General features: G+C 53.9%; 47 protein-coding genes, 1 other RNA gene and 3 pseudogenes. 19 read left to right on the top strand and 32 right to left on the bottom strand.

Annotated features, from left to right (window positions below):
* Window positions 1-146: 146 nt before the first annotated feature.
* Both J8X26_RS27685 and J8X26_RS16365 read left to right on the top strand, forming a co-directional pair.
* Window positions 147-300: pseudogene (locus J8X26_RS27685) on the top strand (integrase arm-type DNA-binding domain-containing protein); the annotation flags it as partial.
* Between the two features lie 339 nt (window positions 301-639).
* A pseudogene (locus J8X26_RS16365) lies at window positions 640-1,420 on the top strand (ABC transporter substrate-binding protein).
* A gap of 191 nt (window positions 1,421-1,611) precedes the next feature.
* On the opposite strand, the gene J8X26_RS16360 reads toward J8X26_RS16365, so the two are convergent.
* The gene (locus J8X26_RS16360) at window positions 1,612-2,394 is read right to left on the bottom strand and encodes a DeoR/GlpR family DNA-binding transcription regulator (RefSeq protein ID WP_165059229.1); all 783 of its coding nucleotides are present in this window, start codon (window positions 2,392-2,394) and stop codon (window positions 1,612-1,614) included.
* A gap of 265 nt (window positions 2,395-2,659) precedes the next feature.
* Here J8X26_RS16360 and gatZ point away from each other — a divergent pair, with 265 nt between their 5' ends.
* The 7 genes from gatZ to J8X26_RS16325 all read left to right on the top strand — a co-directional run bounded on the left by gatZ (window position 2,660) and on the right by J8X26_RS16325 (window position 8,977).
* Window positions 2,660-3,955 (top strand): tagatose-bisphosphate aldolase subunit GatZ, encoded by a 1,296-nt coding sequence (gene gatZ / locus J8X26_RS16355; RefSeq protein WP_208951411.1) that lies wholly within the window; start codon window positions 2,660-2,662, stop codon window positions 3,953-3,955.
* Window positions 3,948-4,430 (top strand): PTS galactitol transporter subunit IIA, encoded by a 483-nt coding sequence (gene gatA / locus J8X26_RS16350; protein ID WP_165059225.1) that lies wholly within the window; start codon window positions 3,948-3,950, stop codon window positions 4,428-4,430. Before gatZ ends, gatA begins: the two co-directional genes overlap by 8 nt.
* A gap of 74 nt (window positions 4,431-4,504) precedes the next feature.
* Window positions 4,505-4,789 (top strand): PTS galactitol transporter subunit IIB, encoded by a 285-nt coding sequence (gene gatB, locus J8X26_RS16345; protein ID WP_152327799.1) that lies wholly within the window; start codon window positions 4,505-4,507, stop codon window positions 4,787-4,789.
* A 3-nt stretch (window positions 4,790-4,792) separates the two neighbouring features.
* Complete coding sequence (locus J8X26_RS16340; RefSeq protein WP_165059223.1) at window positions 4,793-6,160, top strand: galactitol-specific PTS transporter subunit IIC; 1,368 nt, start codon at window positions 4,793-4,795, stop codon at window positions 6,158-6,160.
* A 44-nt stretch (window positions 6,161-6,204) separates the two neighbouring features.
* Window positions 6,205-7,254: a galactitol-1-phosphate 5-dehydrogenase gene (gatD, locus tag J8X26_RS16335; RefSeq protein WP_208951413.1), complete on the top strand. Its 1,050-nt coding sequence runs from the start codon at window positions 6,205-6,207 to the stop codon at window positions 7,252-7,254.
* 4 nt (window positions 7,255-7,258) lie between these two features.
* Window positions 7,259-8,113: a tagatose bisphosphate family class II aldolase gene (locus J8X26_RS16330; RefSeq protein ID WP_208951410.1), complete on the top strand. Its 855-nt coding sequence runs from the start codon at window positions 7,259-7,261 to the stop codon at window positions 8,111-8,113.
* Window positions 8,114-8,272: 159 nt separating this feature from the next.
* Window positions 8,273-8,977, top strand: a complete 705-nt coding sequence (locus tag J8X26_RS16325) for a GNAT family N-acetyltransferase (protein WP_165059220.1) — start codon at window positions 8,273-8,275, stop codon at window positions 8,975-8,977.
* 52 nt (window positions 8,978-9,029) lie between these two features.
* On the opposite strand, the gene J8X26_RS16320 is transcribed toward J8X26_RS16325, so the two are convergent.
* The 3 genes from J8X26_RS16320 to J8X26_RS16310 form a co-directional block, all read right to left on the bottom strand.
* Window positions 9,030-9,578, bottom strand: a complete 549-nt coding sequence (locus J8X26_RS16320) for a GNAT family N-acetyltransferase (protein ID WP_244370625.1) — start codon at window positions 9,576-9,578, stop codon at window positions 9,030-9,032.
* A 37-nt stretch (window positions 9,579-9,615) separates the two neighbouring features.
* Window positions 9,616-10,713: a bifunctional DNA-binding transcriptional regulator/O6-methylguanine-DNA methyltransferase Ada gene (ada, locus tag J8X26_RS16315; protein ID WP_152327795.1), complete on the bottom strand. Its 1,098-nt coding sequence runs from the start codon at window positions 10,711-10,713 to the stop codon at window positions 9,616-9,618.
* A 97-nt stretch (window positions 10,714-10,810) separates the two neighbouring features.
* Window positions 10,811-11,332: a GNAT family N-acetyltransferase gene (locus tag J8X26_RS16310; RefSeq protein WP_208951409.1), complete on the bottom strand. Its 522-nt coding sequence runs from the start codon at window positions 11,330-11,332 to the stop codon at window positions 10,811-10,813.
* Between the two features lie 85 nt (window positions 11,333-11,417).
* On the opposite strand from J8X26_RS16310, the gene J8X26_RS16305 reads away from it, so the two are divergent.
* Entirely contained in the window at window positions 11,418-11,972 is a 555-nt protein-coding gene (locus J8X26_RS16305) for a helix-turn-helix domain-containing protein (RefSeq protein WP_208951408.1), read from the top strand.
* Here the strand turns inward: J8X26_RS16305 and J8X26_RS16300 are convergent.
* From J8X26_RS16300 to J8X26_RS16290, 3 genes are read right to left on the bottom strand one after another with little or no spacing between them, the layout of a single operon-like run.
* Window positions 11,956-13,641 carry a M28 family peptidase gene (locus J8X26_RS16300; RefSeq protein WP_208951407.1) on the bottom strand — a complete coding sequence of 562 codons (1,686 nt, stop codon included), beginning with the start codon at window positions 13,639-13,641 and terminating at the stop codon, window positions 11,956-11,958. The two genes, J8X26_RS16305 and J8X26_RS16300, sit on opposite strands and share 17 nt — an antisense overlap.
* The gene (locus J8X26_RS16295) at window positions 13,641-14,438 is read right to left on the bottom strand and encodes a transporter substrate-binding domain-containing protein (RefSeq protein ID WP_152327791.1); all 798 of its coding nucleotides are present in this window, start codon (window positions 14,436-14,438) and stop codon (window positions 13,641-13,643) included. Before J8X26_RS16295 ends, J8X26_RS16300 begins: the two co-directional genes overlap by 1 nt.
* Window positions 14,439-14,461: 23 nt before the next feature.
* Window positions 14,462-15,649, bottom strand: coding sequence for a M20 family metallopeptidase (locus J8X26_RS16290; protein ID WP_208951406.1), 1,188 nt, complete (start codon window positions 15,647-15,649; stop codon window positions 14,462-14,464).
* A gap of 201 nt (window positions 15,650-15,850) precedes the next feature.
* Here J8X26_RS16290 and J8X26_RS16285 point away from each other — a divergent pair, with 201 nt between their 5' ends.
* Window positions 15,851-16,720: a LysR family transcriptional regulator gene (locus J8X26_RS16285; RefSeq protein ID WP_165059210.1), complete on the top strand. Its 870-nt coding sequence runs from the start codon at window positions 15,851-15,853 to the stop codon at window positions 16,718-16,720.
* Here the strand turns inward: J8X26_RS16285 and J8X26_RS16280 are convergent, their stop codons facing one another.
* Complete coding sequence (locus tag J8X26_RS16280; RefSeq protein WP_152327788.1) at window positions 16,721-17,602, bottom strand: PhzF family phenazine biosynthesis protein; 882 nt, start codon at window positions 17,600-17,602, stop codon at window positions 16,721-16,723.
* 152 nt (window positions 17,603-17,754) lie between these two features.
* On the opposite strand from J8X26_RS16280, the gene J8X26_RS16275 reads away from it, so the two are divergent.
* A complete protein-coding gene (locus J8X26_RS16275; protein ID WP_152327787.1) occupies window positions 17,755-19,035 on the top strand; it encodes a lysine N(6)-hydroxylase/L-ornithine N(5)-oxygenase family protein in 1,281 nt (426 codons plus the stop codon).
* 61 nt (window positions 19,036-19,096) lie between these two features.
* Here the strand turns inward: J8X26_RS16275 and J8X26_RS16270 are convergent, their stop codons facing one another.
* Window positions 19,097-19,741, bottom strand: coding sequence for a hemolysin III family protein (locus J8X26_RS16270; RefSeq protein ID WP_208951405.1), 645 nt, complete (start codon window positions 19,739-19,741; stop codon window positions 19,097-19,099).
* A gap of 348 nt (window positions 19,742-20,089) precedes the next feature.
* Here J8X26_RS16270 and J8X26_RS16265 point away from each other — a divergent pair, with 348 nt between their 5' ends.
* Window positions 20,090-20,698: an HD family hydrolase gene (locus J8X26_RS16265; protein ID WP_208951404.1), complete on the top strand. Its 609-nt coding sequence runs from the start codon at window positions 20,090-20,092 to the stop codon at window positions 20,696-20,698.
* Between the two features lie 39 nt (window positions 20,699-20,737).
* Here J8X26_RS16265 and J8X26_RS16260 read toward each other — a convergent pair whose 3' ends face one another.
* From J8X26_RS16260 to J8X26_RS16235, 6 genes and pseudogenes are all read right to left on the bottom strand, one after another.
* The gene (locus J8X26_RS16260) at window positions 20,738-22,045 is read right to left on the bottom strand and encodes an ABC transporter substrate-binding protein (protein WP_208951403.1); all 1,308 of its coding nucleotides are present in this window, start codon (window positions 22,043-22,045) and stop codon (window positions 20,738-20,740) included.
* Window positions 22,038-23,143: pseudogene (locus J8X26_RS16255) on the bottom strand (ABC transporter ATP-binding protein). The gene J8X26_RS16260 and the pseudogene J8X26_RS16255 overlap by 8 nt, the downstream one beginning before the upstream one ends.
* A complete protein-coding gene (locus tag J8X26_RS16250) occupies window positions 23,143-23,970 on the bottom strand; it encodes a phosphodiesterase (RefSeq protein WP_165059199.1) in 828 nt (275 codons plus the stop codon). The pseudogene J8X26_RS16255 and the gene J8X26_RS16250 overlap by 1 nt, the downstream one beginning before the upstream one ends.
* An 11-nt stretch (window positions 23,971-23,981) precedes the next feature.
* Complete coding sequence (locus tag J8X26_RS16245) at window positions 23,982-24,881, bottom strand: carbohydrate ABC transporter permease (protein WP_208951402.1); 900 nt, start codon at window positions 24,879-24,881, stop codon at window positions 23,982-23,984.
* Complete coding sequence (locus J8X26_RS16240; RefSeq protein ID WP_152327781.1) at window positions 24,871-25,743, bottom strand: carbohydrate ABC transporter permease; 873 nt, start codon at window positions 25,741-25,743, stop codon at window positions 24,871-24,873. Before J8X26_RS16240 ends, J8X26_RS16245 begins: the two co-directional genes overlap by 11 nt.
* Before the next feature lie 166 nt (window positions 25,744-25,909).
* Window positions 25,910-26,212 carry a hypothetical protein gene (locus tag J8X26_RS16235; protein WP_208951401.1) on the bottom strand — a complete coding sequence of 101 codons (303 nt, stop codon included), beginning with the start codon at window positions 26,210-26,212 and terminating at the stop codon, window positions 25,910-25,912.
* Between the two features lie 433 nt (window positions 26,213-26,645).
* Here J8X26_RS16235 and J8X26_RS16230 point away from each other — a divergent pair, with 433 nt between their 5' ends.
* Window positions 26,646-27,092: an STM2901 family protein gene (locus J8X26_RS16230; RefSeq protein WP_208951400.1), complete on the top strand. Its 447-nt coding sequence runs from the start codon at window positions 26,646-26,648 to the stop codon at window positions 27,090-27,092.
* Window positions 27,092-27,397, top strand: coding sequence for a DUF1493 family protein (locus tag J8X26_RS16225; RefSeq protein ID WP_374101287.1), 306 nt, complete (start codon window positions 27,092-27,094; stop codon window positions 27,395-27,397). The genes J8X26_RS16230 and J8X26_RS16225 overlap by 1 nt, the downstream gene beginning before the upstream one ends.
* Before the next feature lie 24 nt (window positions 27,398-27,421).
* On the opposite strand, the gene J8X26_RS16220 is transcribed toward J8X26_RS16225, so the two are convergent.
* From J8X26_RS16220 to J8X26_RS16140, 17 genes are all read right to left on the bottom strand, one after another.
* Entirely contained in the window at window positions 27,422-27,904 is a 483-nt protein-coding gene (locus tag J8X26_RS16220; protein WP_208951399.1) for an Hcp family type VI secretion system effector, read from the bottom strand.
* A 158-nt stretch (window positions 27,905-28,062) separates the two neighbouring features.
* The gene (rbsK, locus tag J8X26_RS16215; protein ID WP_165059189.1) at window positions 28,063-28,995 is read right to left on the bottom strand and encodes a ribokinase; all 933 of its coding nucleotides are present in this window, start codon (window positions 28,993-28,995) and stop codon (window positions 28,063-28,065) included.
* Entirely contained in the window at window positions 28,992-29,924 is a 933-nt protein-coding gene (gene alsK / locus J8X26_RS16210) for an allose kinase (protein WP_208951398.1), read from the bottom strand. The genes rbsK and alsK overlap by 4 nt, the downstream gene beginning before the upstream one ends.
* A gap of 15 nt (window positions 29,925-29,939) precedes the next feature.
* The gene (gene alsE, locus J8X26_RS16205) at window positions 29,940-30,620 is read right to left on the bottom strand and encodes a D-allulose 6-phosphate 3-epimerase (RefSeq protein ID WP_208951397.1); all 681 of its coding nucleotides are present in this window, start codon (window positions 30,618-30,620) and stop codon (window positions 29,940-29,942) included.
* 37 nt (window positions 30,621-30,657) lie between these two features.
* A complete protein-coding gene (locus J8X26_RS16200; RefSeq protein WP_208951396.1) occupies window positions 30,658-31,731 on the bottom strand; it encodes an ABC transporter permease in 1,074 nt (357 codons plus the stop codon).
* Between the two features lie 11 nt (window positions 31,732-31,742).
* Entirely contained in the window at window positions 31,743-32,717 is a 975-nt protein-coding gene (locus tag J8X26_RS16195; protein WP_208951395.1) for an ABC transporter permease, read from the bottom strand.
* Entirely contained in the window at window positions 32,710-34,242 is a 1,533-nt protein-coding gene (locus J8X26_RS16190; RefSeq protein ID WP_152327773.1) for a sugar ABC transporter ATP-binding protein, read from the bottom strand. The genes J8X26_RS16195 and J8X26_RS16190 overlap by 8 nt, the downstream gene beginning before the upstream one ends.
* 2 nt (window positions 34,243-34,244) lie before the next feature.
* Window positions 34,245-35,231, bottom strand: a complete 987-nt coding sequence (locus J8X26_RS16185) for a substrate-binding domain-containing protein (RefSeq protein ID WP_206738862.1) — start codon at window positions 35,229-35,231, stop codon at window positions 34,245-34,247.
* Window positions 35,232-35,249: 18 nt separating this feature from the next.
* Window positions 35,250-36,107: a DeoR/GlpR family DNA-binding transcription regulator gene (locus J8X26_RS16180; RefSeq protein ID WP_152327772.1), complete on the bottom strand. Its 858-nt coding sequence runs from the start codon at window positions 36,105-36,107 to the stop codon at window positions 35,250-35,252.
* Between the two features lie 330 nt (window positions 36,108-36,437).
* The gene (locus tag J8X26_RS16175; RefSeq protein ID WP_208951394.1) at window positions 36,438-37,181 is read right to left on the bottom strand and encodes an SDR family oxidoreductase; all 744 of its coding nucleotides are present in this window, start codon (window positions 37,179-37,181) and stop codon (window positions 36,438-36,440) included.
* A 330-nt stretch (window positions 37,182-37,511) separates the two neighbouring features.
* A complete protein-coding gene (gcvP, locus tag J8X26_RS16170) occupies window positions 37,512-40,385 on the bottom strand; it encodes an aminomethyl-transferring glycine dehydrogenase (protein ID WP_208951393.1) in 2,874 nt (957 codons plus the stop codon).
* Window positions 40,386-40,494: 109 nt separating this feature from the next.
* A complete protein-coding gene (gcvH, locus tag J8X26_RS16165; RefSeq protein WP_152327769.1) occupies window positions 40,495-40,881 on the bottom strand; it encodes a glycine cleavage system protein GcvH in 387 nt (128 codons plus the stop codon).
* Window positions 40,882-40,941: 60 nt separating this feature from the next.
* The gene (gcvT, locus tag J8X26_RS16160) at window positions 40,942-42,039 is read right to left on the bottom strand and encodes a glycine cleavage system aminomethyltransferase GcvT (protein ID WP_208951392.1); all 1,098 of its coding nucleotides are present in this window, start codon (window positions 42,037-42,039) and stop codon (window positions 40,942-40,944) included.
* A gap of 310 nt (window positions 42,040-42,349) precedes the next feature.
* Window positions 42,350-43,576, bottom strand: coding sequence for an FAD-dependent 2-octaprenylphenol hydroxylase (gene ubiI / locus J8X26_RS16155; protein ID WP_208951391.1), 1,227 nt, complete (start codon window positions 43,574-43,576; stop codon window positions 42,350-42,352).
* 28 nt (window positions 43,577-43,604) lie between these two features.
* Entirely contained in the window at window positions 43,605-44,783 is a 1,179-nt protein-coding gene (gene ubiH / locus J8X26_RS16150; protein WP_208951390.1) for a 2-octaprenyl-6-methoxyphenyl hydroxylase, read from the bottom strand.
* Between the two features lie 18 nt (window positions 44,784-44,801).
* Complete coding sequence (gene pepP, locus J8X26_RS16145) at window positions 44,802-46,118, bottom strand: Xaa-Pro aminopeptidase (RefSeq protein WP_208951389.1); 1,317 nt, start codon at window positions 46,116-46,118, stop codon at window positions 44,802-44,804.
* 54 nt (window positions 46,119-46,172) lie between these two features.
* The gene (locus J8X26_RS16140; RefSeq protein WP_101075350.1) at window positions 46,173-46,745 is read right to left on the bottom strand and encodes a YecA family protein; all 573 of its coding nucleotides are present in this window, start codon (window positions 46,743-46,745) and stop codon (window positions 46,173-46,175) included.
* A gap of 253 nt (window positions 46,746-46,998) precedes the next feature.
* Between J8X26_RS16140 and zapA the strand changes: the two genes are divergently transcribed.
* From zapA to asr, 4 genes are all read left to right on the top strand, one after another.
* The gene (gene zapA, locus J8X26_RS16135; protein WP_013576788.1) at window positions 46,999-47,328 is read left to right on the top strand and encodes a cell division protein ZapA; all 330 of its coding nucleotides are present in this window, start codon (window positions 46,999-47,001) and stop codon (window positions 47,326-47,328) included.
* A 49-nt stretch (window positions 47,329-47,377) separates the two neighbouring features.
* Window positions 47,378-47,561, top strand: a non-coding RNA gene (ssrS, locus tag J8X26_RS16130) — 6S RNA.
* A gap of 39 nt (window positions 47,562-47,600) precedes the next feature.
* Window positions 47,601-48,197, top strand: a complete 597-nt coding sequence (locus tag J8X26_RS16125) for a 5-formyltetrahydrofolate cyclo-ligase (protein WP_208951388.1) — start codon at window positions 47,601-47,603, stop codon at window positions 48,195-48,197.
* Between the two features lie 180 nt (window positions 48,198-48,377).
* The coding region (gene asr / locus J8X26_RS16120) for an acid resistance repetitive basic protein Asr (RefSeq protein ID WP_208951387.1) at window positions 48,378-48,764 on the top strand (387 nt) is incomplete at its 3' end.

Raw genomic sequence — 48,764 nt, 5'->3', positions numbered from 1 at the left:
CCGCTACAGGATCGGGAATGTGGTGATCTGATCCTGATTACGGCCAAAAGTTCGATTTATTCAACAAAGCCAAGATCCGCCTGAAACCGGCGTCTATTGGTATACGCTAAGATATATACCAATAAACGTATACCAATTAGGGAAGATCCTTGCGTGACGGTGACGGACTCTTTCTCCTGGTCAAAACCAACGGCAAGAAAATTTGGCGTTTCCTCTATCTGGTTCCTAACACATCAAAACGCACCATTGATCTGCCTTGGCGCTTATTCTGCACGTTCACTGGCTGATGCCCGAGAAGTGCACAAAAGGTTTCGGTTATTACCAGATACGCAAAGAAAGCCGCACCCCGCAAGGGTTTGCGGCTTTTTTATTGCAACATCTCCGTTGAGTCATCGCAGTCTATCCTTTTGTTTTTCATCTATAACACGACATTTATCTCATCCATTTATGCGGATAGTCGTTTTCCATAGCGGCCGGGTATCTTATTGCGGCCATCTTCGACTAGTGCCCGTTTTGCGCAGATGTTTGGCGCTTGACCCTGACTTATTGAATCGTCATATTCGAAATATGAAAGCATCACTTTTACCCTCGCCTTTAGCTGCGGGGGTTTGTTTTTTTGGCACCATCAGGAGATTACTTGTGAAGAAAAACATACTGCTGTCCCTTCTGGCGCTGGCGGCTACCAGCGGTTTTGCACAGGCTGAAACAACATTGCGTTTCGGCGTAGATCCGTCGTTTCCCCCTTTTGAATCCAAAGCACCGGACGGTAAGCTGATCGGTTTTGATATCGATCTGGGCAACGCTATCTGTCAGCAGGCTAAGGTTAAATGTGGAGTGGGTTGAAACCGCGTATGACGGAATAATTCCTGCCCTAAATGCTAAAAAATTTGATGCCGTACTTTCCGCCATGTCTATGACGCCAAAACGCAAAACACAGGTCACTTTCTCCGACATGCTTTATCACGTTCCCAGTGTGCTGATTGCGAAAAAAGGTAGTGGCCTGCAACCGACGGCGGAATCGCTGCAAGGCAAAACCGTCGGCGTCGCTCAGGGAACTACGCAGGAAGCGTATGCGCAAGGCGAATGGCAGAAGAAAGGCGTGAACGTCGTATCCTATCAGAATCAGGATTTCGTGAATCAGGACCTGGCCTCTGGCCGTATCGACGTGACATTGACTAACGCGGCGGCAGCCGAAACCGGCTTTCTGAAAACGCCTGAAGGCAAAGATTATGCCTTTGCTGGCAAGCCGTTAAACGACACCCGTTATCTGGGCGAAGGAACGGCTATCGGGCTGCGTAAAGATGATCAGGCGCACCTGACACTTATCAATAATGCGCTGGCAGAAATCCATAAAAACGGGACTTACCAGACGTTGGAAAAGAAATACTTCACGTTTGAGGTCTACACCAAAAAGCCGTAATTCCTTTCATCAGGCCGCATGTGGCTAACCATGCGGCTCAATATTTGCGGGATGGATTCCAATACCACCTGCCAGAAACTGCAATGCAGAAGATTGTTTTCGTGAACCTCCGCAATCCTCAAACCTTTCCGTTTCACTGATCCGGCTATCAGCCTAAAGTCAGCCTCACCGATAAACGTTATCCGAAAAGGTTACACCAACATGAGATCCGCCGACGTCTGCCTAAGTGCCAGCAAAGCTTCATCACGGATATCCGTGTCCGTAATGATTGTGTCGATTTTTTCCATCGGCAACACCAGGTTATATCCGCGACGGCCAAACTTAGTCGAATCAGTGACAACGACAACCCGCTGAGCAGCGGCAGCCATAATGCCGCTGATGCTGTAGCCCTCATTAAATGTGGTGATGCCTGTTGCGGCGTCCAGACCGTCCGCGCCCACAAACATCAGATTGGCGACGATTCCCTGCAAGGCATATTCCGTAATGTTTCCATGCAAAGAGCGTGTTTTATGCCGCAACGTTCCACCACAGACCACCAGCGTGATATCGGGGTTTTCAGATAAAACAAACGCAGCTGGCAGATTGTTCGTGATAACGGTGATGTCGCCTGATTTTACCAGCTCTTCCGCCAGCAACATGGTTGTGCTGCCACTGTCGAGAATGACGGTATCTCCGGGTTTTACCAATCCTGCCGCAGCCTGAGCTATACGTTTTTTAGGATCACTGGCCTGCAAATAACGTTCTTCAAGCACCATTTCATCTTGCGGCAATCCCGTCAGATCGGCCATCGAAGCGTCGCGTTTCGCCGCGCCGCCATGAAAACGCGTCAGAGCGCCCTTTTGTTCCAGTAGACCCAAGTCAGAACGGATTGTTACTTCAGAAACGTCGAAAGAACTCGAAAGCTCGGCGACCATGACGGTGCCGTTTTGATTCACTAAATCAATGATTTTGTTACGTCTATCATAAGTATTCATGATTAAGGATCCGAAAGACTGTATTGCGGACAGTGTAAACAAAAGGCGTCATTAAGAGGAGAAAAAATACCGACATTGTGAAACGTGATATCACCTTGCCCGCCAGGCTTTGATTGCTTTCATATTACGGCACGCTCCGGAAGACGAAAGAAAACGAATGCAACAATCTTACGAAATATTTCGATCGCTGTCACGAATTCTGTAAAACGCTATTGTTTGGCTTTCGAAATGATATGAGTATCTTCGAAAACAAACGGAGGCCAAAATGAAAGATATTATCGAAAAACATAAGCAAGGCGAAAGTACCGGGATTTGTTCTGTCTGCTCTGCACATCCATTGGTGATCGAGGCCGCCTTGCGGGAAGATCTCCGCACCGATCGTAAAGTGTTGATCGAAGCCACCTCTAATCAGGTGAACCAGTTTGGTGGCTATACAGGAATGCTGCCGATCGATTTTCGCGATTTCGTTCTCGCGATTGCGGAAAAAGTCGGATTCCCGGTGCAGCGACTCATTCTGGGAGGGGACCACCTGGGGCCAAACTGCTGGCAAAATGAGGATGCTGAAAGTGCAATGTCTAAGGCAGAGGTGCTGATAGCGCAATATGTTGAAGCAGGTTTCAGCAAGATCCATCTGGACGCCTCAATGTCATGCAAAGACGATCCGGTTCCGCTTGATCCTTTCGTTGTCGCTCAGCGTGCAGCGCGTTTATGTCAGGTGGCCGAACGTGTTGCAACCCCCCTGCAAAAATGCTCGTTGACCTACGTCATTGGCACCGAAGTTCCGGTCCCTGGCGGAGAAGCTTCTGCTATTCAGCACGTTCATGTGACCGAGTCGAAAGACGCGCAAGCTACGCTCGAAATGCATCATCAGGCTTTCAGGGAAATGGGGCTTGAGGCGGCAATTGAGCGGATCATCGCCGTTGTTGTGCAGCCAGGTGTAGAGTTTGATCATAGCCGTGTGATCCACTATCAGCCGAAACTCGCTGAAGGATTATCGGCTTATATAACAACGACTCCACTGGTTTATGAAGCACATTCAACCGATTACCAAACCCGAGAATCCTATCGTCATCTGGTTAAGGATCACTTTGCCATTCTTAAAGTCGGGCCTGCGTTAACCTTTGCCCTTCGTGAAGCCGTTTTTGCTCTGGCGAATATCGAACAGGTGCTGATCGCCCCCGAATCCCGCAGCCAGATACTGACCGTGATCGACGGTGTCATGCTGGACGAACCGGTTTACTGGAAAAAATACTACAACCCGACATTCAGCCTTTCGCTGATCGACCTGCATTTCAGCCTTTCAGATCGCATTCGTTATTACTGGCCCAATGCCCGCATCAACCGGGCTATGGAAGCGCTGGTCGCCAATTTAAAATCAGTAGAAATCCCGCTGGGCCTGTTGAGCCAATATCTTCCTGCGCAATTTGAACGGGTGATGGCGAATAAACTGACCAGCGATCCTCACGAACTGATTATCGATAAAATTCAGGACGTTCTGCGCGCCTACCATTACGGCTGTTCCCTGCAGCCCGTCAGCGCGGAGGCCCGCTGCAATGCTTAACTGCGAAATCTTCGTCAAAACAAATATTGCCTTTACAGATCATCGCGAAGCGCTGGCCCACATCGGAGAAAGCATGGTCAAAGCCGGTGTGGTTGAAAGCACCTACCCGCGGGCGCTTCTGAATCGCGAGGCTGAATTCCCGACGGGCATTCAGCTTGAAGAGCATGCAGTCGCTATTCCGCACTGCGAAGCCAGCCATGCCCGGAGCCCGGCTATCTACCTGATTCGCCCGAATGCTCCCGTTGAATTCTTTCAGGCTGATGATGAAGGCACCGTTTCTGCGTCTCTGATAGTGGCGCTTATCGTCACACATCCGTCAGAACAGCTGAGCTTGTTACGTCAACTTTTCAGTCAACTACAGAAGCCGGAATTTTTAGAAAAACTGCTTACTGCGCCAGAAAATCAGCTGGCATCCCTCTTTGAGCAACAGGTTTTCTTACCGGCTGAAGAGAAAATTTCTCCCGTTTATATCTGAAGCCGTTAGCAACAGAAGCATCTCCTCTACACCTTACTTAAAAACATTAAAACAAAGCATCAAGGAGCCTTACCGTGAAGCGAAAAATCATTGTCGCCTGTGGCGGAGCCGTTGCCACTTCCACTCTGGCAGCAGAGGAAATCAAAGAGTTATGCGCGGCACACAATATTGAAGTGGATCTCGTCCAGTGCCGCGTCACTGAGATCGAAACCTACATGGACGGTGCGCATCTGATTTGCACCACGGCCAGAGTTGACCGCAAGTTCGGCACAATTCCGCTGGTACATGGGATGCCGTTCATTTCTGGCGTCGGCATGGATGCGTTGCGTGAGCAAATACTGACCCTGTTGCAGGAGTAAGCCATGTTTACCGAAATAATGCGCTACATCCTCGACCTCGGGCCGACAGTCATGTTGCCCGGTGTCATCATCATTTTCTCCCTGATATTGGGCATGAAACTGGGGGACTCATTTAAATCAGCCATTCACATTGGCATCGGCTTCGTCGGGATCGGTCTGGTCATTGGCCTTATGCTCGATTCCATCGGACCTGCGGCAAAAGCGATGGCCGAGCATTTTGAAATCAACCTGCAAGTGGTGGATATTGGCTGGCCGGGTTCATCACCGATGACCTGGGCTTCCCAGATTGCGCTGGTTGCCATTCCGATTGCTATCGGGGTGAATATCGTGATGCTGCTGACCCGCATGACACGCGTCGTCAACGTCGATATCTGGAACATCTGGCACATGACATTCACCGGCGCCATGCTGCATCTGGCAACCGGATCATACTGGCTGGGGATCATGGGCGTCGTGGTTCACGCGGCGTTCATCTACAAACTGGGCGACTGGTTTGCGAAAGATACCCGCGATTTCTTCAACCTTGAAGGCATCGCAATCCCGCACGGCTCCTCGGCTTATCTTGGCCCGATTGCCGTGCTGGTCGATACCCTTATTGAGAAAATCCCGGGTCTGAACAAAATCCACTTCAGCGCCGACGATGTTCAGAAACGCTTTGGCCCGTTCGGAGAACCCGTCACCGTGGGTTTTGTGATGGGTCTGATTATTGGTTATCTCGCCGGATATGACATCAAAGGCGTATTGCAGCTGGCCGTCAAAACGGCTGCCGTCATGCTGCTGATGCCGCGGGTGATTAAACCGATCATGGATGGGTTAACACCTATTGCCCGCCATGCCCGTACACGACTGCAAGCCCGTTTCGGTGGACAGGAATTCCTGATTGGTCTGGATCCTGCGCTTTTGCTCGGCCATACCGCCGTCGTATCCGCCAGCCTGATCTTTATTCCATTAACGATTTTGATTGCGGTGCTGGTACCGGGAAATCAGGTTCTGCCGTTTGGGGATCTGGCAACTATCGGTTTCTTTGTGGCGATTGCTGTTGCCGTGCATCAGGGGAACCTGTTCCGCACGCTGATTTCGGGCTGCATCATCATGAGTATTACCCTCTGGATTGCGACGCAGACCATCGACTTGCACACTCAGCTCGCGGCAAATGCCGGTGCTCTCACGGCCGGTGGCCGGGTGGCATCCATGGATCAGGGCGGTTCTCCGATTACCTATCTTCTGATCCAACTTTGTACGCTGAAAAACATCGCGGGGCTCAGCATCATCGGCATCATTTACGCCGTGGGTGTATTCCTCACATGGCGACGCGCCCGTAATTTTACCCGGGCTGAAAAACTGGCAGCGGCTGCACTGGCCAGCGCTTAACCCTCATCCAGGCGGAGAGTTACCTCCGCCTTAAGGAAACAATGATGCAATCTGTAGTTGTACATCAGGGCGGAACAATTACCGTCGAGGAAAAAGCAAATCCTGTATTAAGCGCGCCCGATGATGTGTTAGTTCGCGTTGCGTATTCCGGCCTGTGCGGCTCTGATATTCCGCGTATTTTCGCCAACTCTTCGCATTATTATCCGATCACGCTCGGCCATGAATTCAGTGGTTACGTGGTCAGTACAGGTGGCGAAGTTCATGATTTACAGGAAGGTGATGCTGTGGCGTGCGTTCCTCTTCTCCCCTGCTTCCAGTGTGAAGAATGCAAGAAAGAAGCCTACTCACAATGTAAGCACTACCAGTTTATCGGCTCCCGCCGCGATGGCGGCCATGCGGAATATGTGGTCGCGCCGAGAAAAAATCTCTTCCGGCTGCCGGAAAACGCTTCTCTGTTGCAGGGCGCATTTCTGGAACCGATCACCGTAGGTTTACACGCACTGAAACTGGCCGGTGGTTGTGAAGGCAAAGAAGTCGTCGTGATTGGTGCGGGGACGATCGGTCAGTTGGTCATTCAGGCCGCAAGCGCCCTGGGTGCGCGTTCCGTGACCGCCATAGACATCAACCCTCAGCGGCTGGCGCTTGCTCTGGAAACCGGTGCAAGCCATAGCTTCAACAGCGCCATGCTGAACGCTGACGAAATCCGCCAGCAAAGTCAGGAGCGTCGTTTTAATCAGCTGATTATCGAAACCGCTGGTACGCCGCAAACCGTCGCGATGGCTCTCGACATTGCGGGCCCGAAAGCGCAGGTCGCGCTGGTCGGTACGCTGCATAAAGATCTGACCCTGAATGTGGCAACCTTCAGCCATATCTTGCGTAAAGAGCTGACGTTACTCGGCAGCTGGATGAATTATTCCGCGCCCTGGCCCGGCAGTGAATGGCAGCTGGCAACGCAGCTTTTCGCGGAACAGAAAATAAATCTGACACCACTCATTGGCTGTCTTGGTGACCCGAAGGAATTTGCCAAAGAAGTTACCGCCCTGAAAGGAAAACCTATGGCGGGCAAAATCCTGCTAGATTTAACAAGGAGCTAAATTCATGTATCTGATCTCAAACAGAGAAATGCTGCTGGCGGCACAGCGCGAAGGTTATGCGGTTCCGGCATTCAATATCCACAATATGGAAACGATACAGGTTGTGGCCGAAACGGCGGCCGCGATGAGCTCTCCGGTGATACTCGCCGGAACGCCCGGCACATTCAGCTATGCGGGAACCCGGTACCTGATTTCGATATGTCAGGAAGCGGCACGGAAAAACCGTATTCCGCTGGCACTGCATCTTGATCATCATGAGGAACTGGAAGACATCGGGACGAAAGTCCGCTCGGGGATCCGATCCGTCATGATCGACGCCTCACATTTTCCGCTGGCAGAAAACATTGAAAAGGTGCGCGATGCGGTGCGTTTATGCCATGCCTTTGACGCGAGCGTAGAGGCCGAACTCGGGCGGCTTGGCGGGCAGGAGGATGATCTGGTCGTTGAGGAAGGCGACAGCTTCTTTACTGATCCGGTTGTCGCCAGGCACTTTGTGGAATCCACCCGTATCGATTCGCTGGCGGTCGCCATTGGTTCAGCACACGGCTTATATCTGGGCACGCCCAAACTGGATTTCCGCCGTCTGGAGCAAATTCGTCAACGGGTCGATATTCCCCTGGTGTTGCACGGCGCGTCCGGGATCCCGGATGACATGATCCATGAGGCGATTGCGCTGGGGATCTGCAAAGTCAATGTGGCGACAGAGTTGAAAATTGCCTTTGCCGATGCAGTGAAAGACTATTTTACAGCGCATCCTGACGCGAACGATCCGCGCAAATATATCGTTCCCGGAAAGCTGGCTATGCAAAAAGTAGTGGAGGAAAAGATAAAAGTCTGTGGCAGCGCTGGCCGTTTATAACGGGGAATAGGTTTATAACCAGCATGAGGTTTACCGCCTTAATGAATTTAAAGCGGAGGTTTTTTCTCCGCTTTTCAACTCTTTGGCATCTCACCGGTTGCAGCCCAATCACCATTCTGATTTTATGGAAAGCTCTCTGATAGTGAAATGGAAAAGATGATGACAACCCTCAACCACTTTGGCCAGCCCGTGGGCGACGCCCTTCCCGACTGGCAGCCTCGTGAACGTCCGTCACGCGTTCAGCTTAACGGCACCTGGTGTCGCCTTGAGCCACTGAGTTGCGAACTCCACAGCCAGGATCTGTTTAACGCCTGGCACAGCATTGATAACGGCAGTGACTGGACCTATCTTTCTGTTGACCGTCCGGCAACGCAGGCTGAATGCGATCTGTTTATTTCGCAGCAGGTCAAAAGTGAAGATCCGTTGTTTTTCGCCGTTGTGGATAACGCTACAGGCCGTGCCGTTGGCAGCGTATCGCTGATGCGCATCGACCCGGTGAACGGTGTTGCGGAAATTGGTTGGGTAAACTGGTCACCGCTGATGAAACGCACGCGTTTCGGCACGGAAGCGATTTATCTGCTGCAACGTTATCTGTTCGATACGCTGAAATACCGCCGCTGCGAATGGAAATGCCACAGCCTGAATGAACCGTCTAAACAGGCAGCATTACGCTTTGGTTTTCAGTACGAAGGTACATTCCGTCAGGCTATCGTCCTGCGAAGCCACAACCGTGATACCTGCTGGTATTCAGTCATCGACAGCGAATGGCCAGAATCTAAAACGGCATTTGACCGCTGGCTGAGCGCCGATAACTTCTCTGCTGAAGGTCAGCAGAAGCAGCGTCTGGAAGAACTACGTAAATAAAAACATAGCCCGCGGAATTCACTGACGCGGGCACTTTCTTTGCTTAGCGAATTTACACGGCAGACAGCAACGTAATGTCCGGCCACGCATAAATGATATTTCGCGAACGCCAGAGCGGCCCCAAGTCGGTATACCGCCCCGCTTCGCGGCCACCCAGCGCACTGTAAAAACGGATTGCCGGTTCGTTGCCTTCCACTACGCCCAGCCCGACGCTGCGATATCCCGCGGTAATAAGATGCTGAGCCGCTTTACTGATTAACCGTTTACCGAGGCCCTGACGTTTAAAATCGCCGGAAACATACAGGAATTTGATTTCGGCCATCTCGCCAAAATCAGGGTTAGATGACGCCGAGGCAAGGCAAAAACCGGCCAGTTTTCCGTTTACTTCTGCCAGAAAAATACCCTGCCCCACAGCGGGATGATCAAACTTATCCTGCCAGAAAGCTTTACGACGTTGCACATCCAGCGCAGCGAATGCCTCCGCCGGGGCCAGTTTGCAGTAGGTTTCACGCCAGATAGCGACGTGCAATCTGGCGAGTTCATCAATATCTTCTGGCGCAGCTTCGCGCAAAGAAAAAGCAGGCACGGCGTCCCTCGTCATCAAAAAATCCGGTGGCAGAAAAGTCAGCTGAGTATAGTCAGGCTTTTTCTTCCCGAGCTAACAATGAACGCTTTCTTTCCACGCCCCAGCGGTAGCCGGAAATATTCCCGTCTGTTTTCACGACGCGATGGCAGGGAATGGCAACGGCCAGCAGGTTCGCCGCACAGGCACCGGCAACGGCGCGAACGGATTTTGGCGAGCCAATTTTGCGGGCGATATCAGCGTAGCTGGCAGTCGTTCCGGCTGGAATATCGCGCAATGCCTGCCAGACGCGCTGCTGAAAAGCCGTACCGCGAATATCCAGTGGCAAATCCAACCCGATTTGCGGCTGTTCGACAAAGCCGACGATCACGGCAATACGCTGCTCAAAATCAGGATCGCCTCCCACTAGTTCAGCCTGCGGAAAACTGTTTTGCAATTCAGCGATCAACTTTTCCGGATCATCGCCCAGCAAAATGGCGCAAATTCCACGCTGGCTTTCAGCCACTAGAATCTCGCCCAGCGAAGAATGCCCGATGGCAAACCACACGCGAACATCACGGCCACCGGCACGGAATGACTGCGGCGTCATGCCCAGCACTGTGCCCGACGTTTCATAAAACCGGCCATCGGATGAATACCCGGCGGAGTGAACCGCTTCGGTCACTGTCGCCGCATCGGCCAGCTTTTCACGAACGCGGCGCGTGCGCTGCGCCTGCTGATATTCTTTTGGCGTCACACCGGTTTGGGCTTTGAAAATACGATGAAAATGGTAAGCGCTGATGCCGACTTCTGCCGACAGCTGGTTCAGCGTGAGCATTTCGGTTGACTGTTCAAGCAGCCGGCATGCCTGTGCCACGCGCTGAGCGTGAAACTGCGCCAGTGAAATAAGCCCCTGACGGCAGCGTTTGCACGGGCGGAAACCGGCCTGTTCGGCAGCTTCGGCATTGTCGTAGAATTCAATATTTTGCGGATTTGGCTGGCGTGATGGACAGGAAGGCGCGCAGTAAATACCGGTGGTTTTTACCGCATACACAAACTGGCCGTCGGCCTTCGCATCGCAACTGACAACCGCCTGCCAGCGCGGATCCTGCGCCTGATGACTTTCCGCACTTCCCGATAACGCTTCGTGACGAACTTGCGCTTTAGCTGACATGGTCTGCCTCACATTTCCCGACTGGATGATTCACAGCTTATGCCCTGAAATCACCGTGCGCCCTCCGGCGCTTGCTTTCTCATTCAACCCGCCGTTTTCAGCCTCCAAACGGCGCTGAAGGCGTATCAAGGATCAACTGATAAAAGGCCAGATCCAGCCAGCGGTCAAATTTCCAGGCGGCCTGTTTAATCGTTCCTGTGTGGGTAAATCCGTTCTTCTCATGCAACGCAATGCTGCCACCGTTTGCCGCGTCGATCGCACCAATCAGTGTATGGACATCGCGCTCGCGTGCCGCGTCAATGAGTGCATTGAGCAACACTTTTCCCAGCCCTTTTCCACGATGACTTTTGTGAATATAAATAGAGTGTTCGACCGAATATTTATACGCTGGCCACGCGCGAAACGTGCCGTAACTGGCGAATCCCAGCAACGTCCCTTCTTCATCCTCGAGGCCAATAACCGGGAAATTATTGATCAGTTTAGTGGCAAACCATGAGGTCATACTGTCGATATGGCGCGGTTTATAATCATATAAAGCCGTTGAAGTCATAATGGCATCATTAAAAATATCCAAAATCGGCACCGCGTGCTGATGTTCATTACAGGCAATCAGTTTCATCAGATGTTCCCCTTCGCTTCCGTTATGGTTTAATTTCCACTATAGTGGATTAAATTCCACAAAAGTAAACAACGGAACGCCTGATATGTCAATCGACCAGTTGATCGCTACACGTCTGCAATCATTACGAAAAACTCAGGGGCTGAGCCTCGAACAGTTGGCAAACAATTCCGGGGTCAGTAAAGCGATGATTTCGAAAATTGAACGGCAGGACAGCAGCCCGAGCGCCAGCCTTCTGGGGCGTCTGGCGGCCAGCCTCGGCGTGTCGCTGGCACAGTTGCTCTCAGAAGAAAACCCGCAGCCCGCCCCGCTGCGCCCGCAGGCGAATCAGGAAGTCTGGCAGGATCCGGATATTGGTTATCTGCGCCGCCAGGTGACCGCGCATGAAGAAAATGGTGCGCCCGAACTGGTGGAAATTACCCTTCCAGCCGGAGCGCGCGTCAGCTATCCCGGCTGGCATCAGCAGGCTTACAAGCAGCGCCTGTGGATGGTAGAAGGCACGCTGGATATCCGTTACGGGGATGAAAACTACGCGATGGCCACCGGTGATGCCCTGACGTTTGGCGTCGATTTGCCTATCACATTCACTAATCCAGGTTCGCAGCCTTGTCGCTATCTGCTCGTTATGAGCGACAAATAGCGTCTGCGTTTTCAATCAGCGCCAATGCGCGATCCCGCTGGCGCCAGAAGCGCGTGGTCATCATCAGCCACATCTCGGGCGACGTATTTTCGCGGGCTGACGCCAGCTCCTGAAAGCCGGGAAACGCGCCGCCGCGATAACTCAGATCATAGTGAAAATCATCAACCGAGCTGTAACGCAGGCGATGTAAATCCGCGATGACACGCTTTAACTGCGGCTGCCAGACGAGCGGATCCGCCATCCAGCGTGTCGTCAGTTTCTCCAGTTCAGGTTGCAATTGCCTGAGTTTTTCAGCCACCGTCGCGAGGTCGAATTCCGGTGAAATAACCGCGATCAGCTGCGTGAGGGAGTGCTGCAAACTGTCAAGATACGCCAGCGGATCCAGCGGCAGCACGGGCTGCGTCAGTAAAACTTCCAGCCAGTGCGCGTGAATTTGCGTATCGCGCCAGAGAATATTCAGGTCCACCTTATCGTAAGTGTCCGCTTCCGTGTGCCACCACCAGCCGCCACCGCTGCCCGGTGACTGCGTCGTTTTTTCCTGAGGCACTTCGCGGAAGGCAAAATGCAGCGGTAAACCGCAGCCCCAGAATGACTGGTCGCCGCCTTTTCCCAGTGCGGTAATGCGCAGCGACGGTTCGCCGGTCACGGCTTCAACGGCGGCGTTTAAGAACGCATGCGATTCAGAACCGCTGGCATTCAGCACCACATTGACGGCGTCCAGACATCCCGGCGAATCCACGTTGATATGCGCCACACAATGTTGTTTCAGCTGCTGGCGGTAACGGTCGGCGTACCACGTCGAGCCGCCATAACGGGCATTGGAATGCCCCGGCCACCAGATAATCCGCAGCCCGCGCAACAACGTCTCGCGCTGCTGATAAAAATGGATCGCCATCGCCAGACACAACGCATTGCCGGTCGCGTTATCTGTCACGCCCTCATGCCAGGAATCGTAGTGGGAAGACAGCAATACAAACTCCGGGCTGCTGCCGGGAATATCCACCACCGACATGCTGCATTCGGCGACGTGATAATTCAGCTGTGTGGCCATTTTCACGGTCATCCTCGGGTTATTCTGAAGCTCTGCCAGCAGCCGCTGGCCGCCCTGCTGATTGACTGAAATCACCGGCAGGCGCGGATAACGCAAAAAATCATCCGGCTCCGGCGTGCCCCAAACCGGCCCGACAGTTTCTTCATGCAGTGCGGATTCCGCAGAACCCCAGATATGGATCAGCCCGAGCGCACCGGCGGCACACAGCCGTTGCACGTAATCTTCAAAGCCCTGACCGGCGATCACGATTTTGCCTTTTACGTTCTGCGCCCACGCTTTCCACTGTAGATCGCTACGCGGCGCGCAGGCTTCTGCGTCATAAAAAGCCAGCCCTTCCACGCCCTGCGGGCAATGCGCAGAAAATGAACGGGTTTTCGCTTCACAGCGCCAGCCGGGTTTGCCGGACAATTCCAGGCTGCCGGCCAGCGGATCACTGAGATACAACGGGCAATGCATCAGGCGCGCATCCAGCCCCTGTTCCTGCAATAACGACACCATCCGATGCGCCGCCAGTTCAGCATCATCACAACCGGAAAGCCTGTGCAGCGAGGAAAACTCGTGCAACAGGCCGTCCATCAGCGGCAGTAAATGTTCACGAACCGGCGGACGCAGAGGCATTATTGGGCTTTCCCTTGCTGATGAACGGACATGTCCAGCGGGCCGAAATATTTCACCTTGATCTTCTCCCAGGTGCCGTCAGCCTTAATTTTTGCCAGCCCGTCGTTGAGCAACGCTTTGATTTTGGCGTCGTCTTTGCGCACGCCGTAGGAGGAGCCGACGCTAAATATTTTGTCGTCACGCACTTCCGGGCCGGTCAGTTCGAAGTTTTTACCTTCCGGCTTATTGAGGAAACCGAAGGTAACGGCGACCGCCGGGCTGAGCGCGCCGTCTAAACGCCCGGCGACCAAATCCTGATAGATCGTATCCTGATCGGCATAAGCCACCACATCGACGCCTTTCGGCTGCCAGAAGGTATTGGCGTACATTTCCTGAATCGATCCCTGCTGAACCGCAATGCGTTTACCCTGCAACGATTCCGGCGTCGGCATCAGCGGGCTGCCTTTTGCCACCACCAGCCTGGTCGGAATGTGATACACGAAATCACTGAAGTCGATCACTTTACGACGTTTTTCTGTCGCACCCTGTGGCGAAATAAAATCGACTTTTTTGGCAAGCAGGGAAGGAATTTCGGCGTCAAAACTGCTGACCACGAACTCGCATTTCACTTTCATCACGTCGCAGATGGCGTTGGTGATATCAATTTCAAAACCGGTCGGCGTCCCGCTGGCGTCACGGTACTGGAATGGCGGATAGCCCATGTCGGCGGCGACGCGCAGGGTTTCACCGTCAGCGTGAGCCATCGCGCTGCCAAAGGTCAGTGCCAGAACGGCAGCCGCCAGTGTTTTTTTCATCATTATTCTGTCCTCTCTTCCCAAAGTTATTGTTTTGACTGCCAGTTTGAAAATTCTTCTCTGACTGCGCGGAGCTTTGTGTCGTCCTGACATAAATCGAGAGCCGTCATCGCCAGCGCTTTGGCGGCCTGTAACATGCCCTGCAACCCGGCTTCTGAACCGGCAGCAACCGCGAATTCCGGCGTGTGAGGAAGGACATCGCCGATACGGATATACGGGTGGATTGCCGCCGTTATCTGGCTGACGTTGCCGATATCGGAGGAACCGATGCCGCCTTTCAGCGGAGGCGGGACGACCTCAACACCGATTGCTTCCAGATTTTGCTGGAAGAATCCGGCCAGCGTGAGGTTGTTGTTGCGTTCGGCATAGGTCAGCCCTTCTTCGATTTCCAGCCGCGCGCCGGTCATCAGCGCTGCGCCGCGTGCCGCATCGAAGACTTTTTGCTTCACGGCGGCCAGCCCTTTCACGGTGTCGGCGCGCATCAGGAATTTTGCTTCGCTGTAGGCCGGAACGATATTGGTGGCGCTGCCGCCGTCGGTGATGATGCCGTGAACGCGCACATCGTCGGTGAAAAGCTGACGTAACGCGTTGATCCCGTTGAAAGTGTGGATGACCGCATCCAGCGCGCTGATACCGTTTTGCGGCGCGGACGCCGCATGCGCCGCTTTACCATGAAATTTAAAGACGGCATCGACACACGCCAGCCCGCCGCGCACCACCATGGTTTTATCGCGTGGATGGAACATCATCACCGCATCGGCATCGTCAAAAATGCCTTTGTCGCTGAGGATAATTTTGCCGCCGCCTTCCTCTTCCGCCGGTGTGCCGATCACTTCCAGCCTGCCCGTCAGAAACTGCGAAACCTGTTTCAGCGCCAGCGCTGCCGTCACGGAAGCCGTGCCGATCAGGTTATGTCCGCAGGCATGGCCCAGATTGACCAGCGCGTCATATTCGGCCAGTAACGCAATCACCGGCCCCGGTTTACCACTGTCATAAGTGGCGCGGAATGCCGTCGGCAAGCCGCCCAGTTCTTCTTCAATCTCAAAACCTGCCGCACGCAGGGGCGCAATTAGCGCCGCCGCAGAATTCACTTCTTCAAAACTGAGCTCCGGATTGGCATGAATGTTCATCGCCAGTTCCGTCGCCTGAGCCGCCAGTAAATCGACGGCAGCGATAATCTGGGCCTTTTGTTCTTCTGTAGTGCAAACCGACATGTTTTATTCCCTGCGATGGTGCAAAGCCAAAAATTATTTTCTGACAGCGTGAATTGGCCGTTGCGTTGTTTTGCCTCTATGCCTTCCAGAAATAGGGCTTTTAGGGATTTTGGTCAAATTGAGCCTTTTTATCTGTTGCCCTTTTTACGCAAAAATTATTTTATGGTATTCGACTTTGCGGGCAGTACTCCGGGGAAATCCATGAACGAAAAAGACTGGCTGATTTTGCGCGCCGTATATCAGCATAAAAATATTACCCGCGCGGCGGAGCAGCTTTACACCTCGCAGCCCGCCCTGAGTTATCGCCTGCGTCAGATCGAACGCAAACTGGCTATCCGTTTATTTGAAGAAGGGCAAAAGGGGCTGGTTTTCAGCGCGCAGGGGGAATATCTCGCGCAGCACGCGGTGACCGTACTCAGCGATTTACAACAACTGAAACTCAATCTGCACAGCCTGGATCAGGCGCAACAAGGGGAAATCTCGCTCGGCGTTTCCAGCAATTACGCGGCATATCGTCTGCCGCCTTTGCTGAGCCAGTTTCGCCAGACGCATCCGGGGATCCGCGTCAGCCTGATGAGCGGATTCAGCGAGGATATTATTCAAAAGCTGCTGCGCGGCGAGATTGATATGGCGCTGGTGAAAGATGATTTTAACTGGAAGGAAGGTAAGCACCTGATTGAAGAAGATGACTATGTGCTGGTGAACAGTCAGGATTTTGATTTTGCGCTGCTTCCGCACATGCCGCAGATAAAAATCCATCACGGCGCGCACGTCACGCAGCTGATTGAACGCTGGTGGAATGCCAATTTCTCGCACGCGCCGAACATCACGATGGAAGTCGATAAGCTCGAAGTGTGTATGGCAATGGTGGAGCACGGGCTGGGCTACGCGATTGTCGCCACATATTTACCGCTGCCGGAGCATTTTTACCGGCGGCCTGTCAGCGTCGATGGCACGACGGTGAAGAACCGCACCTGGCTGCTGCACCGCCATAACCTCAATGCCACGCCGTATAGGCAGGCGTTTATTCATCTGTTACAGACGGCGCAACAAGGGCTGACGCCGCGCTGATCAGAGATCTAACGTGCCGTCGATCAGCGTGCAGGTATCGCCGCCAATCCACGGTTCGCCGTCCACGAAAGTGACTGTCACACGGCCATCTCGCTGAAGTTTTGTGCCCTGACGGACGCGGTAACTTTCGGCCATATGCGCACCGTCCGGGAATCCCCCGGCTTTCAAAACCCGCGCCAGACAGGCATTCGCGCTGCCCGTGACCGGATCTTCTTTCAGCACGCCGTCTTCGTCGATCAGCGCCCGCACTTCATAATCTGCCGGGCCGTTTTTATCGTGCAAACCGTAAACCGCAATGCCGTTCACGCCGAGGCGCGTTTGCAGCTCGCTGATGGCCGCTGCGTCAGCCGTGATATTCAGGCAATCCTGCGCGCTTTCCATGCGCACCACCAGCCAGATAATGCCCATGTCAGCCGCCACCGGCGTGACGTCAGCCTGAATTTTGCCACCGCGCAGCGCGGTCTCCAGCAACGCATTGTGTTCAGCCCCCAGCGGTTTCATTACCGCCGGCGGTGCAGAAAACGCCTGCCCGCCTTCGGACAACTGATTAACCTGAACCAACCCGACGCCGCATTCCTGTATCAGATGCCCCGGATTTTTAGGCTTCAGGCCGCTTTGCAACAGCGCGTACGCCGTGCCCAGCGTCGGATGTCCGGCAAACGGCAACTCTTTGTCGGTGGTAAAAATACGGACGCGGTAATCGGCATCCGGCGATTCCGGTTTAAGCACAAAAGCGGTTTCCGCAAGATTGGTCCAGCGCGCCATGGCGAACATTTCGGCGTCGGTCAGCCCTTCGGCATCCAGAATTACGGCCAGTGCATTGCCTTTCAGCGGTTCAGCGGTAAACACATCAACTTGTTTAAAACGGCGCAGGCGGGTCATAACGGATCCTTTTGTTCATCTTTTGGAAACGGGCGAAGTGTCTGAGTCTATGAAGTTTTGTTTCTATTTTCGAGAAAAATGTCAGCTTGCGGTGGCTGGCCTATGCTTAAAGCACTTCACTGTCTTTTCTAAAACACATAAGGAACAGAAAGATGCCCGCGAAGGATTTGATTGGTATTGGCATCGGCCCGTTTAATCTGAGTCTGGCCGCCATGGCGAGGGATACCGCGAAACTTAACACGGCTTTTTTTGATGCCAACCCGGAATTCAGCTGGCATCCCGGCATGTTATTGCCAACGGCCACCATGCAGACCTACGTTTTGCAGGATCTGGTGACGACGGTAGCACCGCGCAGCGAATTCTCCTTTATCAACTATCTGGTTGAGCAGAAGAAGATTTACCGTTTTCTGGCGACAGAACAACTGATCATCAGCCGCGATGAATTCTCAGATTATCTGCGCTGGGCGTGTGACCGCATTCCCGGTCTGCATTTTTCCGAGCCGATTGAGCGTATTGATTTCGATGATAAAAAGCAGGAATTTGTGGTGCAGAGCGATAAAGGCGAGCACCGCGCGCGCAACATTTGCCTCGGCACCGGCCATGCGCCGTGGATCCCCAAACCGGCACGCGCGGCGCTGGGGGAAAACTGTTTCCACGCGGCTGAAATTGAATTGCGCGAACCAGATTTCACCGGCAAACGCGTCATTGTGGTCGGCGGTGGCCAGAGCGGCGCAGACATTATTCTCAATGCCCTGGGCGGGCACTGGGGTGAATTCGCGGAACTGAGCTGGTTGTCACGACGCCCGAATTTTCAGCCGCTGGATGAGTCGATTTTCACTAATGAATATTTCACGCCCGAGTATGTGAATTACTTCTACACGCTCCCCGAAGACGTGCGTGAGCAGGAGATCAGAACGCAGAAACTGCCTTCCGACGGTATCAGTTATCACACGCTGGAAGATATTTATAAGCAGCTGTATCACCGGTTTGACGTGTTGCATCAGCCGCGCAACGTGCGTTTACTGCCGCACCGCGCGCTGGATCATATCGTTCGCAACGCTTCCGGGGATTTCAGTTTGCAGGCGAAACACGGGCTGGAGAAATCCGAGGAACATTTCAGCGGCGATATCGTCATTCTCGCCACGGGTTATCGCCCCGGTTTGCCGGATTATCTCGCGCCAATGCTCAACAGAATTCCGTACGATCGCGAACAACATTTGCCGTTGCTGCCCAACTTCAACCTGCGCTGGGACGGTCCGGAACAGAACCGGATTTACGCGGTGAATGCCGGTATCCACAGCCACGGCAGCGCCGAAGGCCAGTTGACGCTGGCTGCGTGGCGCTCGGCCAAAATCCTGAACCATCTGCTGGGCGAACCGCATTACGATCTGCGCCCGGTGCCGTCGCTGGTGCAGTGGTGGTCAGGCGAATAGCAGGCACAAAAAAGCGGAGCACAAGACTCCGCTTTCATTTTTGTTTGACTCGCCGTTTTATCTACACGTAGAAGTAGATCGCCATAAAGTGGCAGGCGCTGCCGCCCAGCACAAAACCGTGCCAGATGGCGTGACCGAAACGGAAGCGTTTTGATGCATAGAAAATGACGCCCAGCGTGTACACCACGCCGCCCACAGCCAGTAACGTCACACCGCCAGGAGACAATTTGGTCGCCAGTTGATAAATCACAATCAGCGACAGCCAGCCCATGGTCAGGTAGGTGATCAGCGAAAGCACTTCAAAACGGTGCGCAAACGCCAGTTTGAAAATTACGCCAAACAGCGCCAGGCCCCAGATGACCGCCATCAGCCCTTTCGCCAGGGGAGAATTCAGCCCGACCAACAGGAACGGCGTGTAAGTTCCGGCAATCAGCAGATAAATCGCGCAGTGATCGAGTTTTTTCAGCCAGTATTTGGCTTTCTGATGCGGAATGGCGTGATACAACGTGGAGGCCAGATACAGCAAAATCATGCTGCCGCCGTACAAACTATAACTGGTGATCGCCATTGCGCTGGCGTTTACGCTGTTCGCCTGCACCAGTAACAAGACCAGGCCGACAATCCCAAACACCAGCCCGACGCCGTGACTCAGGCTGTTAGCAATTTCTTCAGCCCACGGATATCCCTGTGGTGATGACTTACCCATACGATGAGAACCCTCGAGGCAAAACAATAAAATAACGTTAATCCGGCACTGGTTATAAATTACGCCGACAGGCAGATTAACTGAGAATGATTCCAGTGTACACCTGTAAGCCTAAATTGAGTATTTCCCGATGTAACAGTCTCTTAGCGGGATCATCATTTCACTCTACCTCTGTCTGGAATCCCTTCAATTCATTCACTTTGTTTATAATTCCTCCGTGTGACATTCTGAAGACAGCGCCATTTTCCGCACCCAAAAACATGATTTTTTGTCATCAACCGATTAAGGTGTACCGGAAATCTCTGATAATGCTCTTCATAATGCCGTCAATTTGACTAAGGTTTGACTATGTCCGTAGCAACTTCCCCGCTGAATTTTGGCGCAATGACCGAAGTTTTTCAGTTCCTGATGGAAATCGACAAGCTGAAAAGCGTGCAACGCCGCACAAAAGTGCTGGGCACCGAACGTCAGGAAAACTCTGCGGAACACAGCTGGCATTTCGCCGTGGCAGCCATGTCACTGGCACCTTTCGCACCGGAAGGCGTGGATATCAATAAAGTCATCCGCATCGCGCTAATCCACGACATCGTCGAAATCGACGCCGGTGACGTCATCGTTTATGACCTCGCCGCCCGCGCCGCCGTTCACGATCAGGAAGTGATCGCCGCCAAACGCCTGTTCGGATTACTGCCTGCGCCGCTGAGCACACAATTTCTGGATTTGTGGAACGAGTACGAAGCCGGAGAAACCCCGGAAGCGCGGTTTGCGCTGGTGATTGACCGCGTCATGCCGATGGTCATGAACCTGAATAATCAGGGTCAGAGCTGGGTGGAGAATAATATCCGTCTGGAACAGGTTCTGGCGCGTAATTCCTTTATCGCCGATATCCACCCGGAACTGTGGCTGCATATCCGCGGCCACCTGGATAACGCCCATCAGCAGGGCTGGCTGAAGTAATATAATCCTCCCCTTCACAGGGGAGGACGTTTAAAAAATTTACTTCGGTACCGTCAGCGCCGTCGAATCAACATACGGTTTCATGATGGTGTCAGCATCTTTCTGTGCCTGCACCGCCGCCGCTTCCGGTGTCACTTTTTCGTCGTTTACCAACGCTGCCAGCTGGTTTTCCATTGCCTGTCGAACCGCCACGGTTTCATAGGTCGCATACCACGGATAAGCGTATTTCAGCTGCTCCAGTGCAATCGACGCACGCGGGTCTTTTGCCAGATAATCTTTCATTTCCGGCGTGTCATAAGACGCCATACGCGGTGAAAAATAACCGGTAAATCGGCTCCAGGCACCGTTCACTTTCGGACTGACCAGATATTGCATGAACTGGTATGCCGCTTTTTTCTGATCGTCGGAAATCCCTTTAAAGCTCACCAGACTCGCTCCGCCGATGGTCACTGCGTTACGCACTTTGGAAGGCATCATCGCCACCCCCAGCTCGAAATCTTTGGTGTTTTCACGCATAAAGCCCAGCGCGCCGGTGCTCAGCATCGCCATACCCAGTTTGCCAGAGAAGAACGCTGCGCTGATTTGTTTGGAATTCAGCACGCCTGAAGGCATCACTTTGTCGCGATAAACCAGGTTCTGCCAGAAGTGCAATGCGCCCAGCGTGGACGGTTTGTCGTAATACACTTCGCCCGGGTAATCGGCGTTGTAATACTGCCCGCCGTTGGCACGCACCAGCGCGGATAAAATCCAGCCGCCGTAGTCATCGTTAGTCGATGGCAACATGATGCCCCACTGGCCTTTCGCCGAATCCGTCAGCTTTTTCGAATCTGCCAGCAATTCATCCCAGTCTTTCGGTGGCGCGGTAATACCCGCCCGGGCGAACATCGTTTTGTTGTAATACAAAATTGGCGTCGAGTTATGGAACGGAATGGCATACGTCACGCCGTTCACCTGCGCATTCTGGCGCATGGCGGGCCAGAAGTTTTGCGTCAGGAATGGCGTGGCTTTCTGATCGCCGAATTTGAACAGTTCGTCCATCGGCAGAATTTCATTTTTGATCGCCAGATCTGCCGTGAAGTTAGCAGACATGATCACCAGCGCCGGTGGCTGGCCGGATTTCGCCGCCGCTTCCGCTTTCACTTTGGTGGTGTCGTAACTGCCGGTAAAAATGCCGCGCACTTCGACATCATTTTGTGACTGGTTGAACTCTTTGATAACGCGGGTCATTTCCATGGTCAGCTTGCCGTCAACCGGCGCAGGGAACATGAAATCGATATTTTCTTTGGCGAAGGCGCTGCCTGTGGCAATTAAGCCAATGGCGAGCGTCAGTGCGTGAACTTTACGCATGATGGTGATTCTCCCGGTGCAGGTTCTGCTGGTTTTGGCCTGAAAAAAGATGAAGGTCGTGCAAAGAGAAATGCAAAGTGATGCGGTCGCCGGGTTGTGGGATCTCCCCGACGTTTTCCCGCAGCTGGTTTTTACGAACGTAACGAATTTTTCCAATCGCACTCTCGGCATGGCACAAATACTCCGCGCCGAGCAGTTCGCGATAGGTCAGTGTGGCCTGCAATTGCAGGCTTTCTCCTTCCACCGGGCGGTCGCTGAGGTGTTCGGGTCTGATGCCCAGATACACTTCAGTAAGCGCCTGCGCGTGGTCAGTCTGCGGAAGACGCACCGGCTGATTTTCGACTGTCAGCACGCCTGCGGCGCACGGCAGCAGAAAAAGATTCATCGACGGTGTGCCGATAAATCCGGCGACAAACAGGTTAGCCGGATGCGCGTACAGCGTTTCCGGCGCGCCAATTTGTTGCAGATGGCCTTTATCCAGCACGGCGATCCTGTCCGCCATGGTCATGGCTTCCATCTGATCGTGCGTGACATACACGGTGCTGGTTTTCAGCTGCTGATGCAGCTGCATAATCCCATCGCGGACTTCGGTACGCAGGCGCGCATCGAGGTTCGACAGCGGTTCATCCATCAGGAAAGCTTCGGATCGCGCACTATCGCGCGGGCCATCGCCACGCGCTGACGCTGTCCGCCGGACAATTTTCCCGGTTTGCGCTTCAGCAACGGTTCCAGCTGCAATAATCCGGCCACGCGATCGACACGCGCCTTGTGCTGATCTTTCGGCTCGTTGCGCATCCGCATACCGAACGTGATGTTCTGCTCAACGGTCATGTGCGGGAACAGCGCGTAGTTCTGAAATATCATCGAAAAATTACGTTCGCGGGGCGGCAAACCGGAGATGTCATTACCGTCGAGCATAATGCGCCCGTCGCTGACCTCTTCCAGACCGGCCAGCAAACGCAGCAGGGTACTTTTGCCACAACCTGACGGCCCGACCAGCACCAGAAATTCGCCGTCGGCAATCTCCAGCGACAGATGATTCACCGCCGTGCTGCCTTCAAACTGTTTGGTAATATTTTCCAGACGAATACCCGACATCATTGCTCATCCACCGGACAACTGATTTGTGCATCGTAAAGATACGGCCCCGGATATTGCGACAGCGGATGCAGATAACTGACCAGCCCGGTGTTATCCACCAGACGGTGCATGACGCAGGCCGCCGGTTCGAGGTTATAGAACGGCGCGGGATTATGATGGTAATACGGCACCTGATGCACAGTACCGGGAATGGTGGTGATGATCGCCTGTTTGTACTGGGTGAAAATCAGGCGGTGCGTATGGCCGCAGAACACGCGAACCAGCGACGGGAAGCGGTCAATCAGAGCCAGCAGCTGGTCGCCGTTTTCGCAGGAAATCGCGTCCATTTGCGCCGAACCGACCTTCACCGGCGGATGGTGCATAAACACTGCCGTCGGTTTCCCGCCGCCCTGCTCCAGCTGACCTTCCAGCCACGCCAGCGTTTCCAGCGTCAGGAACCCTTTTGATTCACCGGCCAGGCTGGAATCCACAAACAGCAGACGCATCGGGAAATCATCAATGGCATAACGCATATTTTGCGGATCGGTGCCTAGCTGCGGACACAGCGGATGCAGCGCTTCCAGAAACTGCACTTTGTCATCGTGATTGCCCGGAATAATAAACAGCGGATAGCGCAGATTGCCCAGCGTGCGGCGCGCAACTTCATATTCCTGCGGCAGGCCACAGTTGACGATATCGCCGGTGATCACCACCGCATCCGGTTGTTCTTCCAGCGCATTCAGCTGGCTGACCACTTCGGCATTACAGCCGTTCACATCGATAAAGTCATACAATTTGCGACCATGGCTGCGAAAGTGCATGTCAGAAATCTGAGCTAAAAACATGGATGACTCCTTTATTTAATGCCCGAGAAGCCAAAGCTTTTCAGGAACTGTTTCTGAAAAATAATGAACGCCAGCATCAGTGGCAGGCACACCATCAGCGTTCCGGCAGTAATCAATCCCCACTGGCCGCCCGATTCCGCGCCCATCGCAAAGGACACCAGCCCGACGGTCAGCACCTGTTTATCCGGATCGTTAAGCACCATCAGCGGCCATAAATATTCATTCCAGTGATAGGTAATGCTGACGGTCGCAAAGGCGAGAATGGCGGGCCATGACATCGGGATCAGCACGCGGAACACCACCTGCCACCAGCAGCAGCCTTCCATCAGAGCAGCTTCTTCGATTTCACGGGGAATACTGAGAAACGCCTGACGCATCAGGAACACGCCAAATGCCGACGCGAAGTACGGCATCATCACGCCGGTCAGTGTGTTGAGCAGCCCGAACTGTTTGAGGATCATCATGTTCGGCACCATCATGATGACCGGCATGATCATCAGCTGGATGAGCAGCAGGTAGAACAGCGTCTGTTTGCCGCGAAATTCGTGATACGCGAAGACATAACCGGCGGTGGTGATGGTCACCAGCTGAACCAGAAACGTGCCGAAGGAGAAGAAGATCGTATTGGCGTAAAGCCTCAGCCAGTCAGCGCTGTCCCATGCCTCACGGAAGTTTTGCAGTGTCAGCGGAAAGCGCGGCAGTAACGAGGCCATATCTGGCGAAAAACTGCTTTCACTGAACGCCGACGACAGCATCCACAGGAACGGTGCCATCCATAAAAACGCCGCGCACAGCAGTAAAACCGGCAATGTCGAACGACGCGCACCACGCAATAACATCGACGGCGAACGCGCACCCGCCGGCGATTTTTTACCGGTCATCACCGGCGCTTCAGACGTTTCAACGCTCATAGTGAGCTCCTTTTTCCAGCACACGCAGATTCAGCATCGAAAAACCAAACAACAGCACAAGCGTGAGGAAAGTCGCCGCCGAGGCCTTGCCTAAATCGTGGGTGTCATTGGCGAGACTCTGGATGTAATACAGCAGCACGGTGGTGGCATTATTCGGGCCCCCCTGCGTCATCACGGCGACGTGGTCGATCTGAGTAATGGAATAAATCAGCGCAATAGTGACCACAAAACTGATGGTCGGGCGCAGCAGCGGCAGGGTGACGTAGAAGAAAACCTGCGGGCGCGACGCCCCTTCCATCAGCGCCGCTTCACGGGCAGAAGCGGGAATCGACTGCAATCCGGCGAGGAAAAACAGCATGTAATACCCGGCAAATTTCCATACACCGATAACGCTCAGGGCAATCAGCGCACTGTTGCTCATACCGAGATAGTTGTTATTCATCGGCCCGAACATTTTCGCCAGGGTGTAATCCAGCAGCCCCATGCCGGGCATAAAAATGAACAGCCACAGGGTTGCTGCGCTGACCAGCGGGATAATCATCGGAAAGAAAAACGCGGTACGCAGCCAGCGGTTGAGCGAAGTGTTTTCCCACAGCGCAACGGCCAGCAGCAGCGCCAGCACGATACCGGGCACGACGGTCATCAGGATGTAAGCCAGGTTATTGAGCAGTGCACGCCAGAAAACGGGATCCTGCACCAGACGCAGATAGTTTTGCAGACCGACAAACGGCGGTGCGTCCGACGACAGACGGCTGTCAAACAGGCTGTCCATCGCTGACTGAAATAAAGGGTAATAGGTGAACAGAAACAGAAAAATCAGCGTCGGCAGCAAAATAAGATAAGGAAACAACGTGCGGCGCATTACAGGATACCGGTCAGCGAAATAAGGTGCCTATCCTGTCCTGCCTATGTGTCAGTTACATGGCGGAAGTGTGATGGTTATTTGAATGAAAAATGAGCGAATGTTACTGAACAAATAGGATGAAAAGACCGCCGTATTGCCGTCCTTAAAATCGTTACCCCTGAACTCATGACCTCGCCAGCGCGTTCCCGGCTTTTTCCGACAACTCAAACAAAGCAGGCAAAACATGCGCCGTAGCTTTGATGTACGCGCTCACCTGCGCCACACCTGCCGGCGGCAAAAGCTCCCCGCTTTCCAGACCTTCGCTCAGACAGAGCAAACCATGGCAAAGGCCTTCGGCAGATTCAGAGGCGACCGCACCAAGGTCATAAAGCTGGGGTTCGGTGAAGTTGCTGAGATCCATATCGGAAATCAAAGTGCGAAAAGCGGTGATGGAGTTTTCAGGGTATTGGGTTTCGGTTGTTGTCATTTTAAAACCTCGAGAGTGAATTTAATTTCGGCCACTCGAAACGCTAATATCGGGTGGCAGCTCAGACAGGGTTAGCGTTACCGGCACTCTCGGAAAACCGGCGCTTCCTAAGAAGCCCCCGCCTGAACCACCATAATTTGGGGTGAGTCAAAGCGAACAGCATTATTACATATGCCGCCAACAGATGTGATCAGAACGCTAATTCCGGCTACGGATTTTGCCGCAGCGAGGGGACTATATTCCGATGATTTTGCCAATGAAACAGACTGTATGGATTTACAGGAAGTTACTTTGATAATTGGAAGGCGTCTCTCAGGAATGACTCCTGCTCGCCCCCTGTCAGGAAGAATTGAACCTATCTGCCTTGCTAATTTAATGCCCATTTTTAAGTGCTACTATCGCGAACCTCGTATGCGAACAGGGAACATAGGTAATGGATACAACAGAAGAGCTAAACGGGACGTATTTTTATCATGGGCATGAAAATGTATCGGCTCAGGAGTTATTCTGGTTAATATTTTTGGAAGAATTTTCAAAACATGAAGGTTTGGCGATTGAAACCGCTGCCACCATTCTTTCAGGCTGGCCGCTTATTCCTAAAAAGAAAGGATTAGGCAAGTCATCATGGGGTACCAGTGTTGCGTCTAAAATGTCCCGCAGGATATTTAAGGATATGCATTTTATTGAGCCCGTTGAAACACCCGTAGGAATATGGAAAACCCGATGGACAATCAGGGTCGGCACAGCCGTAGGGCGATATGTTCCGTACGTAGGATATGTTCAGGCAATGATAGTTTTTTCAATTGTCGCAAAAGAAACCCGGAATAAATATAATCTGATTGCGCGGCCTGACGACCGCATTCCATGGACCTATTTCTGATGTTCGATGAAAACGAAATCCTAAACTACATAACTGAGAAATATAGCTTCAGGAAACAGCCCGTCGGTAAAGAATGGACATTTCAGGAACACTTTAATTTTGTTCAGGAAGAGTTAGAAGAAATGTTAGTTGACCTGTTCACTCGATACGGCATCGGACACAACAACTTCAATCTCGATGATTACTTCGAACCAGAGTGGCCTGTTTGGTTATTGTGGAAAAAATTCCAGCGCAAAGAATATAAACCGCTCACGGTGGGAATGATTATTGAATCAGCAAAAGCGGGGAAATGGTTATATCAGTAAGGGGCATAATGGCCCCTTTTTTATTTATGCCGTCTGGCGGTCGTTCCATGCATCAGAGAAAATAATATTCCCGTCTTTATGTTTCCACGTAATTTTTTCATACCGCAGTTCAACAGATTCCATGTGATTATCATTTGGATTATCAGAAGCCCCCATCGTTGGGGATATCGAAACAATACGAACCTTTTCTAACATCATATTGAAGTATTCAACTTCTTGTCCGGCATCGTTAATCTTGTACCAGCGAATTTCCGCGGACTCGAGATTTTGGCCCGTTGCAACCGCCTTAAAGAGATACGGGCTCGATGAATCAAAATCTTTCACGACAAGCATAGATGAATGCATCCGTGTACCCGTTACTTTTCCGGTGGCACTGTCCGTTGGGATCATCACGTTATGATGAAACCCTTTAACTTCAATACTGTATTCTCTGTCTTTAACGTCCACCGCGCCCTTGATCAGGGCGCCGCCATCATCTTTTAGCCACAGGTAAGCTGGAATAGCCATTTTCCTATCTCCTTATAAAAGTTATGGCTAACTTACTCCAGCCTTGTTTAATCACAAGCAAAAAACCTCATTAAAATCCATTTAATTGCATTTATTACAATGACTTATAATTATTACTTATACGTCGCGCACGCTCTTTTTTGCTGAAGAAAACCCAGTCAAACCACACCAACACCCATCCTTTCCCGTGCTTCTTCATAGGTCGGCATTGATGCCGCAGCCCCTGCTCTTTCCACACAAACGGATGCGTAGGCGGAGGCAAATTGCGCGGCTTCTGAAAGCGTGGAACCGGCGGCGAGCTGCGAGGCTAATGCGCCGTTGAAAGCATCGCCAGCGCCGGTGGTATCGACCGGTGTGGCCGGGCAGGCGGCGATGATTTGCGTTTCGCCATTCACGGAAAGCAGTGCGCCCTGCGTGCCGAGCGTGACGATCAGTGCCTGAATGCCTTTAGCGTGCAGCGCGAGGGCGGCGCACTTAGCGGATGGAATATCGTGAACCTCAATGCCGGTCAGTAATGTGCATTCAGTGGCGTTGGGCGTGAGCAAATCGACCTGCGCCAGCAGGTGGTCGGAAACCGGCTGGAACGGCGCGGGATTGAGGATAATGTATGTCCCGTTTTCCCTGGCGATGTTGATCAGTTTTTCGATAGCCGGAAGATTATTTTCCAGCTGCGTCAGCAGGATATCCGCAGCGGCTACCGCCGGACGGCATTGTTCGACCTCTTCGTCGGTGACCGTCAGATTGGCGCCAGGATCGACCGCAATCATGTTTTCCGCGTCCGCACCGGCGACGTAAATCAGCGCGTTGCCGGTCGGGCATTCGCTGGTGGAAAACAGCGTGACAGCGTCGAAACCGGCGTTGTCGAGGTGGCGGCGGGCAAACATGCCGAAATCATCACGCCCGACTTTCCCGATGTAATGCACCCGCGCACCGGCGCGCAGGGCGGCAACCGCCTGATTCGCGCCCTTTCCGCCCGCGCCCATCATGCTGTTGCGCGCAATCAGGGATTCTCCCGGCTTGGGGAAACGCGCCATGCCAGCGACAATGTCGAGGTTGAAAGAACCAAATACGCATACCTTGCCTTTTTTCATGCCTCTCTCCTGAAAGAAAACGGTCGTGACTGCGACTGAAAAATGCGCTGTGCGGCTAAACACGCGCCACGGCAACCGGTTTCGTCGGTGACGGCGCTGAAGTGGATCTTCAGACCCGTCGCCGGATACGGACTGCGTAAATGGCTGCGTAATTGCTGTTCGAGTTCAGCCAGCGGGAAGTTTTCCATCGCCAGCACGCCGCCGCCCAGCACTAAGTATTCGGGATCCAGAATGTTCATTTCACTGGCGACGGTGCGTGCCAGTCGTGCCACAAATTCGGTTAAATCCACATGCCCGGCGTGATACACAAACAGGTCAGCAAACGGCGTGTGCGGCGCATGCTGCCGCGCCCAGCCGGTGAGCCAGTTGCCGGACGTCAGCGTCTCGACGCAGCCGGTTTTTCCGCAAGGGCACAGCAGCGGATTGCCTGCCAGCGGAATATGCCCGAGCTCGCCCGCACCGCCGTGCGCACCGTGATAAAAATCGCCGTTAATCCACAAACTGTTGCCCAGACCGGTGCCCAGATACAGGCCGACGGCGACGTCAGGCAGCGTGTCGTGCTGAAGTAAATCCCACCACATCAGATGGTTAACGTCTTTATCCATCGTCACCGGCAGATGCAGTCGCTGCGCAAGCTGCTCCGCGACCGGCTGATTATCCAGCGCGGAAATAAACGGCAGCGATAACACGGTTTGCCGGTCACGGGACAAGATCCCCGGCAAACCGAGCATCACCTGTGCCACCTGATGATGCGGATCCTGCGCATCCAGATACCCGCGGATCAGTGCTTCCAGCCCGCTCAGCGGATCACTTTGCCCTGCCCAACTTTGCGTCGGGGTTTTGTGGTAGCCGCGAAAATTTTGCTGGCTGTCCATCAGCATTAAACGGGTATTGGTGCCCCCGACATCCACTCCAAGAAAGTGCGGCATACGGCTCTCCTGCCCTCAGGCTGCGTGACGCGCCTGACGCATCTGATCGAGCATTTTGTCCCAGGCAATATCCAGATCGCTGTCGAGCGTGAACAGGCCGGAACTGCCGACGATCAACACTTCCGCGCCCGCAGACATCAGATCCTGATACGTCCGCAAGTTGCAGGATCCGTCGATTTCGATCAGATAGCGGTAGCCTTTTTGCTGTTTGAGATCGCGCAGCTGAGCAATTTTCCCCAGCATTTCCGGGATGAACGGCTGCCCGGCATAGCCCGGATCGACGGTCATGACGGTAATTTTATCCAGCAGATGAATGTAGTGCTGGATGTATTCCACCGGCGTCGCAGGGTTAAGTACCACGCCGACCTTTTTACCCAGAGAACGGATCTGGTTAATGATACGGAACGCGTCGCGATTGATGGTTTCGGCGTGCGGGCAAATAAAATCAGCACCGGCTTTGGCTATCGGTTCGATAAAGTCGGACGGATTTTCCACCATCATATGCACGTCCAGAACCAGCGGCGTATGCGGGCGGATCTGTTCGATAAAGAACGGCGACAGCGTGATGTTTTTGACGTAATGGCCGTCCATGATGTCGATGTGCAGCATGTCAGCGCGGCGGTTCAGCACTTCGAGTTGCTGTTTGATGTCGATCAGGCTCATGCACATCAGCGACGGAGAAATTTTGTATTCCATGATGTTTTCCTAAGTCAGAGGCAATTTTAAAAGGTGTTTAAGGTTGAGCCGCCCGCGCTTTGGCAGCGCTCATTCGCCCCGCCCTTTTTTGCAGAAAACGGCTGCGGAAGAATTTCAGCGCCAGCACCACAATCAGTACCGCGCCCCACATCGCCAGGCTGAAATGCGGGCTGACGTTCAACAGATTCAGGCCGGTTGAAATCACCTGGAGGACAATCAGCGAGAGCACCACGCCCGCCACTTTGCCGAAACCGCCGTTGGGATCCGTGCCGCCGAGAATGATGGCGAGTACTGTCAGCAGCAGATACGAGTCGCCGTAGCCCATGCGCGCCGAGTTGAAACGCGCCATCATAATCAGCCCGGCAATCACGCATAACATGCTGGAAATTACGTAGATGGCGATCAGCACGCGGTGGGTATTCACGCCGCTGAAATGGGTGGCATTGATGTTGCTGCCGCTCATGTAGATGTATTTGCCCATGCGCGTGCGTTCGAGGAATACCGCGATGAACACCGCCGTCAGCAGAAAGATGATTAACGGAACCGGCACGCCGAGCAGGGTTTCCGCGCCGATAAAGCGCACGATGTCGGGCATTCCGCTGATGGCCGCGCCGCGTGAGAGATAGATGCCAACGCCGTTCACCATCGTCATGGTGGCGAGCGTGACCAGAATCGGATGCGCCCCGACGTAGGCCACCAGCGCACCGGTCAGCATGCCGATGACCAGCGCCAGAATCATTGCGCCGATCAGTGCCACCGTCAGCCAGACCGCCTGCATCGCCATGCTGGCATCCGGCGGCAGCCAGGTGAGAAACACCCACGCCATCAGTAAACTGGTCAGGTTAGCGGTGGCGATAATGCACAGGTTCAGGCCACCGCTGAGGATCGGAATAAACATCGCCAGCGTCAGTAAACCCAGTTCCGGCAACTGGAAGGCGACACTCATAAAGGTGGCGTCACTGAAGAAACGCCCCGGCATCGCCAGGCTGAAACCGATAATGACCACCAGCAACAACAGCGATAATCCCAGGGTAGTGTTGTCTATTTTCAGGGAAGCCATTTTCAGCCGTGGCCGGTCTTTAAGATTCACATTTCTGCTTTTCGCGAACATAGCGGTTTTCCTCAGGCGAAGCCGACTTCGGTTTCTTTGCGTTTCTTGTAATGGGTGACGGTGATGGCCGCGACAATCACCACGCCGATGACGATATTCATGAAGTAGCTGGAGACACCGATCAGGTTGAGGCCGTTTTTCAGCACGCCAATCAGGAACACGCCCATCAGTGTGCCGACCACGCTGCCTTTGCCGCCGTTAAGGCTGGCGCCGCCGAGCACATCCAGCTCGCCGCCGACCAGCGCATTCGGCACCACTTCACCGACGCGATACACCTGTACCAGGCCGCCAATCGCCGCCATCGCGCCGAGATAACCGTACGCAAACAGATGCAATAACCCGACACGGATCCCGATACGACGCGCGGATTCCTGATCACCGCCGACGGCAAACAGCTGGCGTCCCAGATGGGTTTTGTTGAGCAGGATCCAGCTCAGTCCGGCGACTGCCAGCATCACTACCACCGGCAAACCCACCTGATAGTGCTGCTCGCCGACGCTGAAGGGCAGCACACGGATCGGCGTGGTCAGCCAGTCCGGCAGGTCATAGAGGCTGGTGCCGTTGGTCAGCCACATCAGCATGCCGAACAGCAGTGACTGCATGCTGATGGTGACGATGATCGAGACAATGCGCAGGCAGTAGATCAGGATGGCGTTGATCATCCCGAGGACGGTGCCGATCGCGATCGCCAGTAAAATGCTGCCGGCCGGACTGCTCAGGCCGTAATGAATGGCCAGGGTGGCGATGAGGTACTGCACGACGGACGCCACGGCGGCGAACGAAATATCAATGCCTCCGGTGACCAGCACCACAAATAATCCGAGGGCAAAAATGCCGCTGACGGCGTAGCTTTCGGTCAGATCGAGCAGGTTCTGAAGCGTCAGAAACTGATTGGTGAGCAGGGAAAACGTGACGATAACCACCAGCAAAACCCAGGCTAAATAACCTTCATTGCTGGACGGGCGTAACCGGCTGAGCTTAAGCATTGACCGCCTCCGCAAGCTGTTGCTGAGTAATCGCGCCCGGAAGATATTCGCCCTTCACTGTGCCTTCGGAGAAATGCAGCACGCGGTCGCAGTTGAAATACACTTCCGGCACTTCGTCGGAAATCAGCAGGATCGAAATGCCCTCTTCCGCCAGCTGATGCACCAGCTGGTAAATACTGGCTTTCGCGCCGACGTCCACGCCGACGGTCGGTGAATCGAGGATCAGGATTTTGGGCTGCGTCAGTACCCATTTTGCCAGCACGATCTTTTGCTGATTCCCGCCGGACAGCGTGGAAATCGCCTGATCAGGATTAGCGACTTTGACGCCGAGTTTTTCGATCCACTGCTGGATGATTTTGTTTTTGCGATATTCGTCGATCAGATGAAAACGGCTGCGCAGCTGATCCATGATCGCCAGCACGGTGTTGTCGCCGACCGATTGTTGCTGGATCAGTCCCAGCGTCAGCCTGTCTTCCGAGACATAGCCGATGCCGGATTTGATCGCGTCTTCGTGGCTGCGAAAACGTACCGGTTTGCTGTCGAGGTAAATTTTTCCACTGTCCGGTTTGGTCATACCAAACAGGCTGAGCGCCAGTTCGGTGCGCCCGGAACCGAGCAGGCCGCACAGGCCGAGCACTTCGCCAGCGTGCAGTTTGAAACTGACATCGTGGTACTGGCCTTCGCGGGTGAGTTTGTCGGCTTCCAGCATGATGCGTTCGTCATTCATGTTGGCGGCTTTCAGGCGGTAATCGAGTCTGAGGCCGGTCATCAGCTCGGTCAGGCGTTCGCTGCTGACTTCAGAAGCCGGGAAAGTGCCGACTTTTTTGCCGTCACGAATGACCGTGACGCTGTCTGAAATCTCCAGCACTTCGTCGAGACGATGGCTGACGAACACCACGCTGATGCCTTTGCTTTTCAGGTAATGCACGGTGCGCAGCAGCTGATTCACTTCGGTGCGGGTCAGCGAGGCGGTCGGTTCATCCATAATGACTAACCGCGCATCGGCGACCAGCGCGCGGCAAATTGCCACCTGCTGGCGCTGGGCAATCGGCAGCGCCGAGACTTTGCTGTCGAGGTCTAAGGTGTAATTGAGTTCAGTCAGAATGCGCTGCGCGGTGTCGCGCAGACGTGACGGGCGATACCAACCCATCAGCCCTTGCAGGTTGTGGTCGAAGGCGATGTTTTCAAACACGCTCAGGTTCGGAAACAGCGAAAGATCCTGATAAATCACCTGAACGCCAAACTGCCGCGCCTGATCCGGGCTGAGTTTGCTGAACGTCGAAAGCCCCTGCGTGGCAGAACCCAGCGTGATCCGGCAACCGTTGTCCGGCTGATAAACCCCCGAGATCACTTTGATCAACGTACTTTTACCGCAGCCGTTGGTGCCCGCCAGGCAGTGAACTTCCCCCGGCATCAGCCGCAGGGAAATATCGTTAAGCGCGCGCTGTCCGCCAAAGGTCACCGACAGATTCTGTACATCAATCAGCGGCGTGTTGTCTGTTTGAATGATCCCGGAGATTGCCATGATTACAGCCCCATTTTGACCAGTTTCGGCAGGTTGGCTTTATCCAGACTCTCGGTTTCGTTGCCCAGAATGGTGCGCGTGGCTTCATCGACTTTCACTTTGCCCATGCCTTCAATGGTCATGCCGTCAGTGATTTTTTCGCCTTTTTCCAGCTTCTCGGCGATGCGCACAAAGACTTCACCGGCCACCATCGGGTTCCAGATAAAGCCGCCTTTGATGGCACCGGCTTTCACCAGGCTTGCACCCTGACCCGGACTGAATGGCCCGAAGACGCAGACATCATCGGTTTTGCCGCGGTTAAGCACCGCACGGCCTGCGCCGATCGGTCCTTGTGAACCGATCGCCAGAATGCCTTTCAGGTTGGCGTCTTTAGACATCAGGTCGTTGGTGGTACGGATACTGTCATCGAGTGATTCGCCGACACCGAATTTGTCGCCGACCAGATGCATGTTCGGATAATGTTCTTTTTGATAATTGATGGCCGCATCGGCCCATTTCTGATGCAAAGGCACAGTCAGGCTGCCGACATACACCGCGTAATCGCCTTTTTCTTTCATACATTGTGCGAGGGCGATCATGTGGTTAATGCCGTGCTGCGTGGCATCGACCATTTCGAAATCCCAGTCGGCATATTTCTGATCTGGCGATTCATGCACAATGACTTTGATGCCGGCGTCGTGTGCGCGTTTCAGCACCGGCTCCAGCACGCGGGCATCGTTTGGCACCACGCCGATCACATCTACTTTTTGCGCAATCAGATCTTCAATCGCACGCACCTGCAACGCCGGATCCGCGCTGGTTGGCCCGACCTGCCACGCATCTATCCCGCGTTTGGCCGCTTCACTTTTGATCCCGGCTTCCATTGCGTTGAACCAGGCGTTACCGCCGACTTTCACCACCACGCCCATGCGAATTTTATCGGCCGCGTGTGCCGACAGGGACAACATGGCTGTCGCGAACAGGCAGGCAAGAACGGATTTCTTGATCATGTTTACTCTCCTAGGAGGTCAGTTATGTGCCGCAGCTAACGGACCGTTGCGGCTGTTTTTAGTTTTTTTCTGTAGGGGTGACGGAGAAACTTCAATCACGTTAACGTTGCTCCAGGCCAGTTCCTGGCGGAATTCTTCATCCTCCAGATGGTCTGTTATCAGTGTGTCGATTTCCCGGTAGTGGCAGATCCGCGCAAAAGAGCGGCGGCCGAATTTGCTGGAGTCAGCCAGCAAAATTTTGTGCTCGGAGGAAAGCAGCATTTGCTGTTTCAGCCGCGCGTGATGCTCATTGCTTTCACGGATGCCGCCTTCGTGGCTGATGCCGTGACAGGAGAAAAACAGTTTATTGATGACGAACTCTTTCAGCATTTGCTCGGCCAGCACGCCGACAAAATCTTCGTATTTCGCCGAGTATTCACCGCCTAAACCGATGGTGCGCACATTGGCTTTCACCGACAGCGTCTGGATGATCTGCACTGAGTTGGTCAGCACCACCAGCTGAATATCGGGCAACTGACGCGCCAGATACCAGCTTGTCGAACTGCTGTCGAGCAGCAGACAGTCACCCGGATTAATCAGCTGCAATGCGCGTTTGGCGATGCGCGTTTTGCTGTCAGGCGACTGATTACTGCGGTCACGAAACGATTCGCCCTGTTCAATCTGCGACGGTACATAGGTTTTTTCGCCCGCCGAATGTTCCGTAAAGACCGCGCCGCCGTGGCTGCGTAACAGCACGCCGCGCTTTTCCAGCAGCGCCAGATCCCGCCGCGCCGTTTCCAGCGAAATACGGCATAACTGCGCCACTTCCTGCACCAGAATGCGTCCGCGCTGGGTGAGAATTTCGGTAATAAAACGATGTCGCTCTACTGGCAGCATGTGGTGATTCCTCTTTCCCGATGTCAAACAGGATACGCAGCCCGGTGGTTGTGGAATGCGCAGTGCCTCAAACGCGGCTGTGTGCATTTTTTGCCACCGCCGTCATGTGATATTTGTCACGAAAAGCTGAGAAAAGATGAAATGTTAAAGTTTGGATCTGTGGCGGGAACGGCATTAAATCGTCATTTGCGTTGCAACAAGACAGCAACAGTTTTGCAAACGGTCACAATTCCTCGTGGTTTCTCATGACCGGTTATGACCGTTTGTGTGGAGTTGACCGTTTGGACATAAAAAAAGCGCCTTAAGGCGCTTCTGCATCCGAAGAAAGTATTATCTCCCACCCGCCAGATCGAGAAAGCTGCCGGTGACGTAGGAGGAGGAATCGGAGAGCAGCCAGTAAATCGCCTGCGCCACTTCTTCCGGCTGGCCACCGCGCTGCATCGGCAGATTGGCCTTCACGCGATCGACGCGTCCCGGCTCACCGCCGCTGGCGTGCATTTCGGTATAAATCAGACCGGGCCGCACGCAGTTAACGCGAATACCGTACGCCGCCACTTCCAGCGCCAGACCGGTGGTCAGGGTATCCACCGCCCCTTTTGACGCGGCGTAATCAACATATTCGCCCGGCGCACCCAGACGGGCAGCCGCGGAAGAGACATTCACAATCGTCCCGCCCTTTCCGCCGTGCCGGTGCGACATGATTTTCACCGCCTCGCGGCAGCACAGGAAATAGCCCGTCACGTTGGTGGACAGCACTTTATTGATGCGTTCAGCGGAGAGATTTTCAATGGTGGTCTGCTGGAACAAAATCCCGGCATTATTCACCAGCGCGGTGATTGTCCCGAGTTCTTCGCCCAGGCGTTTAAACATCGCGACCACCTGCGTTTCGTCGGCAATATCAGCCTGAAGCGCAATGGCTTTGCCACCGGCCTGTTGAATTTCATCGACGACAGATTGTGCAGCGGTTTCGTTATTCAGATAGTTGACGCCGACGGCGTAACCCTGCTGCGCGAGGAGGATCGCGGTTGCACGGCCGATACCGCGGCTACCGCCGGTGACGAGAGCGATTTTCATTGAATACTCCAGTGGGATCTTAAATTCAAAAACACAGGGGGTTTATCTTTTAGAAAACGTAATTGGCGTGCTCAAAATTCAGCTGAACGGAGCGGCTTCAAGACCTATGGCTTGAAGGCCAAGAGAAGTCAGTGCGAAGCACCTGAATCTACGCCACTCACTATTTTAACAAAGCATGTCCATCGTAAATGCGACAGCGCAGAGTGAAAAAACGCAGGATTGTTAAGGGGCGCGTTTACGCCCCTTAACCCGGTGTGGGCCGGCGCCCACGCCCCTGATTTAGACGTTAGCTGAGGCCGCAGATAATGGCGGCCTCAGTCAAAACGAGTCTTACTCGTAATCTGACATCGGCACACATGAACAGAACAAATTCCTGTCCCCGTACACGTCATCCAGACGTTTCACGGTCGGCCAGTATTTGTTGTCGTACCCGGCCGGGAATACCGCCACTTCGCGGGTGTACGGATGGCTCCAGTCGCTGACCAGCTCATTCTGCACGTGCGGTGCATTCACCAGCGGGTTGTCTTCCAGCGGCCATTCGCCTTTCGCTACGCGGTCGATTTCACTGCGGATTGCCAGCAGCGCATCGATAAAGCGATCCAGTTCCACTTTGCTTTCTGATTCGGTTGGCTCAACCATCAGCGTGCCGGCAACCGGGAAGGACATGGTCGGGGCGTGGAATCCGTAGTCGATCAGGCGTTTAGCGATATCCATTTCGCTGATACCGGTGGTTTCTTTCAGCGGACGGATATCCAGAATACATTCGTGTGCCACACGACCGTCGCGGCCAGTGTAGAGCACCGGATACGCGTCCTTCAGACGGGTAGCGATGTAGTTGGCGTTAAGGATAGCGACCTGGCTGGCTTGTTTCAGGCCTTCCGCGCCCATCATACGGATGTACATCCAGCTGATTGGCAGGATTGACGCGCTGCCGAACGGCGCCGCAGAAACCGCACCGTTTTGCGTCAGCACGCCGTCAATCTGTACCACGCTGTGACCCGGAACAAACGGTGCCAGATGCGCTTTCACACCAATCGGCCCCATGCCCGGACCGCCGCCGCCGTGCGGGATACAGAAGGTTTTGTGCAGGTTAAGGTGCGAGACGTCAGCACCGATGTAACCCGGCGTGGTGATGCCGACCTGTGCGTTCATGTTCGCGCCGTCGAGGTAAACCTGACCGCCGTACTGATGCACAATCTGGCAAACTTCACGGATAGTTTCTTCGTAAACGCCGTGCGTTGACGGGTACGTCACCATGATACAAGACAGTTCGTCACCCGCTTTCGCCGCTTTCTCACGCAGGTCGCTCAGGTCAATGTTGCCTTGCTTATCACAAGCCACCACCACCACGGTCATACTCGCCATCTGTGCAGATGCCGGGTTGGTGCCGTGTGCTGAACTTGGGATCAGGCAGATGTGACGACCACTTTCGTTACGGCTTTCGTGGTAACGACGGATGGCCAGCAGACCCGCATATTCACCCTGCGCGCCGGAGTTTGGCTGCATACAGACAGCGTCGTAACCGGTGAGCTGAACCAGCCATTGTGACAGCTGACCGATCATTTGCTGATAACCGCCCGCCTGTTCTGTCGGGCAGAACGGATGCAGTTCGGCGAATTCCGGCCAGGTTATCGGGATCATTTCTGCCGCAGCATTCAGTTTCATGGTGCAGGAACCCAGCGGGATCATCGCCTGATTCAGCGCCAGATCCTTTTTCTCCAGACGGTGCATATAACGCATCATCTCGGTTTCGCTGTGGTACTGGTTGAATACCGGATGGGTGAGGATCGGATCCACACGCAGCATGGCCGCAGGAATCGAGTTGCTGTCGGTCGATGCGGCATTGTCCAGCTTGTCGATATCCAGACCGTTATCGTCACCCAGCAGGGCAGCGAAAAGCACCTGAACGTCTTCGCGGGAGGTCGCTTCGTCGAGCGTGATACCGACTGCGCCGTGAATGTCAGTACGCAGGTTCAGGCCGAAGCTCAGCGCGCGTTCCAGCACGGCGGCTTTGTCTTTGACTTCAACAGTCAGTGTATCGAACCAGGTGTTATGACGCAGCGTCAGACCGCCCTGTTTCAGGCCAGCGGCCAGGATGTCGGTCAGGCGGTGAATGCGTGACGCAATGCGTTTCAGGCCTTCAGGGCCGTGGAATACCGCATAAAGGCTGGCAATATTGGCCAGTAAAACCTGCGAGGTACAAATGTTGGAGTTGGCTTTTTCGCGGCGGATATGTTGCTCGCGGGTTTGCATCGCCATGCGCAGGGCTGTTTTACCTGCAGCATCGCGGGAAACGCCGATGATACGGCCCGGCATGGAGCGTTTGAATTCGTCTACGCAGGCAAAGAATGCCGCGTGCGGACCGCCGTAACCCATCGGTACGCCAAAGCGTTGCGCCGAACCAAAGACGACGTCTGCGCCCTGCCTGCCCGGTGCGGCCAGCAGCACCAGCGCCATAATATCAGCGGCAACGCTGGTGATAATTTTGCGGGATTTCAGTTCGCCCAGCAGCGCAGTGTAATCGTGCACTTCGCCGGTAGTGCCGACCTGCTGTAAAAGCACGCCAAACACGCCTTCCAGTTCGAGCACTTTTTCAGCTTTATCAACGATGATGTCAAAACCGAACGTTTCCGCACGGGTGCGAACCACGTCCAGCGTTTGCGGATGCACGTCATCCGCCACGAAGAAGCGGTTAGCATCTTTCAGTTTGCTGGCGCGTTTTGCCAGCGCCATCGCTTCTGCCGCAGCGGTTGCTTCATCGAGCAAAGAAGCAGAAGCCAGATCCAGACCGGTCAGATCTAATGTCAGTTGCTGGAAATTCAGCAACGCTTCAAGACGGCCCTGCGACACTTCCGGCTGATACGGAGTATACGCGGTATACCAGCCCGGATTTTCCAGCATATTGCGCAGGATAACCGGCGGTGTCAGCACCGCGCTGTAACCCATACCGATGTAGGATTTATAGCGCTGGTTCTGGCTGGCAATGGCTTTCAGCTCAGCCAGCGCCTGATGTTCCGTCACGGCATCACCGACGGCCGGTGGCCCCGGCAGCTGAATATCGACCGGAACGATCTGCTGGATCAGCGCGTTTAACGAGTCTGCACCGACCGTATCCAGCATCTGTTGCTGCTGCTGAGAAGACGGACCAATGTGACGGCCGATAAAGGCTTCGTTGTTTTCGAGTTGGCTGAGAGTCTGAGTCATTTGCTACGCATTCCTGAAATCTGCTGGAGGTGTCTTGGGATACTGACAAAAGCTACGGGTCTTGAATTCACCCCGCAAACGGGTTGCGGGGCGGGCATTGCAGTCCTGATTATTCGTCTACAGAAGCAGCATAGGCTTCTGCATCAAGCAGATTAGCCAGTTCGCTTTCGTCTGACGCTTTAATCTGGAACAGGAAACCTGCGCCGTACGGCTCGCTGTTGACCAGTTCCGGAGAACCTTCCAGTTCGCCGTTAACCGCAACGATTTCGCCGCTGACTGGAGAATAAATATCGGAAGCCGCTTTAACCGATTCCGCCACGGCGCAGTCTTCACCTGCGGCGACTTCACGGCCCACTTCTGGCAAATCAACGAAAACCATGTCGCCCAGTAATTCCTGCGCGTGTTCAGTGATACCTACGGTGTAAACGCCGTTGCCTTCTGAACGTACCCACTCGTGGGAAGAGGCATATTTCAAATCTGCTGGAACATTGCTCATTATATTTTCTCCAAAAAAGTGCTTAATTCAGCGTTAACTGGATAATTTTATCTCAAATTTTTACTGCGCCAGCGGTTTGCCATTGCGGACAAAACCTGGTTTGGTGACTTTCACCGGCATTTCGCGGTTACGGATTTGCACAATGGCGTGCTCGCCAATGCCTGCCGGAACGCGTGCCAGAGCAATACTGTAGCCGAGCGTCGGAGAAAATGAGCCGCTGGTAATCACGCCTTCCAGCGTGTTGCCCGCGCTGTCGGTGAATCGCACCGGCAGTTCGTTACGCAATACGCCTTTCTCTGTCATCACTAAACCGACCAGCTGTTCGGTGCCCTGCTCGCGCTGTCTTTCCAGTGCGTCACGGCCAATAAAGTTGCGGTCTTCAGGTGCCCAGGCGATGGTCCAGCCCATGTTGGCTGCCAGCGGTGAAACGCCTTCGTCCATTTCCTGACCGTAAAGATTCATACCCGCTTCCAGACGCAGCGTGTCGCGCGCGCCCAGACCGGCAGGTTTCACGTCTGCTGCCAGCAGTTTCTGCCAGAAATCAGCAACCTGTTCTTGCGGGAGTGCGATTTCATAACCCGCTTCACCGGTATAACCGGTGGTGGCGATAAACAGGTCACCCGCCTGAACGCCGAAGAACGGCTTCATCCCCGCGACCGCTTGTTTTTGTTCAGCGGTAAACAGGGTTTCTGCTTTTTCCTTTGCATGAGGGCCCTGCACGGCTACCAGCGCTAAGTCATCACGCACGGTCAGTTCGATGCCATACGGTTCTGCATGCTGCGAAATCCATGCCAGGTCTTTCTCCCGGGTCGCGGAGTTCACCACCAGGCGGAAATAGTTTTCGTTGAGGAAGTAAACGATCAGGTCGTCGATCACGCCGCCGGACGCATTGAGCATGCCGGTATAAAGCGCTTTACCGGGAACGGTGAGTTTGGCGACATCATTCGCCAGCAGGTAACGGAGGAATTCACGGGTACGGGCACCGTGCAGATCAACGATGGTCATGTGCGAGACGTCAAACATACCGGCATCCTGACGCACAATGTGGTGTTCATCCAGCTGAGAGCCGTAATGCAATGGCATCATCCAGCCGTGGAAATCGACCATACGCGCGCCACACGCAACATGTTGTTCATAAAGCTGAGTCTGCTTAACCATCTTATTCCTCATTTAATTAAGTGCATAAACAGCACACCGCGCAAACGATACCCTTTGCTCGAACTTACCACTGAATAAGCTCACTAACCATAAGTTAAAATATGCAGAGCGGGATAAACGTCAGTGATTTCACAAGGGCATTGTGCAGAGTTTTTGACTGGTAAACTGGGGTTTGTGGCGCAAAATCTACAAATAAACATCAAAAATATCGATGTTATATAACGACAAGGCCAGATTTCTCACCATTTGCAGAATGAGAAATCCGGCCCCGGATTAGAAAATGTAATGGAAAAACCGAGCTGAAATTAGATTATTTCAATCGAAGTAAATCGTCCTGTAACCACTCCGGTAAATCATTCAGCCCCATCGCCTGACGCACCAGTTTTGGTTTCACGCCCGGCAGAGAATCCGCCAGCGTAAGACCAATATCGCGCAGCAGTTTTTTGGCAGGATTGTCACCGGCAAACAATTCGCGGAAGCCCTGCATACCCGCCAGCATCAGCGCGGCGCTGTGTTTGCGGCGGCGCTCGTAACGACGCAGGTACATATGCTGGCCGAAATCTTTGCCTTCTTTTTGCAGGCGTCTGATTTCCGATGCCAGTTCTGCGGCATCCATGAAACCTAAATTGACGCCCTGTCCTGCCAGCGGGTGCACGGTGTGCGCGGCATCACCGACCAGCGCCAGACGTTGTCCGGCAAAGCTGCGGGCATAACGGCCGGTCAGCGGGAAGGTCAGGCGCTCACTTTCAACGGTACAAATACCCAGGCGCAGGTCAAAAGTGCTGGCGAGGATTTTGTTGAACTCCTCAGGCTCCAGCGCGCTCAGACGCTGAGCTTCATCCGGCGAAACTGACCAGACGATAGAAGACAAATGCGCATCAGCCAGCGGCAGAAACGCCAGAATGCCTTCGCCGTGGAATACCTGACGTGCAACAGACTGGTGCGGCTCTTCAGTGCGGATGGTCGCCACCAGTGCATGATGGCGATAATCCCAGAATGTCAGCGGAATGTCGGCGTGCTGACGCAGCCAGGACTGGGCACCGTCCGCTCCGACCACTAACCGCGCGCTGAGCTGGCGATCGTCATTAAGGGTGATAAACGCCTCATTCTCGCCCCACGCCACGTTTTTCAGTGTGGCCGGCGCAAGCAAAGTGATGTCGGAAGATTTTTCCGCACGCTGCCACAGGGCGCGGTGGATCACCTGATTCTCAATAATGTGCCCGAGATGACTGAACCCATATTCTTCGCCACTAAATGCAATTTTACCGAAGCTGTCGCGATCCCAGACTTCCATTCCCTGATACGCATTGGCGCGCTGAGCGATGATGTTGTCCCAGACGCCGATATATTTGAGCAGGCGCTCGCTGGCGGCGTTGATGGCAGAAACGCGCAGACCCGGCTGTTCCGGCAATGGCGAATCGAGATCCGGCAGCTGGTTTTCCAGCACCGCAACGCGCAGACCGCTGCCCTGTAAACCACATGCCAGCGCCAGACCGACCATTCCGCCCCCGGCGATAACCACATCAAAAGATTGCATAATTTTTCCTGTAAAGCCCGGAACGGAATTAACGGTCAACCCAGCCGAGCGTCCGTCGGGTAAACGCATCGCGCAACGGCGTGATGCCTTCCATCGCCAGTAAACCCAGATTGCGGCCAACCATTAACGGCAGATAACGGTTGGCAAAGAGGTGGATCAGGCCGTCGGTCACGCCGACGGTCGCCAGCTGATCGGGCTGACGGCGGTTCTGATAATCGCAAAGTACGCGATAACTGCCGACGTCGTTGCCCTGCTTTGCGGCGCTTGCCAGCGTTTCCGCCAGCGTCATCACATCGCGCAGGCCGAGGTTAAAACCCTGACCGGCAATCGGATGCAGCGTTTGCGCCGCGTTACCCACCAGCGCCAGACGATGGCTGATATGGCTGTTGGCTTTTTGTAATTGCAGCGGATAACTGAAGCGTTTACCGGCCTGTTTCATGGTACCCAGCCGCCAGCCAAATGCCTTTTGCAGTTCGCTGAGGAACTTCGCCTCGCTCCAGTGATCAATTTCTTCACGGGCTTCGCGCGGGTGGCACCAGACCAGCGAACTGCGCCCGTCGGACATCGGCAATAAAGCCAGCGGTCCGTTTTGGGTGAAGCGTTCGAACGCGCGGCCGTTATGCGGTTCGCTGGTGGCGATGTTGGCGATGACGGCAATCTGCCCGTAATCCTCGCGCTGCCAGCTGATATTGCAGGCTTTCGCCAGCGAAGAGTGGGAACCGTCGGCAGCGACCAGCAACTGCGCGGTCAGAGTTTCACCGCTGTCGAGCGTGACACTCGCGCTGTCGGTTTGTCTTTGAACATCAACCACTTTTGCCGGGCAATGCACCGTCACGCCGGGAGCTTTGCTGAGCATGGCAAACAAACGGTTACCGACTTCATGCAGCTCAACAACGTGACCAAGCGCTTCGACACCATAATGCCCCGCAGTGAGATTCACAAAAGCCGCATGGCCGCGATCGCTGACGTGAATGTCACGGATAGGCGTCGCGATTTTTGCCAGTGCCGGCCAGATCCCGACGCGCGCCAGTTGCTGGCAGGTTCCCTGCGCGAGCGCAATCGAACGGGCATCAAAACCCGGATGCTCGTGTTCTTGCGGCGCGGTCGCCTCCACCAGATGCACCGGCAGACGCCCCTGCGTCAGCGAGGAAATTGCCAGCGCCAGCGTGGCACCGGTCATTCCGCCACCAACAATCACTATGCTCATAAAGAAACAATGCTCATATTATTTACGTGCCGCCGCCATTAAGGATTCGATATCATCGGCTTCTTTCACCACATCACCGGTAAGAATTTCAATGCCGGTGGAAGTGATCAGAATGTCGTCTTCAATGCGGATACCGATACCGCGATACGCTTCAGGTACGTCAGCATCCGGCGCGATATACAGGCCCGGTTCAACGGTCAGTACCATGCCGGGTTCCAGCGTACGGCTGCGATCAACCGAGCCATAATGACCGACGTCATGAACATCGAGCCCCAGCCAGTGAGATAAACCGTGCATGAAGAACTGGCGATGCGCCTGCTCAGCGTAAAGAGTTTCCACATCACCTTTCATTACGCCCAGTTTGACCAGTCCTTCGATCATGACGCGGACAGCCGCTTCGGTCGCCGCCTGAATACTGCTGCCCGGTCCGAAGACTTCCAGTGCTTTGTATTCTGACGCCAGCACGATGTCGTAGATCTCACGCTGTGCTTTGCTGAACTTGCCGTTCACCGGGAATGTACGGGTGATATCACCGGCATAGCCCTGATATTCACAACCGGCGTCGATCAGCACTAAATCGCCGTCACGCAGCTCACATTCGTTTTCGGTGTAGTGCAGGATGCAGCCGTTTTCGCCACCGCCAACAATCGTGTTGTAAGAAGGATAACGTGCGCCATGACGGTTAAATTCGTGATGAATTTCTCCCTCGAGCTGATATTCAAACATTCCCGGACGACATTTTTCCATTGCGCGGGTGTGTGCCAGCGCAGTGATTTGCCCGGCACGGCGCATAACCGCGATTTCTTCGGCGGACTTGAACAGACGCATATCGTGAACCCACGGACGCCAGTCAGTGACGGTCGCGGGCGCGGCGAAGTTCTGGCGAAAACCTTTACGCAGTTTTTCCATCGCGCGGTTAACGATTTCATCGGCATAGGCATATTCGCCCTGCGCGTGATAGACCACGTCAAGGCCGTTGAGCAGTAGATGAAGCTGGTCGTTGATGTCGCCGAAAGGCAAGGCTTTGGTCACGCCCAGCTTAGCCGGTGCTGCTTCCTGCCCCAGACGGCGCCCGAACCAAATTTCAGCGGTGAGATCACGCACGCGGTTAAACAGCACGCTGTGGTTATGATTTTCATCACTTTTAACCAGAATCAGCACAGCTTCCGGTTCGTTGAAACCGGTGAAATACCAGAAGTCACTGTTCTGACGATACGGGTATTCACTGTCGGCGCTGCGCGGGGCTTCGGGGGCCGCAAAAATTATCGCAGCACTTCCCGGTACCATTTTCGCTAACAGCGCCTGGCGACGGTTCTCGATCTCTTGCTGAGTCATCACTTTCTCCTGAAATCGTTTTAGTTCGTTGTTATTAACTGGGTTCTCGAATTATCAGTGCAACGTGCGGGTATTTTCCGGTGCAGACGGCAGGCTGTGGCCAAATTCGCCAAAGCATAAAATGGCTGCCACGCGGACGTACTCCACCACTTCCTCTAAAGATTGCGCCAGTTGCTCCTGATCTTCATCTTCGTCGTAGCCAAGTTGCGCGATGCTGCGCAAATCATCGATGGCTTCGCCGACTTCGCCTTTCACTTTCGCAAGTTTAGGCTGCATCATGCCAAGGCCGAGCAGGAAATGGTTGACCCAACCGGCGAGGGCGTCGGCACGTTCGAAGACACTTTTGTCGTCATCGGGCATCATCATTTTAAATTCGAAGCTGTCATCTTCCAGCGTATCGGACGTAACTTTACGAAGTTGTTGCAGCAAATCCGCCAGCGTATGCGGGAAGGCCAGGCCTTCATTGGTCAGGTCATGCACCATCGTCAGCCAGCTGCCGTCGCGGTTGCCGCCACACAGTAAGCCACTGATCAGACCGTGCATTTCTGCTGCGGTCAAAGCAACCGATTGTTGTTTCAGGTTTTGATCCAACGAATCGTAAGTAGGGTAAGTATTCTCAATAGACATGCGCATTCGCCATCGTTGGCAGGTTAAGTTCGTGTTATGCTACCACCAAGGTCTGTCGTAGTACCAGATTAGCAGCCCGCAATCAGGCTCAGTTTGGCCTGAATGGCACGCCCTGAACAATCGGGCAGCAGTCAGCCGGTCATGGGGTTGTAACCTGGTATTGAGATAGTTATAGTGGCGCCCGCTTCCAACATCCTGCGCCAGGTCGTAGTGGTCACGTTGGGGCGGACGAATAAATCAGCAGGAAGGTGGCATGTCTGCACAACCGGTAGATATTCAAATTTTTGGTCGCTCGTTACGGGTGAATTGTCCGCCAGAACAACAGGAAGCACTGAATCTGGCAGCTGAAGATCTTAATCAGCGGTTGCAAGATCTTAAAGTTCGCACTAGAGTCACCAATACAGAGCAACTGGTTTTCATCGCGGCATTGAACGTATGTCACGAACTTGCTCAGGAAAGGTTGAAAACGCGCGATTACGCATCCAATATGGAACAACGTATCCGGATGCTGCAACAAACCATCGAGCAGGCATTGCTCGAACAAGGCCGGATCTCTGAACGTGAAGGGGCGCCTTTCGAATAACACACGTTGCTGATGTGGCTCGTCACAGGCCAGTCAGAAGCGGTAAAAAATTTCTCTGAGATGTTCGCCAGCGGGCCCGTCCCCTGAGCCGATAATTAGTACCAACAGAATGTGATGATCCGTAATCGGTGCGCATGCTCGGTTCGTCCGAGAAGCCTAAAGATTGCGACAGCACGTTCACCTTGAACCATGGGTTCAAGGGTTACAGCCTGCGACGGCATCTCGGAGATTCCCCTTTCTTTTCGGTACATCCCTTTCTGGTGTTTGTATCTATGTCGCACACTCCTCTTTTTACTTCTGCCCGACAAAATATTCGCACTGAAATTCGCCAGCGTAGAAAAAATCTGACTGCCGGTCAGCAAACAGAGTTTGCCCTTCAGGCCGCAGATCGCGTTGCCGCGCACCCTGAAATTCAGTCTGCCACCACGATTTCAGTTTTTCTGTCCTTCGACGGAGAGCTTGATACCACACCGCTGATTCAGCGCCTGTGGCAGGAAGGAAAAGAGCTCTGTCTGCCGGTGCTGCATCCGTTTTCCCCTCACCATCTGTTGTTCCTGCGCTATGCGCCTGAAACACCGCTGGTACGCAATCGTCTTAAAATCCTCCAGCCACAACTTGATGTCACACAGGTTGTGCCATTGTCTCAGTTGGATATCATCCTGACGCCGCTGGTCGCGTTTGACCGCCACGGACAACGTCTGGGTATGGGTGGAGGGTTCTACGACCGCACGCTGGAGCACTGGCGGGATGGCGGGCCGTATCCGATTGGCTTAGCGCATGATTGCCAGCAGGTGGACGTCTTGCCGGTGGAGCACTGGGATGTGCCTTTGCCGCAAGTGATCACGCCGGGCAAAGTGTGGACGTGGTGAAGATAGGCTGACTGTTGATACTCCTCTCAGAGAATACTCCCCTCAGAAAATTTCCCTTATACATACCGTTACACGCCGAAACCAATCCCTCACGGACAATAAATTCCGTCATGTCTATTATCTTCTCAACGGCCCCGCAGTGGGGCAGACACATAAACCGATATCTCTGAGGAATTAAACATGAAAAAAGTATTAGCTCTGGTTGTAGCCGCTGCAATGGGTCTGTCTTCTGTCGCTTTCGCTGCTGAAACAACCGCTACTCCGGCACCTGCTGCTGCAACGACCGCTGCGCCTGCGGCCAAGCATGTAACTAAACACAAGACTCACAAGAAAGTCGCTCAGAAAGCGCAGGCTGCTAAAAAACACAAAAAAGCCGCTAAGAAAGCTGCTCCGGTAGCCCAGAAGGCCCAGGCTGCTAAAAAACACGTGAAACACGCTAAGAAAGCTGCTCCGGTAGCTCAGAAAGCGCAGGCTGCTAAGAAACACGTGAAACATGCTAAGAAAGCTGCTCCGGTAGCTCAGAAAGCGCAGGCTGCTAAAAAACACGTGAAACATGCTAAGAAAGCA

The organism is Rahnella sp. ChDrAdgB13, assembly GCF_017655185.1.
GTDB classification, from domain to species: Bacteria; Pseudomonadota; Gammaproteobacteria; order Enterobacterales; family Enterobacteriaceae; genus Rahnella; species Rahnella contaminans.
The sequence above is the reverse complement of the archived record's forward strand: the minus strand, read 5'-3'. Positions and strand labels throughout refer to the sequence as shown.

Bases quoted from the DNA above. Each gene is read 5' to 3' on its own strand.
- J8X26_RS16360 (WP_165059229.1), bottom strand. From the start codon at position 2,394: ATGAATACTTATGATAGACGTAACAAAATCATTGATTTAGTGAATCAA.
- gatZ (WP_208951411.1), top strand. From the start codon at position 2,660: ATGAAAGATATTATCGAAAAACATAAGCAAGGCGAAAGTACCGGGATT.
- gatA (WP_165059225.1), top strand. From the start codon at position 3,948: ATGCTTAACTGCGAAATCTTCGTCAAAACAAATATTGCCTTTACAGAT.
- J8X26_RS16340 (WP_165059223.1), top strand. From the start codon at position 4,793: ATGTTTACCGAAATAATGCGCTACATCCTCGACCTCGGGCCGACAGTC.
- gatD (WP_208951413.1), top strand. From the start codon at position 6,205: ATGCAATCTGTAGTTGTACATCAGGGCGGAACAATTACCGTCGAGGAA.
- J8X26_RS16330 (WP_208951410.1), top strand. From the start codon at position 7,259: ATGTATCTGATCTCAAACAGAGAAATGCTGCTGGCGGCACAGCGCGAA.
- J8X26_RS16325 (WP_165059220.1), top strand. From the start codon at position 8,273: ATGACAACCCTCAACCACTTTGGCCAGCCCGTGGGCGACGCCCTTCCC.
- J8X26_RS16320 (WP_244370625.1), bottom strand. From the start codon at position 9,578: ATGACGAGGGACGCCGTGCCTGCTTTTTCTTTGCGCGAAGCTGCGCCA.
- ada (WP_152327795.1), bottom strand. From the start codon at position 10,713: ATGTCAGCTAAAGCGCAAGTTCGTCACGAAGCGTTATCGGGAAGTGCG.
- J8X26_RS16310 (WP_208951409.1), bottom strand. From the start codon at position 11,332: ATGAAACTGATTGCCTGTAATGAACATCAGCACGCGGTGCCGATTTTG.
- J8X26_RS16305 (WP_208951408.1), top strand. From the start codon at position 11,418: ATGTCAATCGACCAGTTGATCGCTACACGTCTGCAATCATTACGAAAA.
- J8X26_RS16300 (WP_208951407.1), bottom strand. From the start codon at position 13,641: ATGCCTCTGCGTCCGCCGGTTCGTGAACATTTACTGCCGCTGATGGAC.
- J8X26_RS16295 (WP_152327791.1), bottom strand. From the start codon at position 14,438: ATGATGAAAAAAACACTGGCGGCTGCCGTTCTGGCACTGACCTTTGGC.
- J8X26_RS16290 (WP_208951406.1), bottom strand. From the start codon at position 15,649: ATGTCGGTTTGCACTACAGAAGAACAAAAGGCCCAGATTATCGCTGCC.
- J8X26_RS16285 (WP_165059210.1), top strand. From the start codon at position 15,851: ATGAACGAAAAAGACTGGCTGATTTTGCGCGCCGTATATCAGCATAAA.
- J8X26_RS16280 (WP_152327788.1), bottom strand. From the start codon at position 17,602: ATGACCCGCCTGCGCCGTTTTAAACAAGTTGATGTGTTTACCGCTGAA.
- J8X26_RS16275 (WP_152327787.1), top strand. From the start codon at position 17,755: ATGCCCGCGAAGGATTTGATTGGTATTGGCATCGGCCCGTTTAATCTG.
- J8X26_RS16270 (WP_208951405.1), bottom strand. From the start codon at position 19,741: ATGGGTAAGTCATCACCACAGGGATATCCGTGGGCTGAAGAAATTGCT.
- J8X26_RS16265 (WP_208951404.1), top strand. From the start codon at position 20,090: ATGTCCGTAGCAACTTCCCCGCTGAATTTTGGCGCAATGACCGAAGTT.
- J8X26_RS16260 (WP_208951403.1), bottom strand. From the start codon at position 22,045: ATGCGTAAAGTTCACGCACTGACGCTCGCCATTGGCTTAATTGCCACA.
- J8X26_RS16250 (WP_165059199.1), bottom strand. From the start codon at position 23,970: ATGTTTTTAGCTCAGATTTCTGACATGCACTTTCGCAGCCATGGTCGC.
- J8X26_RS16245 (WP_208951402.1), bottom strand. From the start codon at position 24,881: ATGAGCGTTGAAACGTCTGAAGCGCCGGTGATGACCGGTAAAAAATCG.
- J8X26_RS16240 (WP_152327781.1), bottom strand. From the start codon at position 25,743: ATGCGCCGCACGTTGTTTCCTTATCTTATTTTGCTGCCGACGCTGATT.
- J8X26_RS16235 (WP_208951401.1), bottom strand. From the start codon at position 26,212: ATGACAACAACCGAAACCCAATACCCTGAAAACTCCATCACCGCTTTT.
- J8X26_RS16230 (WP_208951400.1), top strand. From the start codon at position 26,646: ATGGATACAACAGAAGAGCTAAACGGGACGTATTTTTATCATGGGCAT.
- J8X26_RS16225 (WP_374101287.1), top strand. From the start codon at position 27,092: ATGTTCGATGAAAACGAAATCCTAAACTACATAACTGAGAAATATAGC.
- J8X26_RS16220 (WP_208951399.1), bottom strand. From the start codon at position 27,904: ATGGCTATTCCAGCTTACCTGTGGCTAAAAGATGATGGCGGCGCCCTG.
- rbsK (WP_165059189.1), bottom strand. From the start codon at position 28,995: ATGAAAAAAGGCAAGGTATGCGTATTTGGTTCTTTCAACCTCGACATT.
- alsK (WP_208951398.1), bottom strand. From the start codon at position 29,924: ATGCCGCACTTTCTTGGAGTGGATGTCGGGGGCACCAATACCCGTTTA.
- alsE (WP_208951397.1), bottom strand. From the start codon at position 30,620: ATGGAATACAAAATTTCTCCGTCGCTGATGTGCATGAGCCTGATCGAC.
- J8X26_RS16200 (WP_208951396.1), bottom strand. From the start codon at position 31,731: ATGTTCGCGAAAAGCAGAAATGTGAATCTTAAAGACCGGCCACGGCTG.
- J8X26_RS16195 (WP_208951395.1), bottom strand. From the start codon at position 32,717: ATGCTTAAGCTCAGCCGGTTACGCCCGTCCAGCAATGAAGGTTATTTA.
- J8X26_RS16190 (WP_152327773.1), bottom strand. From the start codon at position 34,242: ATGGCAATCTCCGGGATCATTCAAACAGACAACACGCCGCTGATTGAT.
- J8X26_RS16185 (WP_206738862.1), bottom strand. From the start codon at position 35,231: ATGATCAAGAAATCCGTTCTTGCCTGCCTGTTCGCGACAGCCATGTTG.
- J8X26_RS16180 (WP_152327772.1), bottom strand. From the start codon at position 36,107: ATGCTGCCAGTAGAGCGACATCGTTTTATTACCGAAATTCTCACCCAG.
- J8X26_RS16175 (WP_208951394.1), bottom strand. From the start codon at position 37,181: ATGAAAATCGCTCTCGTCACCGGCGGTAGCCGCGGTATCGGCCGTGCA.
- gcvP (WP_208951393.1), bottom strand. From the start codon at position 40,385: ATGACTCAGACTCTCAGCCAACTCGAAAACAACGAAGCCTTTATCGGC.
- gcvH (WP_152327769.1), bottom strand. From the start codon at position 40,881: ATGAGCAATGTTCCAGCAGATTTGAAATATGCCTCTTCCCACGAGTGG.
- gcvT (WP_208951392.1), bottom strand. From the start codon at position 42,039: ATGGTTAAGCAGACTCAGCTTTATGAACAACATGTTGCGTGTGGCGCG.
- ubiI (WP_208951391.1), bottom strand. From the start codon at position 43,576: ATGCAATCTTTTGATGTGGTTATCGCCGGGGGCGGAATGGTCGGTCTG.
- ubiH (WP_208951390.1), bottom strand. From the start codon at position 44,783: ATGAGCATAGTGATTGTTGGTGGCGGAATGACCGGTGCCACGCTGGCG.
- pepP (WP_208951389.1), bottom strand. From the start codon at position 46,118: ATGACTCAGCAAGAGATCGAGAACCGTCGCCAGGCGCTGTTAGCGAAA.
- J8X26_RS16140 (WP_101075350.1), bottom strand. From the start codon at position 46,745: ATGTCTATTGAGAATACTTACCCTACTTACGATTCGTTGGATCAAAAC.
- zapA (WP_013576788.1), top strand. From the start codon at position 46,999: ATGTCTGCACAACCGGTAGATATTCAAATTTTTGGTCGCTCGTTACGG.
- J8X26_RS16125 (WP_208951388.1), top strand. From the start codon at position 47,601: ATGTCGCACACTCCTCTTTTTACTTCTGCCCGACAAAATATTCGCACT.